55 protein-coding genes, 1 tRNA gene and 1 rRNA gene (1 of these 57 running past the window's edge) are annotated in these 57,671 nt (G+C 32.0%); 29 read left to right on the top strand and 28 right to left on the bottom strand.

Going from position 1 to position 57,671, the window contains the following annotated elements; genetic code table 11:
• Positions 1 to 77 (bottom strand): 16S ribosomal RNA (locus J2T59_RS04910); the annotation flags it as partial.
• Positions 78 to 610: 533 nt separating this feature from the next.
• Between J2T59_RS04910 and J2T59_RS04915 the strand changes: the two genes are divergently transcribed.
• Genes J2T59_RS04915 through J2T59_RS04930 form a run of 4 tightly spaced genes read left to right on the top strand, consistent with a single transcriptional unit; the run spans position 611 to position 5,404 of the window.
• Positions 611 to 2,158 carry a 2-isopropylmalate synthase gene (locus J2T59_RS04915; RefSeq protein WP_259134729.1) on the top strand — a complete coding sequence of 516 codons (1,548 nt, stop codon included), beginning with the start codon at positions 611 to 613 and terminating at the stop codon, positions 2,156 to 2,158.
• A gap of 2 nt (positions 2,159 to 2,160) precedes the next feature.
• Positions 2,161 to 2,925 carry a TatD family hydrolase gene (locus tag J2T59_RS04920; protein WP_259134560.1) on the top strand — a complete coding sequence of 255 codons (765 nt, stop codon included), beginning with the start codon at positions 2,161 to 2,163 and terminating at the stop codon, positions 2,923 to 2,925.
• A gap of 17 nt (positions 2,926 to 2,942) precedes the next feature.
• A complete protein-coding gene (locus J2T59_RS04925; RefSeq protein ID WP_259134564.1) occupies positions 2,943 to 3,572 on the top strand; it encodes an MBL fold metallo-hydrolase in 630 nt (209 codons plus the stop codon).
• A gap of 8 nt (positions 3,573 to 3,580) precedes the next feature.
• Positions 3,581 to 5,404: a YgiQ family radical SAM protein gene (locus J2T59_RS04930; RefSeq protein ID WP_259134566.1), complete on the top strand. Its 1,824-nt coding sequence runs from the start codon at positions 3,581 to 3,583 to the stop codon at positions 5,402 to 5,404.
• A 3-nt stretch (positions 5,405 to 5,407) separates the two neighbouring features.
• On the opposite strand, the gene J2T59_RS04935 is transcribed toward J2T59_RS04930, so the two are convergent.
• Entirely contained in the window at positions 5,408 to 6,484 is a 1,077-nt protein-coding gene (locus J2T59_RS04935) for a (Fe-S)-binding protein (protein WP_259134567.1), read from the bottom strand.
• Between the two features lie 2 nt (positions 6,485 to 6,486).
• Positions 6,487 to 7,860 (bottom strand): FAD-binding oxidoreductase, encoded by a 1,374-nt coding sequence (locus tag J2T59_RS04940; protein ID WP_259134569.1) that lies wholly within the window; start codon positions 7,858 to 7,860, stop codon positions 6,487 to 6,489.
• 87 nt (positions 7,861 to 7,947) lie between these two features.
• On the opposite strand from J2T59_RS04940, the gene arcS reads away from it, so the two are divergent.
• The gene (arcS, locus tag J2T59_RS04945) at positions 7,948 to 9,783 is read left to right on the top strand and encodes an archaeosine synthase subunit alpha (protein ID WP_259134570.1); all 1,836 of its coding nucleotides are present in this window, start codon (positions 7,948 to 7,950) and stop codon (positions 9,781 to 9,783) included.
• A gap of 9 nt (positions 9,784 to 9,792) precedes the next feature.
• Complete coding sequence (locus tag J2T59_RS04950) at positions 9,793 to 10,242, top strand: GNAT family N-acetyltransferase (protein ID WP_259134571.1); 450 nt, start codon at positions 9,793 to 9,795, stop codon at positions 10,240 to 10,242.
• Between the two features lie 32 nt (positions 10,243 to 10,274).
• Here J2T59_RS04950 and J2T59_RS04955 read toward each other — a convergent pair whose 3' ends face one another.
• The 3 genes from J2T59_RS04955 to J2T59_RS04965 all read right to left on the bottom strand — a co-directional run bounded on the left by J2T59_RS04955 (position 10,275) and on the right by J2T59_RS04965 (position 13,346).
• A complete protein-coding gene (locus tag J2T59_RS04955; RefSeq protein ID WP_259134572.1) occupies positions 10,275 to 10,559 on the bottom strand; it encodes a UPF0058 family protein in 285 nt (94 codons plus the stop codon).
• 185 nt (positions 10,560 to 10,744) lie between these two features.
• Positions 10,745 to 12,094: a DNA primase DnaG gene (dnaG, locus tag J2T59_RS04960; RefSeq protein WP_259134574.1), complete on the bottom strand. Its 1,350-nt coding sequence runs from the start codon at positions 12,092 to 12,094 to the stop codon at positions 10,745 to 10,747.
• Positions 12,095 to 12,722: 628 nt separating this feature from the next.
• Positions 12,723 to 13,346, bottom strand: a complete 624-nt coding sequence (locus tag J2T59_RS04965; protein ID WP_259134576.1) for an RNA 2'-phosphotransferase — start codon at positions 13,344 to 13,346, stop codon at positions 12,723 to 12,725.
• Positions 13,347 to 13,537: 191 nt separating this feature from the next.
• On the opposite strand from J2T59_RS04965, the gene J2T59_RS04970 reads away from it, so the two are divergent.
• From J2T59_RS04970 to J2T59_RS05005, 8 genes are all read left to right on the top strand, one after another.
• Positions 13,538 to 14,674 carry an OB-fold nucleic acid binding domain-containing protein gene (locus J2T59_RS04970; protein ID WP_259134578.1) on the top strand — a complete coding sequence of 379 codons (1,137 nt, stop codon included), beginning with the start codon at positions 13,538 to 13,540 and terminating at the stop codon, positions 14,672 to 14,674.
• 143 nt (positions 14,675 to 14,817) lie between these two features.
• Positions 14,818 to 15,435, top strand: a complete 618-nt coding sequence (locus J2T59_RS04975) for a CBS domain-containing protein (RefSeq protein ID WP_259134580.1) — start codon at positions 14,818 to 14,820, stop codon at positions 15,433 to 15,435.
• A gap of 45 nt (positions 15,436 to 15,480) precedes the next feature.
• Positions 15,481 to 16,260: a CBS domain-containing protein gene (locus tag J2T59_RS04980; protein WP_259134582.1), complete on the top strand. Its 780-nt coding sequence runs from the start codon at positions 15,481 to 15,483 to the stop codon at positions 16,258 to 16,260.
• Positions 16,261 to 16,304: 44 nt separating this feature from the next.
• The gene (locus J2T59_RS04985; protein ID WP_259134584.1) at positions 16,305 to 17,306 is read left to right on the top strand and encodes a CBS domain-containing protein; all 1,002 of its coding nucleotides are present in this window, start codon (positions 16,305 to 16,307) and stop codon (positions 17,304 to 17,306) included.
• 47 nt (positions 17,307 to 17,353) lie between these two features.
• Positions 17,354 to 18,199: a CBS domain-containing protein gene (locus tag J2T59_RS04990; RefSeq protein ID WP_259134586.1), complete on the top strand. Its 846-nt coding sequence runs from the start codon at positions 17,354 to 17,356 to the stop codon at positions 18,197 to 18,199.
• A 59-nt stretch (positions 18,200 to 18,258) separates the two neighbouring features.
• Positions 18,259 to 19,035 carry a CBS domain-containing protein gene (locus J2T59_RS04995; protein ID WP_259134588.1) on the top strand — a complete coding sequence of 259 codons (777 nt, stop codon included), beginning with the start codon at positions 18,259 to 18,261 and terminating at the stop codon, positions 19,033 to 19,035.
• 36 nt (positions 19,036 to 19,071) lie between these two features.
• Positions 19,072 to 20,244: an RNA ligase gene (locus J2T59_RS05000; RefSeq protein WP_259134590.1), complete on the top strand. Its 1,173-nt coding sequence runs from the start codon at positions 19,072 to 19,074 to the stop codon at positions 20,242 to 20,244.
• Positions 20,245 to 20,297: 53 nt separating this feature from the next.
• Positions 20,298 to 21,335 carry an EF-Tu/IF-2/RF-3 family GTPase gene (locus J2T59_RS05005; protein WP_259134592.1) on the top strand — a complete coding sequence of 346 codons (1,038 nt, stop codon included), beginning with the start codon at positions 20,298 to 20,300 and terminating at the stop codon, positions 21,333 to 21,335.
• 5 nt (positions 21,336 to 21,340) lie between these two features.
• Here J2T59_RS05005 and J2T59_RS05010 read toward each other — a convergent pair whose 3' ends face one another.
• From J2T59_RS05010 to J2T59_RS05020, 3 genes are all read right to left on the bottom strand, one after another.
• On the bottom strand, positions 21,341 to 21,838 hold the full coding sequence (locus tag J2T59_RS05010; protein ID WP_259134594.1) for a hypothetical protein: 498 nt from the start codon (positions 21,836 to 21,838) through the stop codon (positions 21,341 to 21,343).
• 15 nt (positions 21,839 to 21,853) lie between these two features.
• Positions 21,854 to 22,597: an RAD55 family ATPase gene (locus J2T59_RS05015; protein ID WP_259134596.1), complete on the bottom strand. Its 744-nt coding sequence runs from the start codon at positions 22,595 to 22,597 to the stop codon at positions 21,854 to 21,856.
• A 145-nt stretch (positions 22,598 to 22,742) separates the two neighbouring features.
• The gene (locus J2T59_RS05020; RefSeq protein WP_259134598.1) at positions 22,743 to 23,774 is read right to left on the bottom strand and encodes a methionine synthase; all 1,032 of its coding nucleotides are present in this window, start codon (positions 23,772 to 23,774) and stop codon (positions 22,743 to 22,745) included.
• A gap of 283 nt (positions 23,775 to 24,057) precedes the next feature.
• Between J2T59_RS05020 and J2T59_RS05025 the strand changes: the two genes are divergently transcribed.
• Entirely contained in the window at positions 24,058 to 25,116 is a 1,059-nt protein-coding gene (locus J2T59_RS05025; RefSeq protein ID WP_259134600.1) for a CobW family GTP-binding protein, read from the top strand.
• A gap of 338 nt (positions 25,117 to 25,454) precedes the next feature.
• Positions 25,455 to 25,961: an Hsp20/alpha crystallin family protein gene (locus tag J2T59_RS05030; protein ID WP_259134602.1), complete on the top strand. Its 507-nt coding sequence runs from the start codon at positions 25,455 to 25,457 to the stop codon at positions 25,959 to 25,961.
• A gap of 57 nt (positions 25,962 to 26,018) precedes the next feature.
• On the opposite strand, the gene argS is transcribed toward J2T59_RS05030, so the two are convergent.
• From argS to J2T59_RS05050, 4 genes are all read right to left on the bottom strand, one after another.
• The gene (argS, locus tag J2T59_RS05035) at positions 26,019 to 27,722 is read right to left on the bottom strand and encodes an arginine--tRNA ligase (protein WP_259134604.1); all 1,704 of its coding nucleotides are present in this window, start codon (positions 27,720 to 27,722) and stop codon (positions 26,019 to 26,021) included.
• Positions 27,723 to 27,745: 23 nt separating this feature from the next.
• The gene (gene prf1 / locus J2T59_RS05040) at positions 27,746 to 29,005 is read right to left on the bottom strand and encodes a peptide chain release factor aRF-1 (protein WP_259134606.1); all 1,260 of its coding nucleotides are present in this window, start codon (positions 29,003 to 29,005) and stop codon (positions 27,746 to 27,748) included.
• 160 nt (positions 29,006 to 29,165) lie between these two features.
• Positions 29,166 to 30,107, bottom strand: coding sequence for a 4-demethylwyosine synthase TYW1 (gene twy1, locus J2T59_RS05045; protein WP_259134608.1), 942 nt, complete (start codon positions 30,105 to 30,107; stop codon positions 29,166 to 29,168).
• 35 nt (positions 30,108 to 30,142) lie between these two features.
• Positions 30,143 to 31,681 (bottom strand): DNA-directed DNA polymerase II small subunit, encoded by a 1,539-nt coding sequence (locus tag J2T59_RS05050; RefSeq protein WP_259134610.1) that lies wholly within the window; start codon positions 31,679 to 31,681, stop codon positions 30,143 to 30,145.
• 411 nt (positions 31,682 to 32,092) lie between these two features.
• Here J2T59_RS05050 and J2T59_RS05055 point away from each other — a divergent pair, with 411 nt between their 5' ends.
• Entirely contained in the window at positions 32,093 to 32,500 is a 408-nt protein-coding gene (locus J2T59_RS05055) for a S26 family signal peptidase (RefSeq protein WP_310572660.1), read from the top strand.
• Between the two features lie 32 nt (positions 32,501 to 32,532).
• Here J2T59_RS05055 and J2T59_RS05060 read toward each other — a convergent pair whose 3' ends face one another.
• Positions 32,533 to 33,768, bottom strand: coding sequence for an ORC1-type DNA replication protein (locus J2T59_RS05060; RefSeq protein WP_259134613.1), 1,236 nt, complete (start codon positions 33,766 to 33,768; stop codon positions 32,533 to 32,535).
• Positions 33,769 to 34,174: 406 nt separating this feature from the next.
• On the opposite strand from J2T59_RS05060, the gene mfnA reads away from it, so the two are divergent.
• The 3 genes from mfnA (at position 34,175) to J2T59_RS05075 (ending at position 37,834) form a co-directional block, all read left to right on the top strand.
• Positions 34,175 to 35,311, top strand: a complete 1,137-nt coding sequence (mfnA, locus tag J2T59_RS05065; RefSeq protein WP_259134615.1) for a tyrosine decarboxylase MfnA — start codon at positions 34,175 to 34,177, stop codon at positions 35,309 to 35,311.
• Between the two features lie 122 nt (positions 35,312 to 35,433).
• Positions 35,434 to 36,495, top strand: a complete 1,062-nt coding sequence (locus tag J2T59_RS05070) for a CBS domain-containing protein (protein WP_310572661.1) — start codon at positions 35,434 to 35,436, stop codon at positions 36,493 to 36,495.
• A 22-nt stretch (positions 36,496 to 36,517) separates the two neighbouring features.
• A complete protein-coding gene (locus tag J2T59_RS05075) occupies positions 36,518 to 37,834 on the top strand; it encodes a TraB/GumN family protein (RefSeq protein WP_259134618.1) in 1,317 nt (438 codons plus the stop codon).
• Between the two features lie 28 nt (positions 37,835 to 37,862).
• Here J2T59_RS05075 and fhcD read toward each other — a convergent pair whose 3' ends face one another.
• The 9 genes from fhcD to J2T59_RS05120 all read right to left on the bottom strand — a co-directional run bounded on the left by fhcD (position 37,863) and on the right by J2T59_RS05120 (position 45,428).
• On the bottom strand, positions 37,863 to 38,756 hold the full coding sequence (gene fhcD, locus J2T59_RS05080) for a formylmethanofuran--tetrahydromethanopterin N-formyltransferase (protein ID WP_259134621.1): 894 nt from the start codon (positions 38,754 to 38,756) through the stop codon (positions 37,863 to 37,865).
• Positions 38,757 to 38,869: 113 nt separating this feature from the next.
• Positions 38,870 to 39,958, bottom strand: a complete 1,089-nt coding sequence (dinB, locus tag J2T59_RS05085) for a DNA polymerase IV (protein WP_259134623.1) — start codon at positions 39,956 to 39,958, stop codon at positions 38,870 to 38,872.
• Between the two features lie 23 nt (positions 39,959 to 39,981).
• On the bottom strand, positions 39,982 to 40,950 hold the full coding sequence (gene epsC, locus J2T59_RS05090) for a serine O-acetyltransferase EpsC (protein WP_259134625.1): 969 nt from the start codon (positions 40,948 to 40,950) through the stop codon (positions 39,982 to 39,984).
• Positions 40,951 to 41,058: 108 nt separating this feature from the next.
• The gene (gene nth / locus J2T59_RS05095) at positions 41,059 to 41,691 is read right to left on the bottom strand and encodes an endonuclease III (RefSeq protein ID WP_259134627.1); all 633 of its coding nucleotides are present in this window, start codon (positions 41,689 to 41,691) and stop codon (positions 41,059 to 41,061) included.
• A gap of 60 nt (positions 41,692 to 41,751) precedes the next feature.
• Positions 41,752 to 42,627, bottom strand: coding sequence for a pyruvate synthase subunit PorB (gene porB / locus J2T59_RS05100; RefSeq protein ID WP_259134629.1), 876 nt, complete (start codon positions 42,625 to 42,627; stop codon positions 41,752 to 41,754).
• A complete protein-coding gene (gene porA, locus J2T59_RS05105) occupies positions 42,624 to 43,838 on the bottom strand; it encodes a pyruvate synthase subunit PorA (protein ID WP_259134631.1) in 1,215 nt (404 codons plus the stop codon). Before porA ends, porB begins: the two co-directional genes overlap by 4 nt.
• Positions 43,839 to 43,840: 2 nt before the next feature.
• Entirely contained in the window at positions 43,841 to 44,101 is a 261-nt protein-coding gene (porD, locus tag J2T59_RS05110) for a pyruvate synthase subunit PorD (RefSeq protein WP_259134633.1), read from the bottom strand.
• Complete coding sequence (locus J2T59_RS05115; RefSeq protein WP_259134635.1) at positions 44,098 to 44,646, bottom strand: pyruvate ferredoxin oxidoreductase subunit gamma; 549 nt, start codon at positions 44,644 to 44,646, stop codon at positions 44,098 to 44,100. The genes porD and J2T59_RS05115 overlap by 4 nt, the downstream gene beginning before the upstream one ends.
• A 260-nt stretch (positions 44,647 to 44,906) precedes the next feature.
• Positions 44,907 to 45,428, bottom strand: coding sequence for a universal stress protein (locus tag J2T59_RS05120; RefSeq protein WP_259134637.1), 522 nt, complete (start codon positions 45,426 to 45,428; stop codon positions 44,907 to 44,909).
• Between the two features lie 115 nt (positions 45,429 to 45,543).
• Here J2T59_RS05120 and J2T59_RS05125 point away from each other — a divergent pair, with 115 nt between their 5' ends.
• Genes J2T59_RS05125 through J2T59_RS05135 form a run of 3 tightly spaced genes read left to right on the top strand, consistent with a single transcriptional unit; the run spans position 45,544 to position 47,354 of the window.
• Entirely contained in the window at positions 45,544 to 46,077 is a 534-nt protein-coding gene (locus J2T59_RS05125; RefSeq protein ID WP_259134639.1) for an AAA family ATPase, read from the top strand.
• Positions 46,078 to 46,082: 5 nt separating this feature from the next.
• Positions 46,083 to 46,529 (top strand): RNA-binding domain-containing protein, encoded by a 447-nt coding sequence (locus tag J2T59_RS05130; protein WP_259134641.1) that lies wholly within the window; start codon positions 46,083 to 46,085, stop codon positions 46,527 to 46,529.
• 42 nt (positions 46,530 to 46,571) lie between these two features.
• Entirely contained in the window at positions 46,572 to 47,354 is a 783-nt protein-coding gene (locus J2T59_RS05135; RefSeq protein ID WP_310572662.1) for a sugar phosphate isomerase/epimerase family protein, read from the top strand.
• A 6-nt stretch (positions 47,355 to 47,360) separates the two neighbouring features.
• Here the strand turns inward: J2T59_RS05135 and J2T59_RS05140 are convergent.
• The 3 genes from J2T59_RS05140 to purC form a co-directional block, all read right to left on the bottom strand.
• Positions 47,361 to 47,434 (bottom strand) — tRNA-Lys (locus J2T59_RS05140).
• A 230-nt stretch (positions 47,435 to 47,664) separates the two neighbouring features.
• Positions 47,665 to 49,113, bottom strand: coding sequence for a phytoene desaturase family protein (locus J2T59_RS05145; RefSeq protein ID WP_259134645.1), 1,449 nt, complete (start codon positions 49,111 to 49,113; stop codon positions 47,665 to 47,667).
• 20 nt (positions 49,114 to 49,133) lie between these two features.
• Positions 49,134 to 49,844, bottom strand: a complete 711-nt coding sequence (gene purC / locus J2T59_RS05150) for a phosphoribosylaminoimidazolesuccinocarboxamide synthase (protein WP_259134647.1) — start codon at positions 49,842 to 49,844, stop codon at positions 49,134 to 49,136.
• A 341-nt stretch (positions 49,845 to 50,185) separates the two neighbouring features.
• Between purC and nikR the strand changes: the two genes are divergently transcribed.
• Positions 50,186 to 50,608: a nickel-responsive transcriptional regulator NikR gene (gene nikR / locus J2T59_RS05155; RefSeq protein WP_259134648.1), complete on the top strand. Its 423-nt coding sequence runs from the start codon at positions 50,186 to 50,188 to the stop codon at positions 50,606 to 50,608.
• 12 nt (positions 50,609 to 50,620) lie between these two features.
• On the opposite strand, the gene J2T59_RS05160 is transcribed toward nikR, so the two are convergent.
• Complete coding sequence (locus J2T59_RS05160; protein WP_259134650.1) at positions 50,621 to 50,908, bottom strand: hypothetical protein; 288 nt, start codon at positions 50,906 to 50,908, stop codon at positions 50,621 to 50,623.
• 97 nt (positions 50,909 to 51,005) lie between these two features.
• Between J2T59_RS05160 and J2T59_RS05165 the strand changes: the two genes are divergently transcribed.
• Positions 51,006 to 51,344: a hypothetical protein gene (locus tag J2T59_RS05165; RefSeq protein ID WP_259134652.1), complete on the top strand. Its 339-nt coding sequence runs from the start codon at positions 51,006 to 51,008 to the stop codon at positions 51,342 to 51,344.
• On the opposite strand, the gene J2T59_RS05170 is transcribed toward J2T59_RS05165, so the two are convergent.
• Positions 51,322 to 51,645: a hypothetical protein gene (locus J2T59_RS05170; protein WP_259134654.1), complete on the bottom strand. Its 324-nt coding sequence runs from the start codon at positions 51,643 to 51,645 to the stop codon at positions 51,322 to 51,324. The two genes, J2T59_RS05165 and J2T59_RS05170, sit on opposite strands and share 23 nt — an antisense overlap.
• 271 nt (positions 51,646 to 51,916) lie before the next feature.
• On the opposite strand from J2T59_RS05170, the gene J2T59_RS05175 reads away from it, so the two are divergent.
• The 4 genes from J2T59_RS05175 to mutL form a co-directional block, all read left to right on the top strand.
• On the top strand, positions 51,917 to 52,816 hold the full coding sequence (locus tag J2T59_RS05175; protein ID WP_259134656.1) for a presenilin family intramembrane aspartyl protease PSH: 900 nt from the start codon (positions 51,917 to 51,919) through the stop codon (positions 52,814 to 52,816).
• A 309-nt stretch (positions 52,817 to 53,125) separates the two neighbouring features.
• A complete protein-coding gene (locus J2T59_RS05180; RefSeq protein WP_259134658.1) occupies positions 53,126 to 53,656 on the top strand; it encodes an ArsR/SmtB family transcription factor in 531 nt (176 codons plus the stop codon).
• Positions 53,657 to 53,797: 141 nt separating this feature from the next.
• Positions 53,798 to 56,455 (top strand): DNA mismatch repair protein MutS, encoded by a 2,658-nt coding sequence (mutS, locus tag J2T59_RS05185; RefSeq protein WP_259134659.1) that lies wholly within the window; start codon positions 53,798 to 53,800, stop codon positions 56,453 to 56,455.
• A gap of 4 nt (positions 56,456 to 56,459) precedes the next feature.
• Positions 56,460 to 57,671: the 5' portion of a DNA mismatch repair endonuclease MutL gene (mutL, locus tag J2T59_RS05190; RefSeq protein WP_259134660.1), read on the top strand. Its footprint extends 555 nt past the window's final position; only the first 1,212 of its 1,767 coding nucleotides appear in the window; the start codon lies at positions 56,460 to 56,462; the stop codon falls past the right edge of the window.

Consider the following 57,671-nt stretch of genomic DNA (forward strand, 5'->3'; position numbering starts at 1 on the left):
TGTTCACGAAGAACATTTGACTCGCATGGCTTAGTCGAACACCGATAGCAGTGATCTCTGGCAGGATCAACCAGAATTATTTGCACACCTTTTTTTGGTTTGAATTTGGTTTGAATTGGTGGGAGAACTCAATCACTTTGTTGAGTTCAATGCACAATTCAGTCAATTTTGGTTTAGTGTATTTTATTCCACATTACCTGACTGATAGTTTAGTACACATTCATGTTTTAGTATTATCCGTTATGCTCATTTCTGTACTCAAGTCTTAAATTTAAGGCTTAGAACAGTAAGTGTCATTGAATAATATACAACTATCAGCCGAAATTAACTGAACTGCCAGATCTAGCGTCAGGCAAGAAATAACTCCTGCCTCCATATAAGATGATTATAAGAACGTTTCGTGCATTAATTTAAACTTATTCGCACGAAGCATCTCTACAACAACTTACATATATATATAATTTTTCTTTCATGCTTAAAGGGTGGTATTCTTTATAGTACTAATATCTAATTTTTAAAAAAAAACAGCTGTGGAATAGCCATAATTTCTTTAATTATCTAAAGGTTTAAATAATTTTAAAACTATTGTTATTTTTACATTTACTTCTTAATACCATATTTATCAAAATTAAAAGAGGGATCAATTTTTTACGACATTGACAGCAACAGGAACAGAAAGGTAAGCATTTTTGATACCACATTGAGAGATGGAGAGCAAACACCGGGTGTTTCACTTACTATTCAACAAAAGCTTGAAATAGCACAACAAATAGATAAATTAGGTGTAGATAGCATAGAATCGGGATTCCCCATTTCTTCTAAAGGAGATATGGAAGCCGTTAAAACAATAGCTTCTTCTGGCCTAAACACCAACGTTTGTGGGCTGGCTCGTGTACTAAAAAAAGATATAGATGCTTGTATTGATGCAAATGTTGATATGATTCATACTTTTGTATCCACATCTGATGTTCAAAGAATCCATACAATAAAAAAGAGCAGAGAAGAAGTTCTTGACATGGCATGCGAGGCTGTATCATACATCAAAGATCATGGAATTAAGTGCATGTTTTCTGCAATGGATGCTACTAGGACAGATACAGATTACCTTATAGAGATATATCAAGCTGTTGAAGACAATAAATGTGATATAATTAACGTACCAGATACCGTTGGAGTGATGTCTCCTTCAAGAATGTATAATTTAATAAAACTAGTCGATTCTAAAATAAATATTCCTATTGATGTACATTGCCACAATGATTTTGGTTTAGCAGTAGCTAATAGCTTAATGGCATTTGAAGCAGGTGCCTCTCAAATTCAAGTCACAATAAATGGGTTAGGAGAGAGAGCTGGGAATGCGGATCTTGGTGAAGCTGTAATGAGTTTGCAGTCTATTTACGGTGCTATCACTAATATAAATACAGAATACATTGTTGAAACATCAAGACTTGTTGAAAGATTTACTGGAGTTAAAATGCCTCCTACTATGCCTATAGTTGGGGAAAACGCATTTGCGCATGAATCTGGTATCCACACACATGGTGTGCTAGAACAATCGGACACCTTTGAGCCGGGTATAATGACGCCAGAAATGGTGGGACATACTAGAAGAATTGTATTAGGTAAACATGCAGGCAAACATGCAATAAAAAAATCACTTGAAACAGCCGGATTAAATCCTACAGATGACCAATTAAATGAGATTGTAAGTCGTGTGAAAGCTATTGCAGATAAGGGTAAAAGAATTACAGATGCAGACCTCAATGCGGTAACACTTACTGTGATGGGAAAGCCTGCTGGAGAAGAATTAATCAAGCTAAAAGAACTTTCTGTAATGACTGGGAACATAATTACACCAACTGCTGTGGTAAAAGCAAGTGTTGATCGAGAAGAGCTAATAATGTCAAATACTGGAGTTGGACCTGTTGATGCAGCTTTAAAAGCTGTTGAAGAAATGATAGGTGAGCACACTAAGGTTAAAATCCATGATTTCAGAATAGAAGCTATCTCAGGTGGATCTGACGCTTTAGCCGAAGTAATAATTGGTGTTGAAGATGAAAATGGAAAGATAGTTACTGCAAGGTCTGCTAGTGCTGATATAGTCATGGCTTCAGTTGATGCATTAATCACAGCAATCAATACTCTACTCAATAAATAAATATGGATTTCCAAATAGTTGATACCCATTGTCACTTAGACTTTGACAAGTTTAATCGAGACAGAGATGAAGTAATATCTCGTGCACTTGAGAATAATATTTCACATATTGTTAATTCAGGTGTTAGTTATAATACTAATATATCAACACTTGAATTATCTGCTAAGTTTGAACAAGTACATCCAACTATGGGTTTAAGCCCACATCTTGCTGCTAGGCCAGACAAGTATGATATTGATGCTGTTATCTCTCAAATTATGCAAAACGTGAATAATATCAAGGCAATTGGAGAAGCTGGAGTAGATTACCACTATTACAGTGACACTATATATAAAAGAAAACAGCTTGATGCATTTAAAAAAATAATTGATATTTCAAAATCTACCGATTTACCACTAGTAGTACATGCAAGAAAAGGTGAAAGAGAAGTATTCGAAATGGTACATGATTTAAAATGTGTTGTTTTTCACTGTTATAGCGGACCAATAGATCTTTTAGAAGAAATTATCAGTAACGGTCACTTTATTTCTATTTCAAGTCTAGTTTGTTTTTCAAGTCATCATAAAAAAATAGCTGAGGAGACCCCACTTGATAGTATGGTATTGGAAACAGACAGCCCATACTTATCACCTAGAAAAAACAAGCGCAATGAGCCTGTATATATTATAGACTCATTAAAGCTAATTTCTAGGTTACATGATCAAGATGAAAAAAACGTAGCTTTAAAAACAACTAGAAATGCTTGTGATATTTTTAACATAAAATAAAATAGAGGTTCTTTTTAATGGAAGTACAAATATTTAATTCTTCATCGTATGACTCAAATACATATGTAGTTAATAGAAATACCTTAATAGACCCTGGGATGAATTTACAATATATTCTAGATAAGTTAGAACATAAAAATCTCCTTAAGGATATTGAACTTATTATACTTACACATGCTCATTATGACCACACAGGCGCAGCAAAATCATTAGCTGAGATTACAAACTCAAATATTGGGATTCATAGTGATGATGTCCAACTACTTACAGATAATATTTCAAGCGCTGCACACCTATTTGGTCAAAAAGCACCGGACATAATACCAGATATATTTTACAAAGATGGTGATTTTGTCCAAATTAATGATACTAATTTAAAAGTTATACATACTCCTGGACATACCCCTGGTAGTATATGCTTATATGAACCAGCTACAAAATCTCTTTTTTCAGGAGATACAATTTTCCCCAATGGAAGTTTTGGTCGAACAGACTTTTTAGGTGGTTCTTCAGAAAATTTATCAAAATCTATAGAAAAAATCACCAAATTTGATATAAAAACATTATATCCAGGTCATGGATCAATTACAGATATAGATGTAAACCATCAAGTAATGTTATCTTTTAAAGCATCAAAAACGATTTAAGTGAATTCATGTCTTCAATAAACTCATTTCTACCTACTACTAAGCATGAATTGAAAAAAAGAAGTTGGAACCAAGTAGACGTTATTATAATCACTGGGGATGCATATGTTGATCATCCTTCATTTGGTGCTGCAATTATTGGAAGATTACTTGAAAAAAATAACTTTAAGGTCGCAATTATATCGCAACCGAAATGGAATAATATTAATGATTTCACAGAACTAGGAGCTCCTAATTTATTTTTTGCAATTACTGCTGGAAATACAGACTCAATGGTGAGCAACTATACACCAAATTTCAGACCTAGAAAGAAAGATAGCTATTCACCCGGTGGAAATGTAGGATTAAGACCAGATAGAGCTGTAATCGTATATGCTAATAAAGTTAAAGAAGCCTACCCTAATACTCCGATAATAATAAGTGGAATTGAAAGCTCACTGCGCAGATTTGCTCATTATGACTATTGGTCAAATCGAGTTAGAAAATCTATACTTGCTGATGCCCCTGCTGATATTTTAATTTATGGAATGGGAGAGTTGCAAACTATTGAAATTGCCACTAAGTTAAGTGCAGGATATAATATTAGCAGCCTGTCTGATATTGATGGCATAGTATGGAAATGCAGCATTAAAAAATGGAAAGAAATGAACTTTCTAGAACAAAACAAAGCGATTGAACTCCCAAGTTATCAAGATGTTTCAAATGATAAAAAAAAGTTCCTTAAAGCTTTTAAAATAATTCATGAGAATCAAAACCCCATAATGGGAAAAGTACTAGTTCAAAAGCATCCTAAAACAATTATTATTCAAAATAAACCAGCTAGGGTTCTTACAGAAAATGAATTAGATTCCTTATATGAATTACCATTTTTAAGGGCCTCTCACCCATCTTACGATAAACCAGTGCCTGCTTTAGAGCCTGTTAAGTTTTCAATAACAACTCACAGAGGATGTATTGGAGGATGTTCGTTCTGTTCAATCAATGCTCACCAAGGACGAATGATTGTAAGTAGAAGTTTAAAGTCTATTCTAAATGAAGCAAGTAGTTTAACTAAAATGAAAGATTTTAAAGGGATAATTAATGGAGTTGGTGGCCCAACTTCTAACATGTATTCTATAAAATGTCCTAAATGGGCAAAAGATGGACCTTGTAATAACAAATTGTGTCTATTCCCTGTCCCTTGCAAGAATTTAGAATATGACACTACTAAAATCCTAGAAATGCTCAGGGAACTTAGAAAAATTGAAGGTGTATCTAAAGTTTTTGTTGGATATGGAATTAGATATGATTTAGCTGTCCTTGATGAAAACTATATTAAAGAATTATGTGAACATCACATTAGTGGCCAACTATTAGTTGCACCTGAGCACTATTCGGAAAAAGTTACTAAAATAATGCGAAAACCAAGTAATGATGTTTTTGAAAGTTTTGTTGAGAAATTCAATGAAATTAATAAAAATATTAACAAAAAGCAGTTTTTAATAACTTATCTAATGTCAGGTCATCCAGGTTGTACAATAGAAGATATGGTTAATACTGCTGAATATATACATGAAAAAAATCGATATACAGAACAAGTACAGGAATTCACTCCAACTCCTATGACACTTTCAACGTGTATTTACCACACCGGAATTGATCCATTTACAGGGAAAGAAGTGCATGTCCCACGCTCTAATAAAGAAAAAAGAATACAAAGAGCACTCCTTCATTATAAAAATCCACGTAATCATCAATATATATACGAAGGACTTAAGGCCGCAAAAAGACTTGACTTGGTTGGTAACTCTTGGAAATGTCTAATTTCAAGGGTCAATAAAAGAAAAAAATAATAATTAGTCTGCAATTGATAAACAAATTAAATCCACAATATCAATCACTTCGATTTCAGATCCCCCTTCAATTAAATTATTACGACACAAGTGACAAGCTGTAACGACATAATCAATGTTTCTAGGAAAATCATCAACCCTTTTTTTTGCTAAGTTCATAGAAAGATTGGGGTAGGCCATTCGTACGCCTCCGCCTCCTCCACAGCACCTGGCTTGGTCTTTTGATCTTTTCATTTCAATCAATGTGCAAATTGATTTTATGATGTTTCTGGGTGAATCGTATATTCCTTGTGATCGACCAAGGTGGCACGGATCATGGTAAGTTACTATAATGTCAAGGGGTTTCAGGTTTAATCTAGATAAGTTTTCTTCAAGGAATTCTGACACGTGCATAACTCTAAATTCATCAGGATAGTTTTTCTTAAAAGTGTTATAGCACCCAGCACAACTACTAATTATAGTATGTGCTCCTACTTGTTTAATTTGTTCTAAGTTATGCGAAACTAATTTATCAGCATTAAACCCAGTTCTCATTATTGGAGATCCGCAACATTTTTCATCTTTTAAAAGAGCAACTCCAAGTTTTCTAAGTATACTATATGTTTTCCTAGCAAGCTTTGGGTATCTATAAGCTCCAAGACACCCAACAAAATATACATAATCTGACTTGAGAGTATTTTCTGCTGGTTGTAAACCTACTGCCCATTCATTCCTATCACTAGCCTCAGCTAAGGAATTTCCATATTCCATAGTATTATTGTAAAGTTTTTCTTGAGAATTTGTATGATGGCCTTTATCTACTAGCATTTGTCTTGCAGTCTCCACGATTTTAGGAGGAGCTGCACCTGCTGGGCATTTTTCTTCACATATTCCACATGTTGTACACATATTAAGGCTTTCAAGCAGTTCTTCATCAACTTCTAATTCATTTTCTATGAGGCCTTGGCCTAGAAGCATCCTACCTCTTGCAGTCTTAGATTCCCATCCTATTTCTTCAAATACTGGACAAACTGATCTACACGTCCCACATCGAACACATTTTAATATAGAACTACTTTCAAGCTTTTCTTGTTGAGACATTTTTAGACCCCCATTTTTCCGGGATTTAGTATGTTTTTTGGATCAAGAGACTTTTTTATAGAACTCATTACTTTTAATGCATTGCCCTTTTCTGCCTCAACATATTCTGCCCTTGCAGCACCAATTCCATGCTCAGCGCTTACTGTTCCTCCCAAGGATATCGCTTTTTTGTGAATACAGTCTGCTATTTTTTTTACTCTTTCAATCTGTTCACTGTTTAATAAATCAATTGCCATTCCGGTGTGTAAATTTCCATCACCTATATGTCCATAGGTCATTATAGGTGTATCAAATTCACTTGAAAGCTTATGTATGTACGATAGCATTTGAGGTATTTCTTTTATTGGAACACCTATATCCTCTCCCATGTAAACCCTTGTAAGCTTTGGATCTATTCTAGATATGGATGCACCAACCAGTCTTCTGGATCTCCAAATCTTTTGTGCTTCAGCCTCATCTGAAGCCGTTTTTATTTCAAATGCAATAGAAGAACAAACATCCCTAATAGTCTCAATACCATCATTTACTGCATTTGGAGTTCCGTCAACCTCGAAGAGCAAAATTGCACCTGCGTCGCTTATCTCGAGCCCTGGGTCATATGCCTTTAAGGCTTTAATTGTAGTCTCATCTAGTATTTCACAAGCTGAAGGAATAATGCCATTCGCTAGGATTTTAACAACTGCTTCACCAGCAAGTTCTGCGTCCTCAAAAGATGCTAACATAACAGATCGCATTTTTGGCAGAGGATGGATTTTTAATAATGCCTTAGTAATGATTCCCAATGTCCCTTCTGATCCAACGATGAGATTGGTTAAGTCATATCCAGTAATTGATTTTAACGTTTTTGAACCGGTATTTATAACCATACCATCAGCCATTACAACTTCTAAATCTAAAACGTAGTTTTTTGTGGTACCATATTTGACTGAGCGCATTCCACTCCCATTATTGCCAATAAGCCCACCTATTGTACACATTTCAGAACTTCCGGGATCAGGTGGAAAGAAAAAACCATATGGTTCTAAAGCTTCATTAAGTTTTGAATGAACTATACCAGGTTCTACAAACGCCTGTAAATTCTCAGGTTCTATTGACATTATTTTTTTCATACCTGACATATCAAGTAAAATGCCGCCTTTTATAGGAACTGCCCCTCCGGCCATACCTGTGCCTGCACCCCTAGTAACGATTGGAATATCATATTTATTAGCTAACTTTACAATTTCAACTACTTCATCTGTAGTACTTGGTTTTGCTATATATTCGGGCATGCCTTTAACCTGAGATGCATCCCTACAATAACAGTACAATTGTGATTTTGAGGATGTAGCATTATTTGAGCCTACAATATTTTGAAGTTCTTGAATGATTTTCATCTCACATTCTTGTGCAAATAGTTACTTTTATAGTTTACGCCAACAAACCGAATATTTTACATTTAACTAGAGGTATTAGATAACATAATGACCAAATATTTTGAAATTATAGACAAAAATGGATCTGCAAGATTAGGAAATCTAAAGCTTAAACAAAATATCCGTACACCTGCTCTAATTGACACTCCCGGAATTAAAGATTTTGAATCTTTATTCATTGATTTAGGATCAATGTGGAATAGTTCAAATGATGAGTTAATTAAAATCATCAAGCACATTCAGGAAAAAGGCAGTTGTGAGAATCTAGTTATTGTTCCCCACCAAATATTTACGCCTACTGTTGGAAATATAAAATCCTCTTTTTTAGATGATATAAGTAACAGCATACCCATTGGATTGGTGTATGATGGTTACAAAAAAGATAACGTAGATATGTACATAATTAGTGGTTCTGGTATATATAGCAAAAATGCAAGACGATTTTTTGAACAAATATTAGAAATAAAAAGTAACGTCCCATTTGATACAGCCATTTATGCTCCAGCAGTTGCATTACCACAAAATATAGCAACTCTAACATATTTGGGAGTGGATTTATTTGATTCTACTGCTGTTTTAATAGCCTCATCTCAGGACATGTATCTAACCACTTATGGTTTTTACGATATTAATCAATTATCAGAACTTCCATGCATGTGTCAAGATTGTTCCTCCTTATCCCACCAAAATGTAATGTCAATGACCAGAAAAGAACGATTTTCATTTCTAAAAAAGCATAACATAAACGTGATTAAAGCCGAGTTAGCTAATGTTAGACAAAAAATAAAAGATGGGTGTCTAAGAGAATATGTTGAAAGCCAGTCAAGTAGTTCTCCATTACTAACATCCCTGTTGAGGCACTCTGACAATAACCCTACATATATGGAAAAGATTACAGAAATAGTCAGATCTAGAACTTTAATAGCTAATACATCAGACTCATTACATCGAATTGAATTTTCAAGATTTTCACAGCGAACATTGGATAGATATAGTCCCCCCGATAACAGCGTTTGCTTAATTTTACCTTGTTCTGCAAGAAAGCCATATTCCTTTTCGCAGTCACATCAGAAATATATTAAGGCATTAGGTAAATATAGAAAATATATTCATGAGATAATTCTTTCATCGCCACTTGGTGTTATACCAAGAGAATTAGAACTTACTTACCCTGCGGCACATTATGATATTGCAGTTACTGGACACTGGAGTGAGGACGAGAAAAAAATTGTGGCCGATAGACTATCTAGCTATTTAAAATACAAGTCTGGATCCAAAAAAATCGTGGCCCATGTAGAGGGAGTCTATAGAGAAATATGTGAAAGAGTATCTTTAGAACTTAACATCGATATAATCTACACAGCGACAGGGAAAACAACCTCAAAAGACTCGCTTTCAAACCTGAGAAAAACGGTTTCTTTGTTGTTAGATGAATCGTCTAATTTTAGAAATTTAGAGCCTAGAAAAATGTTAAAATCTATTGCAGATTATCAGTTTGGATCTAAAATTGGAGAAATATTAGTACCTAATAATTCAATAATCAAAGGCCCTTACCCAAAATACCAAGTATATATTGATCAAGATCAAATAGCAACTTTAATTCCACAATATGGGATTCTGGCATTAACAATAGAGGGAGCTAAATTGATTGCTGATGAAAATAAGTATACAGTATATATTGATGATTTTATACCTAAAGGATCAATTCTTGTTCCAGGAATAATAAATGTTGACCCTGATATTCGCCCAAAGGATGAAGTGATTGTAAAAGGACCAAGAGTAATATGTGTTGGAAGGGCAGTAATGAGTGCTTATGAAATGATGAATTCCTCATATGGAATAGCAGTAGATATTAGACACGTTCAAAAGTTGGACAACAGTTAAAATAAGACTATGATAATTAGAACTGTAGAAGCAAACGATATCAAAGATGTTATTTCAGTTTCAACTGAAGTTTTTGCAAAATGGGATTCTGATTATTATGTATCATTTTATGAAGTGCCAGAAATTTTTTTTCTGGTAGCAATAGTAGATGAAACTCTTGTGGGTTATATAATAAGTATCCCGCTATCATCACATGAACATGTGATACATTCATTGGTTATTTCAAGGGATTTTCAAAATAAAGGATTTGGCACTATGTTGCTGAAATCACTATTCTCAAAATGCAAAACCTTTCACGTAAAATATCTAAGTCTTAACGTAAATATCAAAAACAAACCAGCTTATAAACTATATTTAAAGCATGGCTTTGTTCCTTGTTGGATAGAGAAATGCTATTATTCAAAATATGAAGATGCAATATATATGAAAAAAATGATAGGTTCCATATACTATTTTTGATATTGAATAGTAATTAATTTATTTCAAAATCTTTAATTGCTATGTACAATTTCATCTCCTGATTTAGAAGCAAGTTCTTGCATTCTAGAAGTTGTTTGATTAAAGTTTGAGGGTTCATCTTCAGTAATTATTGATGCAAGATGATTACCCAGTACAAATATTGCATGCTTATGTTCAGCCTTACTGCGGTGAATATGCATAGGGCTTATTGAAAGAGATTGATATTCTTCAAACTCGTGTTCTATTCCCTGACTTTCAAAATATCTCTTAATCTGAGCCATTAATGTATGTAATTGAATTAGTTCATCTTTGTGCATGATAATCAACATATCCTTTTTTTGTATTAGAATGACTGGAGATTATTAGTTAGTAGAATACTTATTTAAATCAAATAAAACAATTATTGGCGGAAATTTCTTTCTGAGTTATCCTATATAACAATTTCTATTTATTCTTTACTAATAATCATTATGTTCCCAGCAGTTGGAGTTAGCTCAGATGTTTAGTTAATCAGATTATTTGAGCTAATAACATTTACTGTAGCTGGAGTTTTTGCGATATTCCCTACTTTAGCACCTACAAGGTTTTCAATTCCTTTGTCTGCGGCTATATCTAAAATTCTTTGCGTAATTACTCCATCAAATATTATACTCTTTATATTACCACTATGTTCTTTAAGTGTGTTCACCAAATCACGTACAGGCATTTCGATAATTATATCTTCTTTATCGTCAAGTAGCCTTGCAGTAAGAGTCCCTGAAAGATCCGATACGTGAGCATTAAAAGTATCGTTAAGTGCCAAAGCTTGGTTTTTAGATGAAGCTTCTGTAGGCTTCTGGTCTTTTTGTTGATTATCAATTGCCTTTTTTGTTGCTGGCTTTATCGGAGCCTTTACAGGTTTTTTTACAGTTACTGCTTCTCTAGGGTTTCTTTTACTCACCTTTGCAGAAGAAAGTCTTTTTGTATCTGCTTGCTTTTTTTCTTTCCTTTTAGAACTATCTCCTGCATTTGAAGAATTGTCTCTTAAAGAATACATATCAACTGCTTGTTCAGTTGGTACTTTTTGCCTTAGAGCTCTAACAATTTCTCTTTGAACTAAGTCTTCAACTGTTTTACCATCAGGAGCACGTGCAATATAGTCTATATCAGCTACCTGTAATAGTTCTTTTACAATTAGTTCGCCACCCCTGTCTCCATCAGTAAATGCTGTAACTGTTTTTTTTCGAGTTAGTTCACTTATTTCAGGTGGAACATTTGTTCCACCGACACAAACAGCATTTTTTATACCATACCTCAACAGATTTAGCACGTCTGCTCTACCTTCTACAACAATAATGGCATCTGAGTCAACAACGTTTGGGCCACAAGGAATTTTGTTCTTCCCATAATATTGCATTTCTTCAATTCGAACCGATTCTCTAACCTCATCACTGATTTCTTGAGATTCAGGTAGATTCTCATCAAACATTGTAGTTAAAATCAGTTTTGCCCGGTCAACAATATGTTTCCTTTTAGTTGCACGAACATCTTCAATTTGAGTGATTTCTATTTTTGCATTACATGGACCAACCCTGTCAATTGTTTCCATAGCTGCAGCAAGTATTGAGCTTTCTACTCGATCCAAACTGGATGGAATAAATATATTACCTTTAGTTTTTCCAGATTTTGAATTTACAACTACTTCAATTCGACCAATTCTACCAGTTTTTTGCAAATCTCTTAAATCTAAATCTGCTCCCAGTAGTCCTTCAGTCTGACCAAAAATAGCGCCAACAATATCAGGTTTTTCTATGACACCATCGGCATTGATTTTCCCATGAATAATATATTTTGTAGTATCAGTATTTTGCATCGGTGGTTCTCTCCACATTAGTTTTAATTACCTAACTACAGAGAACTCACTGCAAATCAAAATTTATTTACATTTTTTAAGAACTTTTACCAGTAGTAATTCATTAGTGCACCTTCTTTATCTAATAGTCATCAGGTTTCCCCACAAATCACTAATCTTGCTCTTTTGGTGGAGTTTATATCGTTCTCATCTAAATCTAAATGTGTATGTTATATCACCCTTTATCTAGATTTTGGGGTTATTGCTACTCAATTTACCCAATGATACAAGCTTATTATTTTATTATATCTACAACTATATAATATAACCATTAGGTTCACATATTTTTGTATTAATTATGTCTAAATTATAAGTAACCTCAAGTTCTGTCGTTGTAAATTAATTATGTGATTATTTTGATTTTGCTGTGATTCTCAGTAGATAGGATTGTTATATCCATTATTATGAAGTAATCATTTAATTTATGATTACTAATTTACTAAGCTTATATTAGAAATAGTTATTTAATAAACTTATGGTTTCTGTGAGTAAGTATAAGTCAAAAAGTCAAAGTTTGAATTGATTATATGGCCTCAAAATCACCATTTCAACCACATTTACTTAGGCATTAGGTATTTCTTATTAAGTTTCATTCATTTGCCATGTAAATATACTTTGTTGGAACTTTTTCCATTAAAGCAATATCTTTATTTACACCCATTACTGTAATGCCATCATTTCTAGCTTTATTACAATCTATCCCTAAGATAATAGGATTTTCTGTGTGTATTTGAGCCACTTGATTCGCTTTATCATAAGATGTACTTAGATGAACATAAGTTTGCCTTATAGGAAATATTCCATTTTCAAAAACCATGTCAACTTCTTCTTGGCTCACTCCATAATATAGTGTTGATAAATTATTGTCTGAATAGTTTAAATCAACATTTACAGAATGGCCGTATCTTGCTCTTATTTTGTTCGAAATGATCTCATATCGCTGTTTTTCATCGGATTCAACTAATGATATCAACGATTCTTTTTTTGCCCATTTATATCTTTTTTTTGTTGCATCTAAAAAACCATCAAAATCAACCCATCCTTCTTTATCCATTGAAAGGCCTACATCATTTGGAAAATGTCGAAGTACACCCGATACAAATTTACCAATGCGTTGCTCTTTTTCACTATCTAGAACGAATTTTCCCTTATTTTTACAATATGGGCACACTTCTCCTCTGAAGTAGCCATCATCTGAACATTTGCGAATCATACTATTCTTTACCCATATAAGTCTATATTAATATATTTTCTCCATTAGCCCAACTCATCACAAAGTTTTAATCAAAAGAATATCACATAACACAACTTGATACATCTTCCTAACTAAAAAGAAAGTGATTTAAAAAAGATGGATTCAATACTTGAAATAATAAAAGACTAGTTTCAGATATTGGTGCAAATATGGAATATCAATCAGAATTAGATAGTATATATAAAAAAGTTAGTAATCTTTTAACTAAAGATGAATTTATAGAACAAGTAACTGAAAAAGTTAACCAAATGAATGGTCTATGTGATGAAAAAACAGCTGCTATGCTTGTTGCAAACGACTTAGGTGTACATAGTGATGACCAAAATATTGTAAATATATCTGATATTTCATCTAATAACAGTAATGTAAATTTCATGGGAAAAGTCATCTCAGTATTTGATACTAAAGAATTTCAAAGAAATGACGGTACTAATGGTAAGGTTGGAAATATTATTATTAGTGATTCTACTGGTTCTATTAAGGTAACGCTTTGGGACGAAAAAGCTGATTTAATTGATAACAACAGTATCAAAGTAGGCACATGTCTAGTGGGTAATGGATATCCAAAAGAAGGATATAGTGGACTGGAGGTTAATATTGGAAATAACAATACAATAAAAGAGGCTTCTGAAGACATTGATATCAATATTAAACATCAGAAAATAAAGGAAATTAAAGATGGAGATAAAGATATTAATCTTGTTGGAAAAGTATTAGATAGTTCAGATATCCGTGAATTCAAAAGAAAAGATGGATCTATTGGAAAAGTCTGTAATTTATTGATTGGCGATGATTCCGGTAAAATCCGTGTGACTTTGTGGGATGAAAAAACTGATTTTTGCAAAGAAATTGATCTAGATAGTTCTTTGGAAATAATTAATGCCTATGCCCGTACCAATAATTTTACCAATGAGGTTGAAGTGCAAACTGGCTTTTATGGATTAATAAGGAAAGTGGACAAAGATATAGAGTTTAAAGAAAATTTCAACCTCATTGAAACAATAACTCCAAATCAGGCATGTTCGATCAAAGGCCAGATTTCAGGTTTAGATGATATTAAAGAATTTACACGTAAGGATGGTACAGAAGATTTGGTTGCTAACATATATGTGTCTGATAGGAGTGGTAGAATCAGGCTTGTATTATGGGGAGACAATGCAAATAAAATCAATGAAATGGATATCGGTTCAAATATTGAAGTCATAGATGCATATGTAAAAGATGGATTGCGCGATGAAATAGAAGCTCATGTAGGCAATAGAAGTCAAATCTACATACTCAAGTAACAATTTGACAATCCAGTCTTTAACATTATCATCAAAAAAAGAAGTTATATATAGCATAAAAACCCACATTTACATGTGGGTATGACTAACAAAAAAGAGTCAGTGCAGATATTTTGGTAAATATAAATAAAGCAGGGATTTACATGCTTCTTGGAACTGATGATGACGATTTTAAAGAAGATAAAGGTTTTTCTATGAGAAACTTAGACAAAGGCGTTTCAGTCCACTCAGTGATGTCTAAAAAAATATTTTCTCTAGACACTAATGAGAGCTCTCTAAAAGCTGCTAAAATTATGAACGAGCATAATATAGGAAGCATAATAGTAACTAAAAACAGCAATGTTACGGGAATAATAACTGAAAGAGACCTTGTTAAAAAAGTTCTTGCATCTGAATTGAATCCTGGTGATGTTACAGTTGAAGAAATGATGTCTTCTCCAATTATTTCAATAAGGCCATCTGCAAGCACTATAGAGGCTGCAAAGGTTATGTTGAAGTTTAATATTAGAAGACTTGCTGTAATGGAAAATAAAACATTAGTTGGTATAGTTACTGATAGAGATATAATAGCAATAGCGCCTGAATTAGACACTATTTTGAATAATTTAATTGAGATGAATCGTGAGACTTCAATTGAAAAAGAAGCAGATATTTATACAGGAATATGTACAAATTGTGAATCATTTTCTAGGGATTTACAATACTTCAATGGAATGACTATCTGTGAAAGCTGTAGAGATAGTTTAGACTACTATGATTGAGATCCCTCAATAACAATTTTTATGAACTTTAAAGGAGTGAGAACAGTGAACGTTGAGACTATAATGTCAAAAAATCCTTTATGTGTAAATGATAATGAGTATATTACACATGCAAGGCAACTAATGAGAGATAATTTTTTAAGAGGGCTCCCCGTTGTGGATGATTCTAATAGGGTATTAGGTATTATTACTGATCAAGACATATTAAATGTAAGAGCCAATAAGTCAAATGTTACGGTAAAAGGATATACTAGAGAATGTCCTATAATTACACCAGAAATGGATATTCTTAAAGCTTCAAAATTATTACTTAAAGCCAAAGAGAACCGTGTCCCAGTCGTAACATCTTCTACAGAAAAAAAAATATCAGGAATATTAAGTGATGTTGATATCTTAAAAAATATTCCTGATTCTAAGATACCATCTAAATGTGTCTCTGAAATAATGACAACAGATGTTATGACTATAAACCCTGAGGAAACTGTAGCTAAGCTTTGGGCTAACATGATTGATTGGAACTATACTGGAGTTCCCGTAGTAGACAATAAAGGAGAGGTCTATGGTATTGTAACACGTAGGGATATTATCAAATCAGGCCATGCAAGAATTGGTGCAAGTGACACTCATGGTAAAAGCTCAGGTAACTCTCCAAAAGTAGAAAAAATAATGTCTACACCTTTATACACAATAACTCCAGAAACTAAAATTGAACAGGCAATTGCTAAATTATTAGACAATAATATAGGAAGAATATGTGTATCAGAAAAAGATGAGCTTATAGGCATAGTCGATAGGTATGATCTTCTGTTAGCTTGTGTTAAATAAAAATTGACTTTTAAGGAAATAATAATTACTTATGGTGATTCAGCTTGAGCATACATAACAAAAAGAAATCAGCAACGCAAATGAATATGAAAGTAAGAGAAAGACTAAATTCGCACACAAAAAACGTTCAAAAGAAAAATCCCCATCTATTTAGTAGTGATGGTTTATTAGATGTGGGTCCAGTTGATTTTGACGCTAAGGAAGCAAAGCACCCAGGTGAAATTTTAACTCTTGCAACAGGCGATGTAGTTTCAATTCCACCTACTACTACAATTATGGGTTCTATAAAAACAATGACTTCAAAGGGATTTAGGAGAGTACCTGTTACAGATGCTGGAACAAAAAGATTGGAAGGTATTGTGACTTCAACTGATATTATTGATTTTCTAGGAGGTGGTGAAAGAAATCGTCTAGTTCAAGAACATTACAAAGGAAATCTACTCGCTGCAATAAATGCCGAAGTGCGTGAAATCATGCAGCATAATGTAGCCTGTGCTGATTTTAGCGCAGGCATAGATGAAGTTATAACGACAATGCTTGATGATAAGACTGGTGGGGTACCTATAGTAAATAAAGATAGGCGTTTAATAGGCATTTGTACAGAAAAAGATTTTCTTAGATTCATTGCTGGGATTTTTACCAATAAAACTGTTGGAGATTATATGAGTACTAATGTAACAACCATATCACCCGATGCAACTATAGTGGATGCCGCAAGAATCATGGTTAAACGAGGATTTAGAAGGCTCCCTATCGTTAGAGACGGTGTATTGCTTGGAATAGTTACTGCATCTAATATAGTACAGTTTATTGGAAATGGAGATGCATTTGAAAAATTGATAACAGGAAACATAAATGAAGCATTCGATGAGCCCATAAGTGCACTAATTTCAAAGGATTTAGTTTGGACAAGTGCTGAAATGGATTTAGGTGATGCTGCAAATCTAATGATTGACAAAAATGTGGGTTCTTTGCCCATATTTGATGATGGGAAGCTATGTGGTATAATTACCGAAAGAGATTTTCTAAAAGCAATGATTGATTGAAAATTGAAGTTTTAGATATATAAAAATAAGGCTCAAGAGGAATTTGTATGAAAGTTGAAAATATAATGAGTTCTCCAGTATATACTATATCTCCAGAAGATCCACTTTCACATGCTAGGAACTTAATGTTAAAACACAAAATTAGTACCCTCGTGGTTGTAAATGATAATGATGAAATGGTTGGAATAATTAGTAAATCGGATATGGGTACTAGATTATCACAAGCTGGACCAATATGGAGACGACGACCAATTGATAGAATTCCAGTAAATATGGTTATGCAAGAAAATCCAATTACAATTTCACCTGATGTTGACATTAAACATGCAGTAGAAGTAATGCTTGATAATTCAATTAACAACCTTCCTGTAGTTAACAACAAGGTTGTTGGGATTGTCACAAGAACAGATATCGTTCGTCATGTATCTAACTTAGACGTAAATGTCAAAGTTTCAACTGTAATGACAGAGGAAGCACATACGGTTCATCGTCACCATACAATTAACCATATAGTAGATGTTATGCAAAAAAACAACATCAGTAGAGTTATTGTTATGAACAATACAGGTGATGCCGCAGGAATTATTTCTACAAGTAACCTAGCCTTTAATTCAATGACAGATAATGAAGGAAAACTTTCTACAAAAAATATTAAAATGGGGAGAAGGCCTGTAGCTGGTGGTGATAAGATATATCGTTATGTGAAAGAAGTACCTTTAGTTGCAGAAGATATTATGACAGAGCCGCTAAACACAATAAATCTCGAAGCAAAGGTTGTTGATGCTGCCAGTATAATGCTCAAAAACGATGTTACAGGATTACCTGTAGAAGATAATAAGGAAGTAATAGGGATATTGAGTAGAAGTGATATTATCAAAGTTTTACTTAATTAAAGGCTTCAAATAGCCTTTGAGTTAGATTTAGATGAAATAATTAATATGGAGTGAAATTTATGCAAGTTAAAGATATTGTGGTGGAGCCACCAACTATTGATAAAGCAGATACTATATCCAACGCACTTGAAGTGATGGAAAAAAAGAAAGTGCGTCGCTTACTTGTAACTCATAATGATGAAATCATTGGCATTTTAACAATGAGGAACTTAACTAAAGAATTAGGAACGCGTAAAAAATCTAGCATGCCTGCATCTTCCCTGCATGTAGCAACAGCAGTTAGTGATAATTTTGTAAAGGTATTTCCTGAAACAGAATTAGATGATGCTGTAACTTTAATGACCAAAAAAAATGAAATTATAATAGTTGCAGACAAAGATGAGCTTCTTGGATGGATAACTCCTACTGAATTATTAAAGAGTTGTTATTTCAATGGATACGCAGGAGAGGTCATGGAGCCTAAACCAATACTTGCAGCACCCAGCGATAGAGTCGTCCATATAAGAAGATTGATATTAGATCATAATATTGGAAGACTCCCAGTTGTAGAAAACGGTGAACTTGTCGGGATAGTTACAGAAAGGGATATCGCAAAAGCTATGAAAGCATTCAGAGACCTAGTAGCTGGTAATCAGCAAGACTCTAGAATAAAAAATTTGATTGTAGAAGATATCATGTCATTAGGAGTTAAAACCGTTTATACAAATACCGAATTACAAGACGTTGTAAATACAATGATTGAAGAGAATATTGGAGGTTTACCTGTATTAAATCTTGAGGATGAGTTTGTTGGATTCATCACTCGTAGAAACATTGTGAACACCTTAGTACAATAATATCAACTGATTTTAGCCTAAAGGATTTTTTTATATATGAATGGTGAAGTGGATGAAGAAAGCAGTTTGGTTGACATAAATGAAACTGCCATCTTCCTTAATTTATCAAAAGCTAAAGTAAGAAAGCTTATTGAAAGAAATATTATAAGAAACAATTGGGGCCAATATACTAATTTAATCAGGTTCACTAAAAAGGTTTCACATATTGAGGAGGGCAGTGTTCTCAACTATTCAGACGCTAATTTAGAAATTATCAGAGGTTTTCCGAAAATAAGAAGGTGCTTACTACTAGAACCAGCTCTAAAAAAGAATTTCTCTTCAGTTGATGAAGTTGCTGTTGAAGAAAAAATGAATGGTTATAATGTCCGAGCAGCTCAAATAAATGGTGATATTATAGCTTTCACACGTGGAGGACTTGTATGCCCCTATACAACAGAAAAAGTAAATGAGCTTATCGATCCCACTTTCTTTGAAGATTACCCAAATTTAATCTTATGCGCTGAGATGGTAGGACCTGATAACCCATATGTTGCTAAAACTTGCTATGATGTAAATTCACTTGATTTTTTTGTTTTCGATATTCGAGAAAAAAATTCTGGTGAGCCTTATCCTGTAAAAAAAAGAAGAGAAACCTTAGAGGCATATAAAATAAAACAAGTCAATTTATTTGGCTACTTTAAGCCTAAAGATGCCCATAAAGAAATTACTAAAATTATCAATGAAATTGGTAGTGAAGAAAGAGAAGGAGTAGTTGTTAAAGATCCTGAGATGATATTGCAACCAATGAAATACACTACTTCAAATAGTAATTGTAAAGATTTAGAGTTTGGTTTTAAATTCTATAATGATATTGGAAGAGACTATTTGTTTTCAAGAGTCATTAGAGAGGGTTTCCAAGCTGCAGAATGGAATGAAAATAATCAAAAACTAAAAGATAGATGCTATAGGGTTGGATCTAGCATTCTTTACCCAATGGTCAATACAATAAATTCAGTTGGCAAAAATAAAAAGGTTACAGAGGATGCACAAATTAAAGTAACAAGATTAGAAGTTTTAGATCTCTTCAAACAACATCTGAATAGATCAGGTATAGAAGTTCTTTTTGAAGAGCCCATTCCAGAAGAAGATGGTTACATAGTTAAAATGAAAAAGCTTAACAAGAGCACCAATGATAAAACCGAATCAATATGGTTAGGGGATTATTGGTGATACTTTTAAAATAAAGAGTAAGAATTTTAGAATTAGATGGAGTTATTAAAACCATGGCAAAAATAGCTATTATAGGAAATCAGAGCTCGGGTAAATCTACAATTGCAACAAATCTTGGAAAAAAAACTAACTCATCTGATATTGTAACATATGAATCAAAAAAAAACAACGATGTCATCACAACAATAGATCCAGTTGGTTATCCAAAATCAATAAAACCTCTTATTGTAGCTATTGAGCTATCTGACATAATTTTAATATGCATTCCCCCAGAAGGACCTGACTCTTTTACAGGTGAATGTATAGTTCTCTTAGACTTGCTAAAACATGACCGTGGAATTTTCGTTTTAACTAAAGCAGATACAAGCTATGATTATGCACAAGAGCAGTTAAAAAATAAAATAAAACAAATTATAAAAGACACATCACTAAATAATTGGGAATTTATCAATGTTTCAAGTGAAACACATGAAGGAATGAACGAATTACGTGATTTGATTTCAAGCTTGAACAAAAAAGTAGAAATTGAAAATAGAAAATTAGATGAAAAAGAGCCAAGAGTCATAATTGATCAATGTTTTAATGTTACAGGAATAGGTTGTGTTGCACTTGGAATTGTAAAACAAGGACAAATTAAGTTGAAAGATAAATTAAATGTATACCCTATTAACAAAAATGTTGAATTGAGATCAATTCAAGTGCATGATGTTAACGAGCAAGAAGCTAGTACTGGAAATAGAGTGGGTCTTGCACTTAAAAATATTCAGGCAAAAGAGATTGAGAGAGGCTTTATTTTATCAAAAAAAGAAAATGTTTCTTCAGAATTTAGTTTAAACTTTTATACATCTAAGTTCACAAAAAGTGTATGTATAGGTGATGTTTTACATGTGTTTAACAAGCTTCAAACATCGCCAGTTAGAGTTAAAGGAATTAAAGTAAACGGTTCAGAACAAAATAGCTTAAGCCCTGGGAGTGAGTGTATTTTAGATATCACTGCTGAAAAAGAAATCGCTTTTACAAAAAGTGACATGTTTATACTATCCAACCTTGATGAAAAACAACGGATTGTAGGAGTGGGACAAGTTGTTTAATTTCTTTATTTTTTTCTCGAAGTTAAATTTAGGAGTTTAAAGCCATCAATTTGCGATGGTTTCTGAATTATCTTTGCAAGAGAAGTTCTTTTAGGTAAATTTAGCATGTAAGGTTTATTGGTTATACAATAGCCAAGGCCAAAAGAATTAGTGATATTATTATCTTCTAGACTTTCAAATTGATTAGATACATTAATTTGTTCATTGGTGCTTTTATTTGTGACTTTTGACGAAGTATTGAATAAACCTTTTGCTAAATCTCTTTCTCTTGAAACAAGGCCTTGTTGCTTTCCATTATTATAATTATTTCTTATAATTTTTTCGTGGCTGTTAGTATGAACATGTTTATATAATTGATTTAAATCAGCTTTTACCCAGCCAATCTCAGAATGTTTATGGTACCCAACTTCAAAACCCAAAGAATAAGCATTTTTTTTTAAATCTTCAAGCTCTTTTTTAGAACATAAATGTTGAGATGTTTTTTTCCGAAATAAACGAACCATAATTTTATCACCAATTCATTCTAATTTATTAGAAACTTTCAAGCCTGATTTATTAAATTCCACGGTTCTCATATCACAATCATGTTTAGTGCCTCTCATTTTTATTACCTGAAGAGCACGAACCATACTTTTACCATATAGAAAGTTATGTAAAAAAATGACTCCATGGGAAGCAAATTGCTCAGTAGTATATGATTGTGGATCTGTCATCTCTGATATTAGAACAGTTGTGCACCCAAGTTTTTTTAAATGGCGAACAAATCTACTCATCTCTTTTTCTTCAAGAGATATATCTTTTGCAGTGAATCTAATTGCTGATAATGAATCAATTACAAGCCTTTTTACATTATATTCATTTACATAATTTGCAATCTCTTTGTAAACCAGAGCAGGCGAGGGGGCTTCATTTTCAATAGAAGCAGTTCCTATTTCATATTCAGGAGTAATTATTTCATTGAAGTTATTTACACTACTATATTCTAATCTAGGCCCAAGATCTGCGAAAAGAACTTTCCTTGACTTGATGTAAGATTGAAGATTCAATGAGTAGTTAGAAATATCATCAATAATATTTTGAGGGCTTTCTAGTAAAGTAACGTAAAGTCCAACATCATCCGTTTTTGCACCTTGAAGCAAGAATTGCATTCCAAAAGTAGTTTTCCCACAACCTGGCGGTCCACTCACCAAGTATACACGTTCATCTAAAAAACCACCTTCAATTAGTTCATCAAATCCATCAATACCGGTTGCTATCCGCATATTCTTTCCTCTTTTTAAATGTAAATATTAATTAATATTCTAAGTGAATTAAACATTTCTAAAATCTAATTACTCTTATAAAGTATTTGGTTAATACTCATAAAGCTTCTGCTATCAGGTATATAAGATAATTCGCCAAAATCAATCATATGTCTTCAAAATCAATTATACCTCTAGATACATTATACAATAGATTTCTAGCCATTTCTTGAGATGGCCATGAGCCAAGACCACAGTCTGGTCCAGCATATTTAACTCTATCACCAAATAATAATTTAGCCCTTTTAAGCCTCTTAGATATAATTTTAGGAGTTTCTATATCAGTAACAATTTCATTTAAAAGGATGGGGTTTTTCCAGACATTTATATTATGCATTTCATTTAAATAGGCACCTAAATTTGAAATATCTGTTCTAGCAATACCTACTCTCAAATATGAATCCCATGACTCTAAAATAGATTTATCAATAAGCTCTAAGTAAGAAGGGTTCGCTGCTGATTCTACCCCTATAATATTTATTGATTCAGATTGACATGCCAATTCATAATGCAAAGGAGAATGTAAATGAATCTCTACATCAGCATCATTTTTCCTAGCATAGTCCCCGGCTATTGAAAGTGATTCGATTATATGTTCATCTTCAAACATTATTTGGGGGTTAATTCCTATACTTGGTTCATCAATAGAAATCGTACTTATTTTAAAGTCTTTTGCTTTTTTAAATGAATTTTTAATAAATGAATTAGTACTTTTAGCTAGCTGTTTGAGAACATCCTCATAAGCAGTACTACCAAATTCATGCAGATATAGTTCTACAGGGCCAGTAATACACACGCGGATCCCTAACTCTTCACCCGTAGTTTTTTTATATTCACTACATGTTTTCCCAATAATATCAATCTCAGGTATTATTGCTTCTTCTTCTTTAACATTAAAAGGTTCTTCATAGTTTTCAGGGTTTCTAATGATAGATAGAAACTGTTCATTCATATCTCTTAATTGGGGATAAGTTGGAACATGAACACCTGATTCTATTTTTTGCTGAAAAATATTATTTAAAAGTACAATGAGATTCTCATTCTTTTGATCTTCATTGAGTGCATAATCAACCCATTCTTTTTCGGTGTCTTTTGGAATAGGAAAACTTCCAACATCATCATAAATTACATTGCTCATGTATAGTATTTTGGTATATGTCATTTATATAGATGGTGTAAAAATAAATAAATATCATAAATAATTTTACTAAAAAATCTGAATCTAAATAAAAACTAGACATTATATTAGATTAATTAATTCCTAAACCAATCCAATGTAGCAAAAAGTGCAATTTACTTTTAAAGCTAAAAGGTAAGCTATTATAGTTTAAGCGAAATAGAGTGCTTAATTTTCTATACAAAACAAAAACATTTACAATTATTACATCCAGATAAAGATACAATAACACTTGGTGATTAAAATGAAGATAGCAATTATTGGAGGATTTCTAGGAAGTGGAAAAACAACATCCATTATTGAACTTGGAAGATATTTAAGTGAAAATAACCATAAGATTGCTATTTTAGTAAACGAAATTGGTGAAATTGGGCTTGATGGTGATACAATCTCAGGTTCAGGTATTCAAACTAAAGAGCTCACTAGCGGTTGCATTTGCTGTTCTCTAAAAATCGATCTAGAAATTACATTAAATTCACTTATAGAGGATTTTTCTCCTGACATCGTACTTATTGAACCTACAGGAATTGCTTTTCCTGGCCAAATAAAAGAAGATATATCATCAATGGATTGTTCCACAAATTTCAGCTTTGCTCCTATTATTTGTCTTGTGGATGGAAACAGATTTAGCACTGAATTTAGCCAAATTCCAAAGTTTGTTGTTACTCAGTTAGAAGAGTCAGAAGTAATTGGAATTAATAAGATTGACGTTACACCTATAGATAAAATACAAGAAACCATTGAAAGAATTGCTGATATTAATAGCACTGCCAAAATAATTCCTTTTACAGCTAGAAAGAATGATGATAAGTTCAAGCTTGTGTTTAACAATATATTTGAAGAAAGTGATCAAAGAAAAGAACTTGAATCTCTTAATTCTATTGAAATGTCGAAGATATCTACTTTTTCTGTGAATTTAGCTCTAGATGATTTTTCTATGAATGAAAGTGACTGCAAAGAGCTATTAGGTGAAATTCTTATTTCAGTTAAAGAGAAAGTAGTTAGTGTTAGCCCATACTTCATTGGTCATATAAAAGCAGTTATTAGTCTACCTGGTAGCATTATAAAGGTGAGCCTTACATCATTTGAAGAAGAACCAGAAATTTCAATATTTGAAAGTAATGAGGATAAAAGCCAAAATTTAAAGATTTTAGTAGCAGTAACAGGTATAAAGCCTGAAGAACTAAAAAATTTAGCTGAAGACACCATACACAAAACTTTGAACTATAATTCAATTGGCTTTCATCAAGTTGAAAGTCATCTAGATAGGAGTAACTTTACACCAAAATCAGAGTTTAAATAGAGTAACTTTGTTACTTTAAAACCTTTTCAATAGGAAGTAGAAATATTTTTTGTAAATAGTTAGCTAAGCCTGGCATAAAAAAACTATAAAGGGGTCTTATTTGGTAAAAAATTCAATTGTTTAGAAGAAATTCATTCCTTTTTTACTTATTTTAAGCAAAAAAGGTTTAAGAAATGAACTATAAATATAACAGTAAGAGCCAACAAGGTTGGAGTGGTATAGAAGCATAATAAAAGTGACGTGTGTTTTAAATATAATTAGTTCGTATATAGTAAAACAATCAGTTTAGAGAAATTTCATCAAAATTGATTAAATTAAAATTCTAAGGAACTGGTATTATGGTAGATAAAAGACGCAGACCTTTTGACGAAAATGGCAATAATTTTGGTGGAGAACATATTGAAAATATTGAACAATTAATTAACTACATTTCCACTATCTTTGAAGATAATTCAAATGGACCACCAGATAAACCTTTAGTATATGGATTTACAATTATACAAACTCCAGGGAAAAAGCCAGAAATACTCGGGTTTAAAGGAGCATTACCTGATTTAACTAAAATTCAAGGAAGTCAGCAGATTTGGATAGGTCAAAAAGAGCCTTATGTTGACATAATCGAAGATGATAATAATCTATATGTACTGATAGATATTGGAACAGAAGAACTTAATTTAGATTATTCTCTTAATGAGGATAGAATTGAATTAGTTTCATTTGAAGAACATTCCAATTATAGAAAAGAAATAGAGTTACCTAGAAAAATAAATCCTGACAGCTTATCTGAAACCTTCAAAAATGGGGTGCTAGAGATTACTCTTGAAATTAGTGAGAATACCTATTAGCTTTTTTACTAAAAGTATTTTAGTTTGTAATAGGAGCATATATCAATATCAATATATTTACATAGATTCAGGTGCTTCTATTCCCAACATTTCTAAGGATATAAACAAAACGGTTTTCGCAGAATCAACTAATATAAGTCTATTGATTCTAATTTGTTCATTTTCTTCTGCAATAACAGGTACAAATCTATAAAACTGATTAAATGCATCAGCTATTTCTCTTGCATATATTGCTATAATATTAGGCTTTAGTTCGATCGAAGACTTTTCTATATAGTAATCAAGCATAGACATTTTCTTTATGAGTTCTATTTCAGAGTCTTCAACTATCAGTGAAGGGTCTAAGTTTCCACTATGTATCAAAAAACCCTCATTTCTAGCTTTTTTAAGTATGTTACATGCACGGGCATAAGAATATTGTACATATGGACCACCTTGTTTTTCAAAGTCTAAAGATGATTTCCAATCAAAAACTGTAGATTTTTCTGGTGATACTTTTACAATATCATATCTTATTGCAGCAATACTTACCATCCTGGAAACATTGTTTTTGAACTCTTTTGACATATTAGGTCTTCTTTTTTCAACTTCTTTGTAGGCTTGCTCTTGAACCTTTTCTATTAAATCATCAGCTGTTATGAATTTTCCTTTTCTAGTACTCATAGAGCCTTCTGGTAAAGAAACAAACTCAAAAATAATAATCTCTGGTTCAGGTTCTTTAATTAATTTTAAAGTTCTTTGTAATTGAGAAGAAATAAGCTTATGGTCAGCACCTAGTACATCAATCATCCTATCAGAATCTTTTCCTTTCCATGAATGATATGCTAAATCCCTAGTTGTATAAAGTGAAGTGCCATCTGAACGTTGTATAACTAAGTTTTTATCAAAACCAAATTCTTCAAGATTGAGAATTAAAGCTCCATTTTCAGTGAAGGTCTTACCACAATCCTTTATTTTACTAACAATATCATTTACGCTTCCTGATCTGACAAATAAAGCCTCTTTAACATATTCATCATGCCAAATATTCATTAATGACAAAGTTTCTGTTATACCTTTTATTGCATGATCAACCGCAGTATCAAATTCATTAATTGTTCTGATATCTCCTTTTTCAACAGATTGCATCAATTCATCTATTTCTTTTCTTTTTTCTAAATCAGCTTCAATTTCTGAATTAGCCTTTATATAAATATCTGCAATTGCATGGTCTGATTTTTTAGAATGATCTAGCTCAAATCTTGACAAACCCCATGAAACAATAGCAATTTGTCTACCCATATCATTCACATAATAGTGAGTTGTAACATCATATCCAGCATGTACCAATATTCTTTTTAAAGTATCACCTATAATTGAATTTCTAATATGACCAACATGGAGAGGACCATTCGGATTTGCTGAAGTATGTTCTAAAACTATTCTACCGTTAAAAAAACCTCCACCAAAAGAATTGCTATTATCTTTTATACTAGATATTGTGTCATTTAAATATTTTGTACCTACAAATGCGTTGATATAGGGACCTTCACATTCAATCTTTTCAACATAAGAATCATTAGGAATGGTACACCTATCAACAATACTTGATGCTATTTCATTGGGATTCTTTTTTAGAATAGAGGATAACTTGAACGATAAATTTGAAGAAATATCAGCATGTTGAGATGGGATGAAATCATATTCATCGATATTAATTTCATAAGATCTCAGTGCTGTATCAATTATAGACTTTACTTGTTCTCTAAATGTTAAAAACAAAAAATCACCTGGTTTTAATAAATTTAAATACCGGTACTAAATCTCAAGATGGCAGCTAGGCCACCAAATGCATTCATAAGTTGAGATCCTTCCTCAAACTCAGTGGAAATGAATTTTACTTCTGTGCCCATTTGATCAGCTAAGTTAGAAAGTTCTTCAACAATGTCGACTTTTTCTCTAATTTCAATAGGTGATCCGCAGTTTGGACAATTATTACTGGCATCTGATTCTTGTGATGTGAGCTCACCCGCACGAAGTTGTAATGTGTACTTATTTTGGTAGCTACAGGAACTGCAATTGACTACAATTCGTTCGGCTCTTAAATCTTCAGAAATTAGTAAAGTTTCAACTGAGCCTATCTCAAGATTTTTCCTGACGTTTTCTTCTCCATATGCTGCTTTTTCTGATTCAGATACGAGTTCTGCAAAAAATTTTTCCATTGCTCTTTTTTCTTCCATTAAGTCAATGTCGTAAAGACGTTCACTAGCCGCATTTACAAGTTCTGATAATCCTGACTCATCTGTGTAAGCAACATCAAAAAGGCCTGCTTTTTTCTTTTCTAATTCATGGTGGAGGTATTCGCCTGAATCAAACTCTTCTTTTGTAGGAGAGGGACCTCCTATAAGAATTCCAGCCAGATCACTTAACTCCACCGACATAAAGATTTCGCTTGCAGCTTCGCCTATTTTCTTATAAAAATCATTTATAGCAATTAATCTTAACTGCTGGAATCGTTGAGCACTTTGACCCCCTTTTCTTTGCTTACCAGGAACTGTTGAAGTTAAATGTCTATAAGGTTCTATTCTTTTTCCTACTAATAATCCAATAGTTGCTTCTCTCCTATCAAGAACTAAAAGACCATATGTTTTAGTCTCTTTCAGCATAGCTTCGAGCGGTTCTAAGAAAAATCTTGAATCACAATGATACCTATATGTGATAATTTGTTGAGGTGGTTCTATTATAGTAGTTTCCATATTGGTCTTATTGGCTCCAATATCAACAGCTCCAGTAAAATATACAATACCATTTTCTGGAACTTCTTCTAAATATTTCAACCTTGATAGGAGAGAATCTAATGCACCTTGAACATTAGTCTTTGTCACTTTTGATTTAATATTTGAAGCTTGTCCATGCTCTACTTTAAGTTGTGAAACTACATCTGAAATTTGTTTATCAGGAGGGATATATAAAGAAACTAATTCAGTGCCTCTACCTTTTTTTGACTTTAGTTGCTCTAATTTTCTTTTGAACTCATACTTCTTCTGTGCAGATTGTTCTGACATTTTAATAGTACTCCATAGCAAAAATCTTCATATAAAAACACTTCATAGATTCACAGTACAATTTCTTTAGGACTCTAAACTTAAATTTTATCTATACATATTAGTTTCTAGTTTATAATAGTAGCGTCAAATGTTACATATAATGTTCAAAAATAACTCTTTAAATAAAAAAATTATTTATTTGAGTATTTCCATTTTTTGCTAGTAGTACAACCCTACTTGTTTCAACGTTATCTATAACAATATAATCTAACTGATTGGCTAATTCTTTTGAAAAATTAAGGATTTCTTCATTACTAGGCATAGATTCTCTAGGCAGCCTCTTTCTAGAAAAACCAAGATGCATATATGCCTTTACCTCAACGTAATCAGGATCTGCTTGGGAAATCAATTTAGCATATAAAGAAGGATTAAACATATTCAAATTTTTAATTAATGTTAATCTTATAGCTTTTCTACCTTTCTTTTTTTTCATCTTAGCAAGAGATTCATTTATTTTATCCCAAAATCCATTTGAACAAGGGGAACAAACTTTATGATAAGTACTCACATCAGGAGCATCCAAACTCATATACAATTGAGTTGGGTTTAACTCATCTATCATATCTGGGTTTGTTCCATTTGTGACTACAAAAGTAGTTATTTTTCTTTGTTTAAACTCTTCTACCAATTGAGGTAAATATGGATAAATAGTTGGTTCACCGGCTAATGATATAGCCACGTGTTTTGGAGTATTAGCTTCTACCCACAAATTTCTCTTACCCGATCCCCCATAACCTGATATAAGTTTGCGATGTGAAGCTATGGATTTTTCAACTATATCTAATGGAGAATCCCATTTTTTAGGATATTCAATTTTGGTTTCAGTTGGTCTCCAGCAATGAAGACACTTTTGATTACAAATGAGAGTCGGACTCATTTGCATGCATTGATGCGATTGTATTCCATAAAATTTAGATTTATAGCAATCCCCTTCACCTTTAATACTACGGCCTACCCAAAGACATGTCTTTACAGCTGAATGAGTTCCAGCAAGTAAGTATCCTTGTTTTTTCAAAAGTAAATTAAAGTCTAAGTCTGAAGATTTATCTGTTTTTTCCATTAAGATTCAACTGCTTAAATTTGAATTATGTTAATTTAATTAAAGTTTAATATACTGGTTTTAAAACTAGATAGGTCCACAATTGGAACTTTAGCGGGATCTGGTACAAGATTAACTCTCTTTTGAAACTCAGTTTGATCCTGCCATGTTCCCGAATTTATTAATAGTACATTTCGGTATACTTCTGCACCTATTGTATGTACATGGCCACAATGCACTATGTCAGGAACATGATCAATTACAAAGTGGTCATTTTTTTCAGGAGCTATTGAAACGCGACTGCCATATATCGGAGATATATGTCTCCGTCTCATCATTTCAACCATTGCTTTTGTAGGTTCTTGATATGAAACCCCTGGAATCGATGCCACTAAGTCATCAATAGAACGTCCATGATACATAAGTACTTTTACACCCTCAAGACTTAAGTATGCAGGATTACCAACAAACAATATCTTTTCTGGAAAATATTGTCTAATTTTTTCTGGTAACTTTGGTTGGGGTTCAGCCTGTCTAACAGCATCATGATTACCTGGGCTAATTATTATTTGAATATGTTCCGGAATTTGGCTAAAATATTCTCCTGCTTTTTTATACTGATCATAAACATCTTTTATTGAAAGTTCATTTTCTTGTCCTGGATAAATGCCAATACCATCTACTACATCCCCAGCTACTAACACATATCTTATGCTATTTGATATCTGCCGTAATTTTGGGTCATTTGATTCACCTTTTAAAAAAGATAAGAACTTTTCCCATTGGTGCTCAAGAAATGTAGAACTCCCAACATGTACATCTGAAATAAAAACTGCTTTCCCAGTAGTCCAATTATTTGAACAGATAACATTTGGCAAGTCAGGAAACATTAATTTATTAGCTATAAGCAAATTACCGTCATTAGTCAAGACACCAGTAACAGCTATTACTTCATCTAATATTAGCTTGCAAGATAAGTCAAATAACTCTTTGTCCTTATTACTAACTAAAAATAAAAAAGTGCCTGTAGTATCTTCAATTTCCACTAATTTATGTCCATTTGAAGTTGTTTTTATAGATGAAACCATACCAATTAGAGATATTTCTTCATATTGTGAATTCCTTAAAGACCCCGATTTGTATTTTAGTAAACTTTCAATTGGTCTCGAATTCACCCTTCCCCTTATAATATCACTTAATTTATTATATCTATCTCTAAAATACTGAACAAATTCCATATATTCTCCAATACACGTAGATTTATCACTAATATCAAAAAGAACTTCAACTGAATTAGTATGACCATTATTTTCTATTGGTAACTTCATATCACGAGTAGGGGATTTTTTAAATTCTATATATTTAGTTTCAATTTGTAACTTATCAGAAAGAAGGTCACTATCTTTATCACATATATGTTCACATTCTTTCAGGTTCAAATGCTCCACATCAATAACTAGAACGGATTTATCTATTTTTGATAATATGTGCTTGGTAAGTTTCTCAGGTTGTTCATGAGAAGCAATTAAATCAAGCGCTTCTGGAGTAATCTGGTAACCAGCTTCTATTATTTCTGTCAAAAGTTTTATTTTCATTTTAAAACCAAAGAAATAGTTAGTAAAACATTATTTATCCATTTATTATTCAAACGATTTGTATACTAAAACAAACAATGTTTAGTACAGATATCTTTCAACTTTAAAATCATAAAACTATAAGTTGAATTGTATCCTTTTTAAAATACTCATACATTGATTCTAATTAAGTAAAATAAGATTTAAGTTTTTGGTTCATAATAAAATTGAATCATTTATATTTAAAGAATATATATATATAATGAATAGGTCTATTATATTTTGCATTTCATGTCTATAAAAAAATTATTAAGAGATTATTTTAACAGCGAAAATTTTTGGATTTCTTTGAGTAGAGATTTAATTTCAATTCTATTGTTAATTGGATTATTCTTAATTTTATCTCAAATCATATTTGGCATGTGGACACCCATGGTAGCAGTTGAATCAGGAAGCATGGAACCAAACTTAAATGTAGGAGATATTGTTTTTATACAAAGTATAGATAGAGTTGAAATTGAAACAAAATACGACGAAAACTATCAATCTTTTAATGAATATGGGCATATTATTTTGTATAAACCTTTTGGAAAGGAAGAGAAAACACCAATAATACACCGTGCAATGTATCATGTTGAAAAAGGTGAACCAATGTGGGAAAATGGTCCAGAAGCGCCACATAATGGATATATAACAAAAGGCGATAACCCAATAACAAATAGACACCTAGATCAACAAGGAAGTATTAGTTATAATGAGCCTATAAAGGAAGAATGGATTATAGGTGTAGCTAAATATCGTATTCCATATATTGGTCACATTAGACTTTTATTTAATTGAAGTTTAATACAATACAAATCCATTATTTTAATTTATAATCTCATTTGAGATGTAATCGTTGGTTTGAACCCCGCCAAACCTTTTAACCTATAATCATCAAGTAAAACATTAATTGTACTTTCAATTGGTACACTCAAAGATATTTCTTTTGTCCTACCATACCTTCCTTTGCTAACAACCAAAGCATTCAAAATACCAAGCATATCTAGTTCTGACATTAAGTCAGTTACTCTTCTTTGTGTTAAAATATCTAAATCAATATTATAGCACAATTGCTTGTAAACATTATAAACTTCACCTGTAGTCACATTTTGATAACCATTATTTCTTAAAAGAACAATACTGTACAAGACTAGTTTGGATTGAGTTGGTAAAGTTCTTACAACTTCAACTACTCTATCGATTTCAATTCTTTCTTGAGCTTTTCTTACATGTTCTTCTTCAACAATTTGCTTATTATCTCTTTCAGCAAGTTCTCCAGCAACTCTTAACAAATCAAGAGCTCTTCTAGCATCACCATGTTCTTGGGCCGCAAAAGCTGAACAAAGTGGTATAACCATTGAGTTAAGAACTCCTTCTTTATATGCTATCTCAGCTCTTTCAATTAAAATATCACTTATCTGTTCAGCGTCATAAGGTGGAAATATAATTTCTTCCTCACCTAATGAGCTTTTAACCCTTGGATCTAAAAATTCTGTGAATTTAAGGTCATTAGATACGCCTATCATACTTACTTTAGCTTTTTTTAATTCAATATTAATACGAGATAAGTTGTAAAGAACATCATCACCTTTCTTGACAAGTTTATCAATCTCATCTAAAACAATAATAACAACTTGATCCTTAGAGTCTATAGCTTCCTTAAATTTAGTAAATACTTGATCTGTAGGCCATCCTGTCATCGGTATATCTTCACCAAAATGCCTTGCCAAATTAGCAAGTAGACGATATTGTGTGTCAATGACTTCACAATTTATATATAAAACAGAACAAAAACAATTTAGATTTTCACTCATTCTTTCAAGTTCAATTCCTACATGGCGAGTACTTGCTGTTTTACCTGTACCAGTTTTACCATAAATCAAAATGTTTGAAGGAGTATGTCCCCTTAAAGCAGAAACTAAAATTGTAGCTAGATTATTAATCTGATCATCACGATGAAGCAAAGAATCAGGAGTATAAGATGGTCTTAATACTTCTTTATTGTTAAAGATTGAATCTTCGTTAAGTAATTTTTTAAATAAGCCATCGAGTGATTTGTTATTCATTTTAACCAGCCCTATATTTATAATAGTAAAAGTGATAATTTTTAGTACAAATTCTATGAATATAATTTAGATTTAATGCATTGATTGGAAGTATTTGTAATTAAATGTTCGGTTAACACCCCTTTATTTCCACTGGAAGGAAATGATATATGGTAAACCCCTTTATTTCAGGTGGAGAATATATATACCAGAGAGACCCCATAATTTCTATTGGAAAATCTAAAAAATAAATATCATTAGATATTTAAAATTAATAAAAAATATAGCAGTGTAAGTATAGATATTTTAATATATAAAACTATCTCCGATTTTATTTCATTTTATCTTTTTTTTCGTTCCAGTGGAAAACATGGGGTTGGTGTCTTTGAAGCATAATTTTTTAAACCATTGACTAAATGCTACACGTATGAAACACAAAGGACTTGAAGAATCTAATATAATTAAGTTATTAAAACAAAAAAAAAAAAGTGATATTGGATTTAATAAAGTTTTAAGTACAATGTGCACAAAACCCCATCCTATTGCTATTAAAGCTCATTTAATGTTCATAGAATCAAATATTGGAGATTCAGGATTATTCCCAGGTACTTCTTCAATGGAGAATACTGTAATAACTTCTCTCTCCCAATTGTTAAACAATAAAAATGCTTATGGTTACATAACAACTGGTGGTACTGAATCTAATATACAAGCCCTTAGATCAATAAAAAATATATCTGATTCTACAAATCCAAATATAATAGTTCCAGAGTCAGCTCATTTTTCATTTGATAAAATAAGTAATCTATTAGATATTGAAATTAAAAAAGCATCATTAGATAATTCATTTAAAGTTGATTTAAAATCTGTTAAAAAACTAATAGATCATAATACTATAGCCTTAGTAGGGATAGCTGGTACTACTGAATTCGGGCAAATAGATCCAATTGAAAGTTTGTCTGAAATAGCTATAAAAAACAAATTATTTCTTCATATTGATGCTGCATTTGGTGGATTTGTGATACCTTTTCTAGACAAAAAATATATTTTTGATTTTCTAGTTCCAGGAGTAACATCGATATCATTGGATCCTCACAAAATGGGTTTTTCAACAATTCCTTCAGGTGTAATACTCTTTAGAAATAAGATGTTTTTAGATAACTTAGAAACTTCTACTCCTTACTTAACTTCAAAATCACAATATTCTCTAACTGGAACTCGAACTGGCGCTACAGTTGCAGCAACATTTGCTGTGTTAAAGTATTTAGGTCAAGAAGGCTATTCAAAATACGTTGAATATTGTATGTATTTGACAAACAAATTGATATCTGGAGCTCATAAAATACAAATATATCCACTAATTGATCCTGTAATGAATGTTGTTGTACTTCAAGTAAATAAACCTGAAGAGGTAAGAAACTACTTAAGAGAAAAATATGGTTGGTATGTTTCTATAACAAGGAACCCAAAATGTCTAAGGATAATTTTAATGCCTCATATAACTGAAAATGATGTTGAACATTTTTTAATTGATTTAGAAAAAACTGTTGAATATTTAAAATAATAAAAAAAAGATATTAATTTTTTTATCACAATTAATCTATTAATTTATTCTTTAACAACACTAAAGTATTATTACAAATATAGTAAGACCCCATGAAAGCATCCATCAAAGTAGCTACAATATTGGGAATTCCTATAAAAATTCATATATCTTTTCTTTTAATATTACCTTTATTTGTGTTTGTATTTTCAATAAATCCTTATCCTCTTGGTTTTAGTGAAATAACTCCAAATATTCTTAATTATGTTTTATCTTTTTTAACAGCTATCTTTCTTTTTATATGCGTGTTATTACATGAACTAGCTCACTCATATGTAGCAATGAAATATGGGGTGAAAATATCTGATATAACTCTGTTGCTCATAGGTGGAGTGTCTTCAATGGAAGAAGTTCCTCGTGAGCCTTCTCAAGAAGCTGCCATGGCATTTGCGGGACCTCTTGTAAGTATAATTATTGGTTTTACTTTACTTTTGTTGAATTGGATACTTGTTACTTTGATCCCTAGCATTGAAGGTGGAGCATTATACACCTTTTTATTTATACTTGGTTTTATTAATGTAATATTGGGTATTTTTAATTTAATACCTGCTTTTCCAATGGATGGAGGAAGACTTCTTAGAGCTTGGTATGCTAATAAAATGAATTATGTAAAGGCTACTGAACAAGCGGCTTCCGTAGGAAAAATGTTTGCAATATTTATGGGATTATTTGGTTTGCTTATCAACCCTTGGTTAATTATAATTGCTTTATTTGTATATATTGGAGCTTCAGAAGAAGCTAAATCTACAACTACCTCTATAAGTTTGGAGAATATTAAGGCTAAAGATATAATGTCTGAAAACCTAATTTCAGTTCCTTCATCTTTTAATTTAGAAGAGCTACAAAAATTTATGCTTGAAAAAAAACATATGGGGTATCTAGTAAGTGAAAATAATGAATTTATCGGGGTAGTAACTTTAACAGATGTAAAAAAAATACATCCAACGGAAAGAATTGCTTTTAAAGTTATTGATATAATGACTCCTGATGTTATTACAATTCCTTCAGATGCTAATGCTTCTGAAGCCATAAAATTAATGTCATCTAAGCAAATAGGAAGAGTGTTTGTTGTTGAAGATGGAAGTATAGTGGGAGTTCTTTCGAGGACAGATCTTATTAGAGCTTTGACATTCTTAAAGGAATAAAAAATTCATTCAAGGTATTTTAATGACACATGATAAAACTCACAACTTAGATGAATTGCCTGAAAGTTATATGAGAAAGACTTCAATTGAAAAAAGAGAATCCGAAACTTATTCTCATATAGAATCAGAAGAGTCTAAGATAATTATAATTGGAACTGCACACGTTTCAAAAAAAAGTGTAGATGAAGTTGTGGAAACTATTGAGAAAGAGAATCCCGATGTTGTTGCAGTTGAGTTATGCAAATCAAGATATGATAATCTTAAAGGCTCAAAAATTGAAAATTCAGAACTATCAGTTAAAAAGATACTAAGCGGAAATAATTTTTATTTAATGCTTATCCATTGGTTGCTTGCTTATGTGCAGAAAAAAATTGGAGCTGAAATGGGTATACAGCCTGGAGCTGAAATGATTAGCGCAATAGATACAGCTGAGAAATCAGGAGCTAAATTATTTTTGGTTGACAGGGATGTTCAGATAACTCTTACTAGACTATGGTCTAAGATGGGGTTCTTTGAAAAAATAAAAATGTTTGGTTCTTTGATGATGGCAGCTATTGGAATAGGTGGAAAAAATGAAAAAATGAAAGAAATTGATATGGGTGAAATCACTAATGAAAAAAATGTTAGAATGTTAATAGAGGAACTTAGAAAAATCTCACCGACTACAGCAAAGGTACTAATTGACGAAAGAGATGCGTACATTGCATCGAATCTGTTAAATATAAAAAACAGTGGAGCTAATAAGATTGTAGCAGTTGTAGGAGCCGGCCATAGAGCTGGTATTGAACGCTATTTAGAGAATCCCGAATCTCTTCCACCAATACAAGATTTAAGAAGTGTAGGAAAAAAAAAAATTAACATAACTAAATTATTTGGATTTTTTTTCGCTTTAATTGCTATTTCTGCTTTTTTATTGATTATCCTCTCTGGGACACCTTTAGACATCCTTATACTTGCATTTTTTTGGTGGTTTATTATCAACGGTTCTTTAAGTGCTATTGGAGCAATTATAGCACGTGCACACCCTTACTCTGTGTTAACCGCATTTTCAGTTGCATGGCTAACTTCACTAAATCCAATGATGGCTGCAGGTTGGTTTGCAGGAATTGTTGAAGCAAAAAAAAGAACACCTAGTGCGGCGGATTTCAAAAATATCATGAACATCCAAACCACACAGGAAATGATGACAAATAACCTTTTTAGAGTTATACTTGTAGCAGCTTTAGCTAACTTAGGGAGTGTTGCAGGAACTTTTTTGGGTGCATATATGATGCTACTAATTTCTGGAATAGACCCTCGAGAAATCATTTCTGCTGGTCTTATGTCTCTTGGACTATGAATTTACTTTATAGATGCAAGAGATACGATCAAATTATATCTTGCAAGTTAAATTTGTAAGGTCCAAGATTTCCTCCATAATTCCCTGCAGTTATTTTTTTGACACCTGGAATTGTAATTGCTGCATTTATTCCACTTGAAATCGCATTGCTAATATCCTTTTCACTTAGTCCATTAATGACTATTTCATATATTGCATTTACATTATCTGGTACTTGACTGTTTTCTACTTTATCTTTTATTGAAGGACAAAATTTCTCGTTTGCAGTAGCTTTTAAGAATTTATATTTATTAGCTCCAGGCTTTGATCCACTTGATACAATACCACCAGGGAATGGTGTAATTGATCCTTCTAATTCTTGTATAGCTTCAGTTGCAGCTTCAGCAGCAATCAATGCACTCATTTGAGAATCTCCCATTATAAAGAAATTACCACCAGCAATTCCTTCTACTCCTCCAATTGAGTGCTCAGTGATGAAATCACCTTCCATTAGTGGAATTTTATATATTTTCCTTGATCCTATTTTATCTTCTGATTCCATTCCATCAGCAAAGAATTTAAGCTTAAATCCTGTATCAAATTGCTTTTCAGAATCAGGTAACCCGTTAAAGACTGCTGTTGTAGGGGCAGTTAAGATGCATTGTCCGATTCTTTCAAGAAGTTGTTCTTCAAGTGATTTGTATCCAAAAGTACATATTTGAATATATGCTCCCGGCCTACCGTCAGGTGTCTCTTTTGGACTAACAAACTTTTCAATTCCAGCTTCTGCTGGACACATGATTACTGAAGTTCCAAATCCAGTTGCTTCTTGTGCTGCTATATTAACCCATTTTCTTGTTGCAGCTGTTACTAATATACGTCCAATCTTAATTGGAAATGCCTCAGCAAATGTATCTTCAATTTCTACTCCATTTAGTTCCATAAACATCCATCCAAATCTTATTTTTTTGAAAACTGTTATTAGTATGAAAATAAGGTACATATATGCTTCGAATCTATTCTATATAGATTGAATCTAAACAAAATTTGATAGATTCAGAAACTATCTAGCTTTAATTGGCCTTTATGTTCCCTTAAATCATCAATTTTAAGACCAATTCTTTTTATTTCGATCTTATTTTCTTTTAATAAAGTGGAAACTAACTCTTTTGAAATTTCAATCAAAATGTCTTTATTATTAACAGGATGATTTATTTTTTTACTTTTAGTGTAAGTTTTTAAGTTAGCTGTAATGGCTATAAAAGTAATTCTCTTAAAGGTTATATTTAGACTGCTAGATTTTGTATATATACGTTCAGCTAATTCTTCTATAAATGGGATAATATCGATTGATTCATTTGAATTTTTTGGTAGTGTAATAATTTTGCTGATTTGATTGGAAAGACCTCTATTCTTTACAGGTGCATTATCTATACCTAAAGACGCATTTTTGAGCCAAATAGCTTTATTTTTGCCAAAATTATCGATAAGGTATGTTATTTCAGAACGTGAAATTTGTCCAATATTTTGAATTCCTAATTCAAGGAGTTTTTTTTCAGTAACTTTTCCAATGCCCCAAAGTTTTTTAACCTCCATTTTATCTAAAAAAGAAATTGTATCCTCAGGAGTTATGACTGTAATATCATTAGGCTTTTTGAAGTCAGAAGCCATTTTTGCTAACAATTTATTAGGCCCTATGCCTATTGAACAGGTTAGTTTTTCCTTATTTCCTATTAATTGTTTTAAAGTTAAAGCTGTCTTGAAAGCAGATTCAAAATTATTATTTGATGTTTTTGTAATATCTAAAAAGCATTCATCAACGCTTACCTGTTCAAATTTGCTTTTTTCATCTGCATATGGCTCAATTAGACTCATCAAACTATCAGAAACAAGAGTGTAATACTCTTTGTTCATAGGTAGAAATTCAGCATCTTCTAACTTACTTTTTGCATTCTTACATGACATTCCTGCCCGAATACCCTTTTCTCGAGCAATATAATTACATGTACTCACTGCGCCGCTATCTTTATTTCTTCCAGAATACACACAAATAACAATAGGTTTGTTTTTTAGTTTTGGATTATCTCTTTCTTCGATAGCAGCATAAAAATAATCCATATCTACATGAAGAATAACTCTTGACATCTTTATCTTTGTTAGAAATCAAATCATTTGTTGTTACAGTTTTTGTAGATTAAATTTGGTTTTTCAATCATTACTTTAGTGCCTACAGGTACTGACTCGGTAATCCAAACATTTCCCCCTATAACTGATTTTTCTCCAATTACTGTATTACCACCTAATATAGTTGCACCAGAATATATTATAACGTCATTTTCAATTGTAGGATGTCTTTTTTGTCCTTTTACTAATGCACCATCTTCATCTTTTTGAAAACTAAGAGCACCTAGTGTAACTCCTTGATAGAGTCTGACATTATCACCTATACTGCATGTTTCACCAATAACAACACCAGTACCATGATCTATAAAGAAACCTTTTCCAATTTTTGAAGCTGGGTGTATGTCTATCCCCACCATACTATGTGCATATTCTGTCATCATGCGTGGTAGCAGGGTAATATCTTGTTGATACAACTCATGAGCAATTCTATAAATAGTGATAGCAAAAAGACCTGGATAACTAAATATTATTTCATCATAACTTTGTGCAGCAGGGTCTCCATTATAAGCTGCAATTATATCAAAAGCTAATATTTTTCTGATCTCGGGTATTTTTTTAAGGAAAATAATGGTTTCTTCCTGCCCTTTAATAAAACATTCTTTACAATCTTTGCTATAACGCTGGCACTCATGAACTATACTATTGGTAATTTGCCGGGACAATTTTTCAAATATATCAGTAACTGCGTTTCCAATATGGTAATCTAGATTATTTCTGTCAAGAATATTTTTTTCAAAATAACCTGGATAAATTATTTTCCTAAGCAAATGTAAAATTTCAATAACCTCATCTCTAGAAGGGATTATTGCGGTATCAATATGATCGAAACATTTTTTATTTGAACATGAATTCGTAATTATTTGTACAACATCTGGTATTTGTGATCTAAAATGATTTTCTATTTCCCTGCTTATTATTTCACATTTTTGAGACTTGGAACCTTGTTGATCCATTGCTTACACTCCAAATGATTACATTCTTAGTCTTATTTTAGTTTTTACCTTTCATATATTATTATGGTAATAATTATTTATTTATTCAAATAGGCAAAAACTCTTAGTTTAAGCTAGCTTTGAAGGACAATATTGATTAATTACACAGCTATAACAATTAGGCTTTTTTGCATGACAAATTTGTCTTCCATGAAGAATAAAAGTCATAGAAAGCTTTTCCCACTCGCTTTCATCACATAATCCCATTAACTCATTTTCAATTTTTGCAGGACTATTACTTGATGTAAGTAACAATCTTCTTGCTAATCTAGAAACATGTGTATCAACAGCAATGCCATAATTTTTATCAAATCCTCTAGAAAGGATTATATTAGCAGTTTTTCTTCCAATGCCAGGCAGTATTAGCAAATCATCCATATTATTTGGAATAGTGCCATTAAATTCTTTTATTATAATATCTGCAGTTTTTTTGATATTTTTAGCTTTATTATGATAAAAGCCAGTTGAAAAAACATCTTTTTCAAGCTCTTTTAAATCAGCATTTGAATAATCTTCTAAAGATTTATATTTGTTAAAAAGGTACTTGGTAGTTTCATTTACCTGTGAATCTGTAGTTTGAGCAGATAAAATGGTTGCCACCAAAAGCTCTAGATTATTGTTGTAATTTAAAGCTGGCTTAGGGTCTGGATACTCTTTTTTCAACAAATTCCAAACTATTTCGAACCTTTGTTTTTTATTCATCCCAGATTTCCCTTGAAAGTATCATGATGCAATCATGTCAAAGAAAAAGTATTAGGTTGCTTATTGCAACCCAAATATATCAATATTTTCATCAGCTATTTTTTGAATTTTTGCAATTTCTTCTTCTCCACCTTCTTTTGTGAAGAGATGCTTAAATCTTTTTTGCATTCTCAAGTACTCTTCTACTGGCTTTTTGTTTTTAACTTTTTTGACAGAAGTTATAGTACCATTTTCTATTTCATATAAAGGCCATAGAGCTGTTTGTACTGCCAACTTTCCAATTTCAACAGTCTTTGAAGTATCAAATCCCCACCCAGTTGTACAAGGAGCATGTGCATGGATGTAAGTTGGACCCTCAATAGAACCTGCTTTTTTAACTTTTTTCATAAAATCCTTTGGGTAAGCAAGAGTTGCAGTTGCTACATATGGTGCACCATGAGCATTCATAATAGCTGGCATATTTTTTTTGGGTAATGGGTTCCCAAATGAAACTTTACCTGATGGACTTGTAGTTGTTGTAGCATTAAATGGAGTAGCTCCACTTCTTTGCACACCTGTATTCATGTAAGCTTCATTATCAATGCAGATGTATATTATATCATGACCCCTTTCAAAAGCACCTGAGATACTTCTTATACCAATGTCGAGTGTTCCTCCATCTCCTGCAAGAACAACTACTTTTGTATCTTCTTTTTTGTTCATTGCTTTTAATGCAGCTTCAATACCAGATGCTACTGCACCAGCATTCTCAAATAATGAATGTATCCAGGGTACGTTCCAAGAACTTGTTGGAAATGCACTAGTTGTTACTTCAAGACAACCTGTAGGACTAATTATTATGCAATCTTCACCTAAAGCTCTTAATGTAAATTTGGCAATCATTGTATCGCAGCATGCAGGACATGCTGTATGGCCAGGGCTCAAAAGTTCTTTCATATTAAATCCTCCCTTAGGTCTACAAATTCACTTTCATGACTTATCCCTGATTTTATCACATTTTCAGCTTTTTGGACAATATCTTCAATAGTTTTTTCAGGTATGTCTCTACCCCCATGACCTATACTAAATCCTATAACAGGCATGTTTAAGTTAGTATTATAGAGGATTGATTTCAGCTCTGTTAAAAGTGCTCCTTCGTTTAACCCGATTGATATATTTTTATCTAAGGCAACTATAACACTAGTATTACTAACTGCTTGTTTTATGGCTTCAGCTGGGAAGGGTCTAAAAGCACGTACTTTTAGCAATCCAACTTTTTTACCATTAGACCGCAGGTTATCAACTACATCTCTTAAGGTTCCAATTATAGATCCCATTGCACAAAGAATGATATCAGCGTCTTCTGTCATATAGGTATCAATAACCCCTCCATAATATCTACCATATAATTCTTTAAACTCATCTGCAGCTTCTTCAACTTTGTTTATGGCTTTGTCCATTGCTTGTTGCTGTAAATATCTGAATTCGGTATAACTAGATGGATCTGCAAAAGCTCCAAAACTTAGGGGATTTTTTGGATCAAGCTTGTAGTTAGTTTCATAAGGTTTTAAGTATTCGTTTGTCAAATCTTCTTCTAATAACACAAGTGGTTCATATACATGAGAAAGTATGAATCCATCCATACAAACCATAGCAGGTAGGAGTACATCTTTGTCTTCTGAAATTTTATATGCTTGTGCTATCATATCAGAAGCTTCTTGAATATCTTCAGCATATAATTGAATCCAACCAGTGTCTCTTTGAGAGATAGAATCTTGTTGGTCATTCCATATGTTTATTGGTGCACTTAGAGCACGATTTACAATTGTCATAACCATAGGTAGTCTCAATCCTGAGAAATTAAATAGCACTTCATGCATTAGAGCTAATCCTTGCGAAGTTGTTGCAGAGTAACACCTTGCACCAGTAGCTGCAGATCCAACAAGTGCAGAAAGTGCAGAAAATTCAGATTCTACATTCATATATGCACAATTAGGGATTTCACCATCTGCTATGAATTGAGATAATTCTTCAACAATATGTGTCTGTGGTGTGATAGGATAAGCTGAAATCACATGTGGACGACATACTTTTACTGCATGTGCGACTGCATATGATCCTTCAACAACTGTCATTTTATCTTTGTCAGCTTCTCTTAAAATAGCCATTATTATTTTTCCTCCAATATCATTTCAATGGCGTCTACTGGGCATTCATTTGCGCACAATCCACATCCTTTACAGTAATCATAGTCAAAATCATAGTATCCATCTTCTCTTTCAAGAACAGACATATCTGGGCAAAGTAGCTCACAAAGCTTGCACTTTGTACATTTATCATAATCGTATATGGGTCTAAAATTCCTCCAGCCACCTGTCTTATTAGATATGGTAGTTCCTGGCTTACAAATGCCTCCTGGTGTGATGCTCATACAGTTGCCTCCATTGTAATGCTATATGCTTTTTCAATTGCTTCTGCATTTTTTTCTCCAATTTTACCCGGGAACCTATTTTTAACAGCGTTAGCAATAGATTCAGGTTTTATTTGTTTAGTTGCAGCGGAAAATGCTCCCATCAACACAGTATTTACAATCGGTCTTCCAATTATATCTAGAGCAATTTTAGTAGCATCAACCGTCATAACTTTTGCATTTGAATCAAATTTAAAGTTTTCAGGGTTAAATTCACTATTAATTATAATAGTACCAGTGTCTTTGATACCGTATGCAACATCAACGACTTCAATCAAAGTTGGATCTTGGACAATTACATAATCTGGTTGATATACTTGACTTCTTAATCTAATTGGCTTGTCATTAAGTCTTGTAAACGACTGAACAGGAGCACCTCGCCTTTCTACGCCAAATGCTGGAAATGCCTGGCTAAATTTCCCATCTGCGAAGGCAGCAACAGCAAGTAGTTCTGCAGCAGTTACAGAACCCTGACCACCTCTACCATGAATTCTTATTTCTTTCATTTTTACTTCTCCTTGAACTGTGTGAATTATGTTTGAGCCATAATAGTCAGTAACAATTAGTATTATGAATACACTCTGGATAAATCTCTAGAAGCTGCTTTTTTATATATTTAAAACTCGAATAAATTAACCGATGTATTTGCAATGTTTAATTGTGTAGGATTCAATATTGCATAACTATTATTTAGTCTTTCGGTAGAAAATAAAAAAAAGATATTTAAATAAAAAGTCAGTTACAAATTTAACCTAGACATATATTTTTATTCAGGGAACTTAACATGTTCACGTTTTTCCCTTAATTTTTCGTCTCTTAATGTTTCATCAGGAAGTGTTTTACTTTTATCATCAATACCATTTTGTGTGAATTTTGATTGAACAACCATAACGGGTATACTTGAATGTCTCACAACTTTTTCAGCAACACTTCCAAGCATGAACTTTTTAATACCTGAATGACCTTTAGTTCCTATAATAATCAACGAAATATCATTATTTTTTGAATAATCAATTATCTTTTCTGCAGGATCTCCTTTTAGTATAATTGGATTAAAGTCAAGATTATATTCTTGTCCACTTTTTATAACTTGATTTATTGCTTCTTTTGCATATGATTCATCAGACTCTATTTTTTTATCTGCTAACTTTTCATTTTCTACATATAGTATGTATATAGAAGCTCCAAGACGTTTCGCAAGATCTATACCTGCTTCTATTGCATCCATTGAATTTATTGAACCATCTGTACATAGAGCTAATTTTGAAAAAGATTTGTTTATTTCCATACCACTCACTCAACTTTTCTTAAATATTAACCGATTCTAATTAATTATATGTTTTGTATAATATTTGAACGCTATTAACAACTTTTATATAATATATTTATAAGCATATTTATGCATGAAAATTATAGCTTTTGTTGGGATGCCAGCCTCAGGTAAGTCAGAAGCATCAAATGTAGCTTCAGATTATGATATAGATGTTATTGTTATGGGCGATATTATTAGAAACGAAATTAAAAAGAGAGGGCTTGAAATAGCTGATTCAAATGCTGGGAATATAGCAAATGAGCTAAGATTAAATGAGGGGATGGATGCAATAGCTAAAAGATGTGCTCCAATAATAGATAACCTCAACAAAGATATTGTTGTGATTGATGGAATTAGAGGAATTGCAGAAGTTGAATATTTCAAAACTATTTATGGTAATAATTTTAAGCTAATATCTATAGAAGCTCCTCAAGAGGATAGATTTAAACGAATTGTGGATCGAAATAGGAATGATGATGTAAATAGTTTGAATGAACTTATTCGTCGTGATGAAAGAGAACTTAGATGGGGAATGGGGCAAGCAATGTCAGTTGCGGATATTGTTATAAATAATACATCAAGTTTAAGCGAGTTTAAAAAAGAAATAAGAAAAACATTGAGTTAGTACATATGATAAAAATAGAAGTGACTACAGTAGTAAATTCAACAGAAGACGTTTCCATAGTTAAAAGGGCTATTAACAATGTTTTTGTAGCTGTTAAAATAGAGGATTTTGTATCTGATGAGAAGCATGGAATTAAAGCTATAGGTAATTTAAGATCATTATTACCTTTGCATGATTTACTTAGAAAGCAAAAAGTACTTGATGCTACAAGAAAAGATCTTGAAAAAAATAAAAGCGAAGATGGGCTAGAAACATACTTGATGATTAGCAAACAAGTAGCTACAATAGGAAAAATTAATTTGTCTGATTTTAGCGAACCTCTTGGACCAATTATTATCAAAGTAATGTCATCAGTTAAAGAAGAAGTTGAACACTTGATTGACTGGCTTGCACCTATGACAGATAATGGAGTTCCTGTGACAGAAATAAGTATTGATGAAATTGAGACATAGAACTCATACTATTAGATAAATGTAAATTCAATGGATTTAAAGGTGTATTTTTTGAAATTAAAAAACATTAGTTTTTCTTCGAGAACAACTTTATATGATCCTTATTTGTGGGCATATGAATTGGAAGAACTTGGTTTTAAAGGCTGGGAAATTGTGCAAGAAGGCTTTCAATGCTTGAGAAATGAAAATTTATCTAAGTTAAAAGATATTTATGAAACTACTGATTTGAAAATAACAATTCACCTTCCCTTTTCAGATATGAATCTTGCTTGTTTAAATGATAATATTCATGTTGCTATAATAGAACAATTAAAAACGTATCTTGAGATTGCATCTCCATTTGTAGAGTTGGCGGTAATTCATCCAGGGCACTATTCTCCATACGGTTCACTGGTTCCTTCAAAAGCATGGAAACAAAACATAGAATCTTTGCAGATTATAGCAGATACTGCAGAAAACTATAATATCGATTTAGCTTTAGAAAATATGCCAAATGTAATGCAAATAATGGGTACAACACCAAATGAAATACAGTCAATGTTAGAATCTGTTAACAGAGATAATATACACATGACTTTTGATATTGGCCATGCAAATACTTCTGATAATATTGATGAATTTATAACCCATTGCAGTTCATTTTTTAAACACTTCCATATTCATGATAATCATGGGAACTATGATGAACACCTACCAATAGGTAGAGGAAACATTAACTGGAAACCTATACTACATAAATTATCAAATACTAACTCCATGTTTGTGGCTGAAATGAATAGCTTAGAAGAAGGTATTGATAGTATCAATTATATAAGAAAACTTTAATAAAAACGGGCCGGAAGGGATTTGAACCCTCGGCCTATGGATTAAGAGTCCATCGCTCTGCCTGACTAAGCTACCGGCCCATTTCTTAAATCGTAGTCAGTTTTAGTTGCTATCTTTATATATAAAACTTCCTTATTATAACTACTTGTAATTAGTATAATGCACTGTAACATAAAATTAAAAAATAAGAATTGTCAAGTAATTTTTGACCTAGTGTTGTGATTTTAACTTATATTCTCAGTACTAGGATTATGACAATAATTTTTTGCTAATTTTATGTTTAGATTAGTGGTTACATATGAGTTTATTATTAGTTGTTTAATATTCCATCTTCTTTAGCTATTTTCAGTAATTCTATAACTGAGTATGCAGCTCTAGTTATTCCCATACTCCTATTATCTGCATCTGTCCCAGCAACATATAGATTTTCTAGTGGAGTTCTTATATCAGCAAAAGTACCATTTATTGTAACTGCGCCTTTTTCTGGTACTGAGATTTGTTCATGCTTCATTTCAATGTGATTTTTTACAGCTGGAACTGCAGAAAATATTGTTGAATAAGCTTTTTCTATCTCTTCATTTTCGTCTTTGTTTTTATCTATTATAAAAGCAAACCCAATAAGCTGTTTTCCCTTAGGTGCAAGTGATGAATCATAATTACTAATGGGCATTGCCCAATATGGAAAATCTTTAAACCAAATTTCAGAGCCAATATAGCTGAACTCATCTAAAATGGAATCAAGTCCTAACCAAATTGTGAGACTTTTACTTTGTTCAATATTATTTACTTTATCAATATAAGAGACTGGAAATTTGCTATAAAGTGTAGGTAATTTTTTTGCAAATCCAGTATAAATAACAGTTTTTGCTTCGTAGACTTCATTATCTGTTTTGACACCAACAACTTTTTTGCCTTCTGTAATAAAACTCTTAACTTCAGTATTTGTGATAATTTCTACACTATTTGGTAGAGATTGAAGTATTGAGTTCAATAACGCTTTCAACCCTTGCCGTGGATATCCTTGTGAACTACTCGATTGATTAGTTGCTAGTCGCCCTAATGATGTTAAAGGTACAGAAAAAGTACTCATTTTATTACTAAGTGGCTTATGAAGTTTAGACGGTATTACTGATTGCAGTATTGTGTCGGCTTGTTTCCCTTCAATTTTTCCTATATTTGCTTCAAATTGTTCTTGCGTTATACTGTCTCTAACAAATGCACTCCCAGTAAGTATTCTATGAACAGATGTATACTCCATTGATTTTCCAGAGAGAAAATAACATATTGCATTAACGAAATCTTTAGTTGTTTTAGATAGATTTTCAGGCAAAGTGCTTTTAACTGATTGCTGTGAAAGATTGATTCCAAATGTAGAAAGTGTTAAAGCTTTTGTGATCCCCTGTGCAATAATTAAACGATCTTTTTTTGGAATAGGCTCAAACCTGATAAATTCTTTTAAATTCGAGGGAACTGGCCTGAAATCATTTTCAGTTCTCGAGTAGTAAGTGCCATAGTTTTCAAACACAGGGACATAATCAAAATAGTTGTCCATTAACCTTTTTAGAGGGCCTACCTCAAGATGGGTTATTGCATGCGGCCCGGTATCTACTTGGAATCCCTCTACCATATAACTATTGCACTGACCACCTACAATTGAATCCTTTTCTAAAATAAGGACTTTTTTCCCATGTTTTGACAAAGTAAGTGCAGATAACAAGCCACTTATACCTGCGCCTACAACTATAGTGTCGTATTCCATTTTTTAAATCCTTTATTTTATTAAAATATTTCAGGAACAATTCTTCTAGCTACTTCTTCATATGCTTTAGAGAGATCCCCTTTATCAAATCTAAATAAATCCTTATCTAAAGAATCACCAGTCTCTTTATCCCAAAGTCTACATGTGTCACAAGATATTTCGTCTGCAACAACTATATTTCCATCAACTCTTCCAAACTCTAACTTAAAATCAGGAAGAAGTAAGTTTTTTGTTCCAAGATAATCTACAAGTATTTTATTTATTTTAAGGGCCATATTTTTAAGCTGATCTATTTCTTCACGAGTTGCAAGATTCATTGCTACTGCAATATCTTCATTAATCATAGGATCAGCATATTCATCACTTTTAAAATCCATTACTATTACAGGCTCTTGAAATTGAGTTCCAGGTTTAATAGGATATTTCTTAGTAATAGAACCTGCTGCTATGTTTCTAGGAATTACTTCAATCTTTATAATTTCAACAGCATCTACAAGCATTTCAGTGTCAGAAACCATTTTAATGAAATGTGTCTTGATTCCACTTTCTTCTAGCATTTCAAATATTTTTTTAGATATTTGCGCGTTAAAATACCCTTTACGTTTAACTTCATTTTTCTTTTTCCCATCAAAAGCCGTTAAACTATCTCTAAAATCCGCGATAAGTTCTTTTTGCTTATCGGTTTTATAGATTGTTTTAGCTTTTCCTGAATAGAGTATTTCTTTCTTCATTTGCCTTCACCATATAAGTGGATTTAATTTTAATGTAAATAGAACTTAAGATTAATAAAAGTATCACTTGTTTCTTTATAAGCAAAATTGATTGCCTTTAATTATGGATTTGTATATAAAGAAATTCATTAGTTTGTACAACTACATGACTTTTGTTAGTTTAAATTTTACTTTAAGTTAACTTTACCTTGTCATACTATAGAAAATTCAATTCAATTAGCTAGAATTAAATGATAGTTTATAATGGAATATAATATATAATACTTCAAGCATTAAACAATTAATATTAAAATACTAAAAAATAGTATATATCTACCAATATTTTTTAAGTAGGTGGTAATATGTCAAAAGAACTTATGAGAATAGGAGTTTCTTTACCTGAAAATCTTCTCACCAAATTTGATAAAATCATTGAAAAAAGGGGCTATTCGTCACGCTCTGAAGGAATAAGGGATTCAATTCGCAATTATATAGCTCATTATGAATGGATGGGTGATATTAAAGGTAGAAGAGTGGGCACAGTATCACTTATCTATGAACACACACAAAAAGGGCTATCTAATTCTTTAACAGACATTCAACATGACTTTTCATTTATTATCAAATCATCTATTCATATACATCTTGATGAAAGCAATTGTTTAGAAGTTATAGTGTTAGATGGAGATGGGGTTCAAATAAAGTCGTTTGCTGAAAAGTTGATGGCACTCAAAGGTGTCAATTTTGTAAAATTACATACAGCCCCCCCGGGTGATAAACTTTAAGTAGAAATCATATCAGATATTAATCCTTACATCTATCACCGAATCTTCATTAGCCTCAATTTTTTTTACTTTTAGGATATTGCCTATTCTATTGATGAACTTTGTTTTAGTGACTTTAACTTGATGCCCATCATTTATGTGTTGACTAGTATGTATGACTAATATATCGAAATTATTGGAATTTTTTCCAATTTGTGAGATTAAATTTTTTATTATTTGTTCAAAGTCGGAATATATTAGAATTTCTGAATAATTCCCAGTTTTCTTAATAGTTCCAATCGGTTCTAAACTAATGCGCATAAACGCACCTCTTTAAGTAAAATATATATTGCAATTTATCATCTATGAAACACAACTATCCATATATGTATTTCGCTAAAGAATAAAATTGATTTATATGGCAGATAAAAAAAAAAGCCGAGATATAAAAATAGTAAAACCATGCGTAGATGAACCTGATAGGTTTATTGCTGAATCAAGGCTGAAAAGTTCTGTTGTTATGGAGAAACTTTGTGCTGTTTTGGAAAAAAAAACAAAAGAAGGTACAATCTCAAATTTGAAATGTTCAATCAAACTAGGTGTAGCAAAATTTGAATTCGGTGGAAAAACTGTATTTATCTATAAGAATGGAAAAATTGACATAAGAAGAATAATTGATTTAAGTGATGCAACAAGTATTATTTCATTCTTAGAGGAAATGATTAAAACTGCATTTATCGATACATCCTTCTGTTAAATGTTTCAACGGTTTCATCCATTTTATCAATTACACCATCCATTTTTTTCTCCATATTATCTTCAACACTTTGAATGTTGATTCTTGTAGAGCGTTCCTTGTCATCTAGTTTTTTATCAATTCTTCTCAGTCTCATATCAACTGAAAGAATCATTGCAGCTAAAGATGCTACTAAAATAACAGCTGATAAAATGATAAGTGCATTTGAATACTCGGTGTGAAAACGACTTAACCATTCATATGTAAAGACAAAGGCAGAGACAACCATTAAAATCGAAAATACAATATCTCTAACTTCCATAATTTCCTCTCAATTTTATATAATCTAGTATATTATACTTTTCAGTTAAACTTAATGATAAACATTGATTTCATATTATTTATTCTAAACGACTTAGTCATATTATTGTGATTATATATTGTATATTGCTTTTATTTGATCATTAATTGATTTATTTTTATACTAAAGCTCCTTGAATGGCAAAATATAATATCTGATTAATATGTATTAGGATAGAATTCATATATGCTTAAACCCTTTATATTATCAGTTAAGAATTGGAGATTGGCCGTTGCTTTCAAAAGAAAAATTGTTTAAAGACTACGTTCCCATTTTAGTAATGATTATTTTTATATTAATTGTTCAATTATTAGCTCTATTTCTATCAATTCCTATGGAAGCTGGGGATATGCAAGCATTTGAAGATCCTGAATCTGCTGCAAATCCACTATATTATATTGTCTTGATTCTGCTTTTCACCGGGTTGATACTTCTTTCAATAAAGAAGAATATGCAATGGATCATACAGTCCATTGTATTGCTGGCTGTTATGGCAACTCTTTATTTTGTAGTTTTTGTAGTTTTAGAAAGCATAGGTTTTTCTTCAATTATTGGGTTATTAGCCGCAGCCTTGATTTCAGTAGGTTTAACTTCTATTTTATATGTTTATCCAGAATGGTATATTATTAATTTCACTGGAATCATTATTGCAGCAGGTGCAAGTGCTATTTTTGGAATATCTCTTGCAATTGGGCCAGTAATACTGCTGCTAATTATTTTAGCTATATACGATGCAATTTCAGTCTACAAAACAAAACATATGCTAAGTTTGGCAGATGGAGCTATAGATATGAAGCTACCAATATTGTTTGTGGTACCAAAGAAATTAAACTATTCGTTCAAACAAACAAGTTCAAATAAACATAATAAAGATGAAGCGTTTTTAATGGGGCTAGGAGATGCTGTAATACCAACTATTTTAGTTGTTTCTGCATATGTATTTGTTGACTATAATGGCTTAATTCCTTATCATGTTCTAGGTGCTATTTTAGGGACAATTATAGGGTATTTCACATTAACAATGTTGGTGATGAAGGGAAAACCTCAAGCAGGACTTCCATTTTTAAATTCTGGGGTAATTCTTGGATATGTTGCTGGTTGCTTGATAGGTGGTATCCCTATATTGGGCTGATTTTTGGTGTTAAAATAAAAAAATATAGATATAAGAAATCAAAGTAATCTTTATTCTTATTAATAATACTTGTTAGCAAATTAAGTATATTTTAATAATCAATGAGACATTAATGCTTTCAATGTTGACATTTTAACTATTCGACAAGATAACGAACTTTGCAAAAAAATAGATCCTACAATTTTAAGTTAAAAAGTCATAAGAAGCAATAGATGTTAAGTTTTGTAACAATCTATTCTCTAAAAGTGGAAATGATTAGATTTTGTTAAACATGCATGCTAGACAAAAAATTAGTGGTACTTGATTAATATGGGAAATAATGCTAATATGGGTAATTCTGATGATTTATTTACAGCTTTAGGATGTGCTACAAGACTACGGATTTTACAGTTAATCTGTGATAAAGAAATGCACATTAGTGGCATTGCAAGAGAGTTAAATATATCGGTACCAGTAACCTTAAAACATATAAGGATATTGGAAAAAGCAGGTTTGGTTAATAGAGAAATTTTTGGAAATTCTCATATTCTTAAAGCAGATATAAAAGGCATTTACCATGCAATAGGCACATTTGCTCCAAAAAAAACCCTCGAAGTAGAATCAGGGACTAGTTTACTTGATGCCCTAAAAAAGATATCTTCAGTAAAATCTAAAAAAGTAGGTGATAAAGAAATTATTGTTTCAATAAATGGGGAGGAGGGGTTTTTTGTATATGAGCTAAATGGACAACTAATTGATAAGACTGTTCAAGAGTGTTTTTTTGAAGAGAATGCTTTTGTTGAATGGAAGAAGCTTGAACCAGTTACTAAAATCAAATTAAACATAATTGTAAAAAAGTAATAGTTATGCTATAATCTAATAATGTTTTTAAGTATGCTAATTATTAGAAACCTGAATCTACTATCAAATGATATTGATGCTTTATCTATTGACAGCGAAATTTTCTTATGAAACCTTTTCAATCTAAACTTGGGTATTCACATGAGTAAATTAACACCTGCAATGAGCCAGTACTATCAATTCAAAAAAGAATATAGTGATAGCATTATTTTCTTTAGGATGGGTGATTTTTATGAAACTTTTGATAATGATGCAAAAGTTGTTTCAAAAGAATTAGATATCACTCTTACTAATAGAGGTAAGAGCAAATATGGCGAAAAAATGCCATTAGCAGGAATACCTTATCACTCGCTGGATAATTACTTACCACGTCTAATAAAAAAAGGATATAAAGTAGCCATATGTGAACAACTAGAGGATCCAAAGAAGTCAAAAGGTGTTGTGAAAAGAGGTGTTGTTAGAGTAGTTACACCTGGGACAGCAATTGATTCTTCAATGTTTGAAACACCTTCAAACAATTACTTAATGTCAATAGTGGGAGAAAAAAGTGAATTTGGCTTATCTTTTCTTGATATTTCTACTGGAGAATTTCTTACTACACAGTTTAAGGACAATCCACCATATGATAGAGTAGCTAATGAAATTGCAAGAATGAACCCTTCTGAATGCATAATGTCACCTACAATTCAAGATAATGCCGAGCTGTATAGTCGAATTAACTCATTTTCATTACTTGTAAATACTTTAGATGAAAAATACTTTGATTTGTCCCTAGCTGAAAAAAGTCTAAAAGACCATTTTGGTGTGAACACTCTTGAAGGAATGGGTTGTAGTAATTTGGTATACTCTATTTCTGCGTCTGGAGCAACTATTCAATATGTTGAAGCCACCCAAAAAAGATCACTTTCTCATATCAATTCTCTTAGAATATATTCTGAATCGGAATTCATGACACTTGACGCTATTACTTTAAGGAACCTTGAAGTTGTTAGTAACGTACGTGGTAGTGGGAAAGATTCGACCATTTTAGGTGTCCTTGATGAAACTATGACCCCTATGGGAAGTAGAATGCTTAAAAAATGGCTCTCAAAACCACTTATTGTTACAAGCGAAATTAATCAAAGACTCGACTCAGTAGAAAATCTTGTTCAAAATACACTTGTTAGATACGATATCAGAGCTTACCTGTCTAAAGTTCGTGATATTGAAAGACTTACTGCCAGGATAGTTTACGGAAATTCAAATGCCAGGGACCTAGTTGCATTAAAAAGGTCATTAGAAAACATCCCTCACATTGATATTTTATTAAAAGAGTTGGACTCTGACATCTTCTTAAAACTAAGAGAGCAAATTTCCAACTTCAAAGAAGTTGAATACCTTATTAACCTTATTGATAAAGCAATAGTTGATGAACCCCCTCTAAGCGTAAGAGAAGGCGGTTTGATCAATATTGGGTACAATAAAGAACTAGATGATATTAGGACTATGTCAAAAAGCGGAAAAGAATGGATAGCTTCTTTCCAAAAAAAAGAAAGGGAAAGAACTGGTATAAAATCACTTAAAGTAGGATACAATAAAGTTTTTGGATACTATATTGAAATTACAAAAGCTAACTCTTCAAATGTGCCCGATGATTATATAATAAAACAAACAATGTCTAACTCTGAGCGGTTTTACACACCAGAATTAAAAAAATGGGAAGAAACTATTATTTCAGCTGATGAAAAGATAAACACACTGGAATACGAAATTTTTTCAAGTATAAACCAGGAAATTGCAAACTATGCTGAAGATTTACAACATACCAGTATTACAATTTCAAAAATTGATATTTTTTCTACATTTGCAGAAATTGCTGTAAATAAAGGCTATACAAGACCGCTCATATCGAATAATTTTAGTATTACAATTAAAGATGGTAGACATCCAGTAGTTGAACATAATGTTTTAGATGATTTTGTTCCAAATGATACAGAAATTGATTGCTTCAAAAATCAATTTTCTTTGATTACTGGCCCTAATATGGCAGGTAAATCCACTTATATGAGGCAGGTAGCTTTAATAGTTATCATGGCCCAGGTAGGTTCTTTTGTGCCTGCATCATATGCATCAATTGGCATAGTGGATAGAGTATTTACAAGAGTTGGTGCATTTGATGACTTGGCTAGTGGTCAAAGTACATTTATGGTTGAAATGGTTGAACTAGCAAACATCTTAAATAATGCAAGTGAAAGAAGCTTGATTTTACTTGATGAAATTGGAAGGGGGACTAGTACATATGACGGCTATAGTATAGCAAAGGCAGTAGTTGAGTATATTCACAATAAAAATAAGGTAGGTGTAAGGTCATTGTTTGCTACACATTACCACCAACTAACAGACCTTGAGAATAATCTTGAAAGGGTAAAAAACTATCATATAGCTGTTAAAGAAGACGGAGAGAAACTGGTTTTTTTGAGAAAAATAGTTCCAGGTTCAACAGATAAAAGCTATGGTATACAAGTAGCAAGACTTGCGGGTGTTCCTCGTAAAGTCACCCAAAGAGCAAAAGAAATTCTCTATAATATAGAAAAAGAAGATTATCTTGTTGAAAAGAAAAAATCAAATTTTAAGAGATTAGCAAAAAATGAACATAAACAATTAATATTCGCTGTTGAGCAGGAAAACAATGAAAAAAATGATATTCACTCAACTATATTTAAAGAACTTAGTGAAATAAACATAAATGAACTGACCCCCTTAGATGCACTCAATAAACTTAACAATATTCAAAAAAAGATAAAAGATCAAAGCGAGTGATTTTTTGAAAAATAGCGTATCAAATATTAATCAACTTGATGAAGATACCATAAATAAAATAGCTGCCGGTGAAGTAATAGAAAGACCTGCATCAGTTGTTAAAGAATTAATTGATAATTCTGTTGATGCAGAGGCATCAATAATTAATATCGAAATTGATAATGCAGGATCTGATACAATAGCAGTTATTGACAACGGTGTTGGCCTATCAAAGGCAGATGCTACTTTAGCCTTTAAGAAATACTCTACAAGCAAAATCAAAAATATAAAAGATCTAGATAAGCTAGCAACTTTTGGTTTTAGGGGAGAAGCATTAGCATCAATTGCCTCTGTATCTAATATTGAACTCGTGACCCGTAAAAAAAGCATGCAATCAGGCCTTCATATTTTTATTGATAATGGCTCTTTTAATCAAATCTATGAAGTTGGAGCTAATGTGGGAACTAAGATAATTGTAAGAAATCTTTTTTATAACACACCAGTTAGAAAAAAATACTTAAAAAGTAAGCGCACTGAAAATTCACATATAGTAGATGTAATCACAAAACACTCTATTGGAAATCCAAGTATTTCTTTTAAATTAAAGAATGATGGAAAACAACTACTAAATTCACCAGGCTCCAAAAACTTATTAGATACTATAGTTCATTTGTTTGGAAGTGAACTTGCAAAGTCTTTGATTCCTTTGGAGGCTGAATTGGATGATATAAGGCTTACAGGCTATGTAGCAAAACCAAACTTTACCAGAAGTAACAATGATCAACAGTACATATATGTAAACAACAAGCCTGTCTCTTCATCATCTATAAGTAATGCTATCAAGCTAGGCTATTATACTAAAATTCCGAAAGGAAGGTATCCTATAGCTTTCATCAAGGTTGAGGTTAATCCAGAGCATGTAGACTTTAATGTTCATCCAACTAAAGCAAAGGTGCGGTTATTTAATGAGAATAAAGTATTGGATTTCATAACCACCTCGGTTGAAAAGGCTCTATCAGAATCAAGTGATTTCTTATATATTTCTAAGAAAAAAAAGCAGCCTAAAAAGACACATGAAACAAATGACATAATTAATTCTAGTAATCATAAAAAAAATGTCTCTGCATCTTTTAGTTATACAGCAAAAGACACCCAAAAACGAATAAGGGACAGCGAAAAGAGACTGGCCAAAAATAGGTTGGAAGAAGATGAAAAATCAAATCTGACCAATATAGAA

Origin of the sequence: Methanosalsum natronophilum (assembly GCF_024808815.1) — an archaeon.
GTDB lineage: Archaea > Halobacteriota > Methanosarcinia > Methanosarcinales > Methanosarcinaceae > Methanosalsum > Methanosalsum natronophilum.

Coding starts and splice junctions, on each gene's coding strand:
- mutS (WP_259134659.1), top strand. CDS start 53,798: ATGAGTAAATTAACACCTGCAATGAGCCAGTACTATCAATTCAAAAAA.
- J2T59_RS05050 (WP_259134610.1), bottom strand. CDS start 31,681: ATGAAAATAAAACTTTTGACAGAAATAATAGAAGCTGGTTACCAGATT.
- J2T59_RS05055 (WP_310572660.1), top strand. CDS start 32,093: ATGGTAGCAGTTGAATCAGGAAGCATGGAACCAAACTTAAATGTAGGA.
- nikR (WP_259134648.1), top strand. CDS start 50,186: ATGTCAAAAGAACTTATGAGAATAGGAGTTTCTTTACCTGAAAATCTT.
- J2T59_RS05145 (WP_259134645.1), bottom strand. CDS start 49,113: ATGGAATACGACACTATAGTTGTAGGCGCAGGTATAAGTGGCTTGTTA.
- J2T59_RS05165 (WP_259134652.1), top strand. CDS start 51,006: ATGGCAGATAAAAAAAAAAGCCGAGATATAAAAATAGTAAAACCATGC.
- fhcD (WP_259134621.1), bottom strand. CDS start 38,756: ATGGAACTAAATGGAGTAGAAATTGAAGATACATTTGCTGAGGCATTT.
- J2T59_RS04955 (WP_259134572.1), bottom strand. CDS start 10,559: ATGCACAAAGATGAACTAATTCAATTACATACATTAATGGCTCAGATT.
- J2T59_RS05130 (WP_259134641.1), top strand. CDS start 46,083: ATGATAAAAATAGAAGTGACTACAGTAGTAAATTCAACAGAAGACGTT.
- J2T59_RS05005 (WP_259134592.1), top strand. CDS start 20,298: ATGGCAAAAATAGCTATTATAGGAAATCAGAGCTCGGGTAAATCTACA.
- J2T59_RS05180 (WP_259134658.1), top strand. CDS start 53,126: ATGGGAAATAATGCTAATATGGGTAATTCTGATGATTTATTTACAGCT.
- J2T59_RS04990 (WP_259134586.1), top strand. CDS start 17,354: ATGAAAGTTGAAAATATAATGAGTTCTCCAGTATATACTATATCTCCA.
- J2T59_RS05020 (WP_259134598.1), bottom strand. CDS start 23,774: ATGAGCAATGTAATTTATGATGATGTTGGAAGTTTTCCTATTCCAAAA.
- J2T59_RS04940 (WP_259134569.1), bottom strand. CDS start 7,860: ATGAAAATCATTCAAGAACTTCAAAATATTGTAGGCTCAAATAATGCT.
- J2T59_RS05010 (WP_259134594.1), bottom strand. CDS start 21,838: ATGGTTCGTTTATTTCGGAAAAAAACATCTCAACATTTATGTTCTAAA.
- J2T59_RS05025 (WP_259134600.1), top strand. CDS start 24,058: ATGAAGATAGCAATTATTGGAGGATTTCTAGGAAGTGGAAAAACAACA.
- arcS (WP_259134570.1), top strand. CDS start 7,948: ATGACCAAATATTTTGAAATTATAGACAAAAATGGATCTGCAAGATTA.
- J2T59_RS04970 (WP_259134578.1), top strand. CDS start 13,538: ATGGAATATCAATCAGAATTAGATAGTATATATAAAAAAGTTAGTAAT.
- nth (WP_259134627.1), bottom strand. CDS start 41,691: ATGAATAAAAAACAAAGGTTCGAAATAGTTTGGAATTTGTTGAAAAAA.
- J2T59_RS04920 (WP_259134560.1), top strand. CDS start 2,161: ATGGATTTCCAAATAGTTGATACCCATTGTCACTTAGACTTTGACAAG.
- J2T59_RS04995 (WP_259134588.1), top strand. CDS start 18,259: ATGCAAGTTAAAGATATTGTGGTGGAGCCACCAACTATTGATAAAGCA.
- J2T59_RS04950 (WP_259134571.1), top strand. CDS start 9,793: ATGATAATTAGAACTGTAGAAGCAAACGATATCAAAGATGTTATTTCA.
- dinB (WP_259134623.1), bottom strand. CDS start 39,958: ATGTCAAGAGTTATTCTTCATGTAGATATGGATTATTTTTATGCTGCT.
- J2T59_RS05120 (WP_259134637.1), bottom strand. CDS start 45,428: ATGGAAATAAACAAATCTTTTTCAAAATTAGCTCTATGTACAGATGGT.
- porD (WP_259134633.1), bottom strand. CDS start 44,101: ATGAGCATCACACCAGGAGGCATTTGTAAGCCAGGAACTACCATATCT.
- J2T59_RS05115 (WP_259134635.1), bottom strand. CDS start 44,646: ATGAAAGAAATAAGAATTCATGGTAGAGGTGGTCAGGGTTCTGTAACT.
- prf1 (WP_259134606.1), bottom strand. CDS start 29,005: ATGTCAGAACAATCTGCACAGAAGAAGTATGAGTTCAAAAGAAAATTA.
- dnaG (WP_259134574.1), bottom strand. CDS start 12,094: ATGCAAAATACTGATACTACAAAATATATTATTCATGGGAAAATCAAT.
- J2T59_RS05030 (WP_259134602.1), top strand. CDS start 25,455: ATGGTAGATAAAAGACGCAGACCTTTTGACGAAAATGGCAATAATTTT.
- J2T59_RS05060 (WP_259134613.1), bottom strand. CDS start 33,768: ATGAATAACAAATCACTCGATGGCTTATTTAAAAAATTACTTAACGAA.
- J2T59_RS05125 (WP_259134639.1), top strand. CDS start 45,544: ATGAAAATTATAGCTTTTGTTGGGATGCCAGCCTCAGGTAAGTCAGAA.
- epsC (WP_259134625.1), bottom strand. CDS start 40,950: ATGGATCAACAAGGTTCCAAGTCTCAAAAATGTGAAATAATAAGCAGG.
- J2T59_RS04965 (WP_259134576.1), bottom strand. CDS start 13,346: ATGATTCGCAAATGTTCAGATGATGGCTACTTCAGAGGAGAAGTGTGC.
- J2T59_RS05170 (WP_259134654.1), bottom strand. CDS start 51,645: ATGGAAGTTAGAGATATTGTATTTTCGATTTTAATGGTTGTCTCTGCC.
- J2T59_RS04935 (WP_259134567.1), bottom strand. CDS start 6,484: ATGTCTCAACAAGAAAAGCTTGAAAGTAGTTCTATATTAAAATGTGTT.
- porA (WP_259134631.1), bottom strand. CDS start 43,838: ATGGCTATTTTAAGAGAAGCTGACAAAGATAAAATGACAGTTGTTGAA.
- J2T59_RS05015 (WP_259134596.1), bottom strand. CDS start 22,597: ATGCGGATAGCAACCGGTATTGATGGATTTGATGAACTAATTGAAGGT.
- J2T59_RS04925 (WP_259134564.1), top strand. CDS start 2,943: ATGGAAGTACAAATATTTAATTCTTCATCGTATGACTCAAATACATAT.
- J2T59_RS05000 (WP_259134590.1), top strand. CDS start 19,072: ATGAATGGTGAAGTGGATGAAGAAAGCAGTTTGGTTGACATAAATGAA.
- J2T59_RS05160 (WP_259134650.1), bottom strand. CDS start 50,908: ATGCGCATTAGTTTAGAACCGATTGGAACTATTAAGAAAACTGGGAAT.
- mfnA (WP_259134615.1), top strand. CDS start 34,175: ATGAAACACAAAGGACTTGAAGAATCTAATATAATTAAGTTATTAAAA.
- J2T59_RS04930 (WP_259134566.1), top strand. CDS start 3,581: ATGTCTTCAATAAACTCATTTCTACCTACTACTAAGCATGAATTGAAA.
- J2T59_RS04975 (WP_259134580.1), top strand. CDS start 14,818: ATGCTTCTTGGAACTGATGATGACGATTTTAAAGAAGATAAAGGTTTT.
- twy1 (WP_259134608.1), bottom strand. CDS start 30,107: ATGGAAAAAACAGATAAATCTTCAGACTTAGACTTTAATTTACTTTTG.
- purC (WP_259134647.1), bottom strand. CDS start 49,844: ATGAAGAAAGAAATACTCTATTCAGGAAAAGCTAAAACAATCTATAAA.
- porB (WP_259134629.1), bottom strand. CDS start 42,627: ATGAAAGAACTTTTGAGCCCTGGCCATACAGCATGTCCTGCATGCTGC.
- J2T59_RS05075 (WP_259134618.1), top strand. CDS start 36,518: ATGACACATGATAAAACTCACAACTTAGATGAATTGCCTGAAAGTTAT.